Annotated in this window: 50 protein-coding genes and 3 pseudogenes (2 of these 53 only partly in view); 25 read left to right on the top strand and 28 right to left on the bottom strand. The window is 62.5% G+C overall.

The window, feature by feature from the left end; genetic code table 11:
• On the bottom strand, window positions 1–397 hold the 5' portion of the coding sequence (locus PHO31112_RS11100) for a Dabb family protein (RefSeq protein ID WP_150620551.1). Its footprint begins 110 nt before the window's first position; the window shows 397 of its 507 coding nt (coding positions 1–397); the start codon lies at window positions 395–397; the stop codon falls past the left edge of the window.
• 417 nt (window positions 398–814) lie between these two features.
• Between PHO31112_RS11100 and PHO31112_RS11095 the strand changes: the two genes are divergently transcribed.
• Complete coding sequence (locus PHO31112_RS11095; RefSeq protein WP_343042729.1) at window positions 815–1,117, top strand: winged helix-turn-helix transcriptional regulator; 303 nt, start codon at window positions 815–817, stop codon at window positions 1,115–1,117.
• Between the two features lie 436 nt (window positions 1,118–1,553).
• Here the strand turns inward: PHO31112_RS11095 and PHO31112_RS11085 are convergent, their stop codons facing one another.
• Window positions 1,554–2,387 (bottom strand): oxidoreductase, encoded by an 834-nt coding sequence (locus PHO31112_RS11085; protein WP_150620549.1) that lies wholly within the window; start codon window positions 2,385–2,387, stop codon window positions 1,554–1,556.
• A 94-nt stretch (window positions 2,388–2,481) separates the two neighbouring features.
• Here PHO31112_RS11085 and PHO31112_RS11080 point away from each other — a divergent pair, with 94 nt between their 5' ends.
• On the top strand, window positions 2,482–3,453 hold the full coding sequence (locus PHO31112_RS11080; RefSeq protein WP_150620548.1) for an AraC family transcriptional regulator: 972 nt from the start codon (window positions 2,482–2,484) through the stop codon (window positions 3,451–3,453).
• A 119-nt stretch (window positions 3,454–3,572) separates the two neighbouring features.
• Complete coding sequence (locus PHO31112_RS11075) at window positions 3,573–4,604, top strand: serine hydrolase domain-containing protein (protein WP_150620547.1); 1,032 nt, start codon at window positions 3,573–3,575, stop codon at window positions 4,602–4,604.
• Window positions 4,605–5,116: 512 nt separating this feature from the next.
• Here the strand turns inward: PHO31112_RS11075 and PHO31112_RS11065 are convergent.
• The 4 genes from PHO31112_RS11065 to PHO31112_RS11050 all read right to left on the bottom strand — a co-directional run bounded on the left by PHO31112_RS11065 (window position 5,117) and on the right by PHO31112_RS11050 (window position 8,817).
• Window positions 5,117–7,339: a copper-transporting P-type ATPase gene (locus PHO31112_RS11065; RefSeq protein WP_150620656.1), complete on the bottom strand. Its 2,223-nt coding sequence runs from the start codon at window positions 7,337–7,339 to the stop codon at window positions 5,117–5,119.
• Between the two features lie 321 nt (window positions 7,340–7,660).
• A complete protein-coding gene (locus PHO31112_RS28165) occupies window positions 7,661–7,852 on the bottom strand; it encodes a DUF2933 domain-containing protein (protein WP_425495177.1) in 192 nt (63 codons plus the stop codon).
• A gap of 76 nt (window positions 7,853–7,928) precedes the next feature.
• Window positions 7,929–8,306 (bottom strand): methyltransferase family protein, encoded by a 378-nt coding sequence (locus tag PHO31112_RS11055; protein WP_246178031.1) that lies wholly within the window; start codon window positions 8,304–8,306, stop codon window positions 7,929–7,931.
• Between the two features lie 16 nt (window positions 8,307–8,322).
• The gene (locus PHO31112_RS11050) at window positions 8,323–8,817 is read right to left on the bottom strand and encodes a hypothetical protein (protein ID WP_150620545.1); all 495 of its coding nucleotides are present in this window, start codon (window positions 8,815–8,817) and stop codon (window positions 8,323–8,325) included.
• Window positions 8,818–9,173: 356 nt separating this feature from the next.
• On the opposite strand from PHO31112_RS11050, the gene PHO31112_RS11045 reads away from it, so the two are divergent.
• Entirely contained in the window at window positions 9,174–9,476 is a 303-nt protein-coding gene (locus PHO31112_RS11045) for a DUF5676 family membrane protein (RefSeq protein ID WP_150620544.1), read from the top strand.
• 259 nt (window positions 9,477–9,735) lie between these two features.
• Here PHO31112_RS11045 and PHO31112_RS11035 read toward each other — a convergent pair whose 3' ends face one another.
• Window positions 9,736–10,590 (bottom strand): DNA-binding transcriptional regulator, encoded by an 855-nt coding sequence (locus PHO31112_RS11035; protein WP_150620543.1) that lies wholly within the window; start codon window positions 10,588–10,590, stop codon window positions 9,736–9,738.
• Between the two features lie 312 nt (window positions 10,591–10,902).
• Between PHO31112_RS11035 and PHO31112_RS11030 the strand changes: the two genes are divergently transcribed.
• The 6 genes from PHO31112_RS11030 to PHO31112_RS11005 all read left to right on the top strand — a co-directional run bounded on the left by PHO31112_RS11030 (window position 10,903) and on the right by PHO31112_RS11005 (window position 17,203).
• Window positions 10,903–12,750: a bifunctional 3-(3-hydroxy-phenyl)propionate/3-hydroxycinnamic acid hydroxylase gene (locus tag PHO31112_RS11030; protein WP_150620542.1), complete on the top strand. Its 1,848-nt coding sequence runs from the start codon at window positions 10,903–10,905 to the stop codon at window positions 12,748–12,750.
• 2 nt (window positions 12,751–12,752) lie between these two features.
• The gene (locus tag PHO31112_RS11025; RefSeq protein WP_150620541.1) at window positions 12,753–13,712 is read left to right on the top strand and encodes a 3-carboxyethylcatechol 2,3-dioxygenase; all 960 of its coding nucleotides are present in this window, start codon (window positions 12,753–12,755) and stop codon (window positions 13,710–13,712) included.
• A gap of 35 nt (window positions 13,713–13,747) precedes the next feature.
• Window positions 13,748–14,533 (top strand): 2-keto-4-pentenoate hydratase, encoded by a 786-nt coding sequence (gene mhpD / locus PHO31112_RS11020; protein WP_150620540.1) that lies wholly within the window; start codon window positions 13,748–13,750, stop codon window positions 14,531–14,533.
• 132 nt (window positions 14,534–14,665) lie between these two features.
• On the top strand, window positions 14,666–15,913 hold the full coding sequence (gene mhpT / locus PHO31112_RS11015; RefSeq protein WP_150620539.1) for a 3-(3-hydroxy-phenyl)propionate transporter MhpT: 1,248 nt from the start codon (window positions 14,666–14,668) through the stop codon (window positions 15,911–15,913).
• A 98-nt stretch (window positions 15,914–16,011) separates the two neighbouring features.
• Window positions 16,012–16,869, top strand: a complete 858-nt coding sequence (locus PHO31112_RS11010; RefSeq protein WP_150620538.1) for an alpha/beta fold hydrolase — start codon at window positions 16,012–16,014, stop codon at window positions 16,867–16,869.
• 106 nt (window positions 16,870–16,975) lie between these two features.
• Window positions 16,976–17,203, top strand: coding sequence for a hypothetical protein (locus PHO31112_RS11005; RefSeq protein WP_246178029.1), 228 nt, complete (start codon window positions 16,976–16,978; stop codon window positions 17,201–17,203).
• Here the strand turns inward: PHO31112_RS11005 and PHO31112_RS27550 are convergent.
• A pseudogene (locus tag PHO31112_RS27550) lies at window positions 17,184–17,381 on the bottom strand (hypothetical protein); the annotation flags it as partial. The gene PHO31112_RS11005 and the pseudogene PHO31112_RS27550 overlap by 20 nt on opposite strands.
• Window positions 17,382–17,396: 15 nt before the next feature.
• Between PHO31112_RS27550 and PHO31112_RS10995 the strand changes: the two are divergent.
• Window positions 17,397–17,513, top strand: a pseudogene (locus PHO31112_RS10995) (IS110 family transposase); the annotation flags it as partial.
• 202 nt (window positions 17,514–17,715) lie between these two features.
• Here PHO31112_RS10995 and PHO31112_RS10990 read toward each other — a convergent pair.
• Window positions 17,716–17,833 (bottom strand): annotated as a pseudogene (locus PHO31112_RS10990) (transposase); the annotation flags it as partial.
• 416 nt (window positions 17,834–18,249) lie between these two features.
• On the opposite strand from PHO31112_RS10990, the gene PHO31112_RS10985 reads away from it, so the two are divergent.
• From PHO31112_RS10985 to PHO31112_RS10970, 4 genes are all read left to right on the top strand, one after another.
• Window positions 18,250–18,489, top strand: coding sequence for a hypothetical protein (locus tag PHO31112_RS10985; protein ID WP_150620537.1), 240 nt, complete (start codon window positions 18,250–18,252; stop codon window positions 18,487–18,489).
• Between the two features lie 351 nt (window positions 18,490–18,840).
• Window positions 18,841–19,254, top strand: coding sequence for an HNH endonuclease (locus tag PHO31112_RS10980; protein WP_150620536.1), 414 nt, complete (start codon window positions 18,841–18,843; stop codon window positions 19,252–19,254).
• Window positions 19,255–20,083: 829 nt separating this feature from the next.
• Complete coding sequence (locus tag PHO31112_RS10975; RefSeq protein WP_150620535.1) at window positions 20,084–21,406, top strand: MFS transporter; 1,323 nt, start codon at window positions 20,084–20,086, stop codon at window positions 21,404–21,406.
• Window positions 21,407–21,542: 136 nt separating this feature from the next.
• Complete coding sequence (locus tag PHO31112_RS10970) at window positions 21,543–22,526, top strand: M14 family metallopeptidase (RefSeq protein ID WP_150620534.1); 984 nt, start codon at window positions 21,543–21,545, stop codon at window positions 22,524–22,526.
• 136 nt (window positions 22,527–22,662) lie between these two features.
• Here PHO31112_RS10970 and PHO31112_RS10965 read toward each other — a convergent pair whose 3' ends face one another.
• Window positions 22,663–23,103 (bottom strand): winged helix-turn-helix transcriptional regulator, encoded by a 441-nt coding sequence (locus PHO31112_RS10965; RefSeq protein WP_174995678.1) that lies wholly within the window; start codon window positions 23,101–23,103, stop codon window positions 22,663–22,665.
• A 157-nt stretch (window positions 23,104–23,260) separates the two neighbouring features.
• On the opposite strand from PHO31112_RS10965, the gene PHO31112_RS10960 reads away from it, so the two are divergent.
• Complete coding sequence (locus PHO31112_RS10960) at window positions 23,261–24,262, top strand: LLM class flavin-dependent oxidoreductase (protein WP_150620533.1); 1,002 nt, start codon at window positions 23,261–23,263, stop codon at window positions 24,260–24,262.
• Window positions 24,263–24,350: 88 nt separating this feature from the next.
• Here PHO31112_RS10960 and PHO31112_RS10955 read toward each other — a convergent pair whose 3' ends face one another.
• Window positions 24,351–25,619: an NAD(P)/FAD-dependent oxidoreductase gene (locus PHO31112_RS10955; protein ID WP_150620532.1), complete on the bottom strand. Its 1,269-nt coding sequence runs from the start codon at window positions 25,617–25,619 to the stop codon at window positions 24,351–24,353.
• An 85-nt stretch (window positions 25,620–25,704) separates the two neighbouring features.
• Window positions 25,705–26,538 carry an aldo/keto reductase gene (locus tag PHO31112_RS10950; protein WP_150620531.1) on the bottom strand — a complete coding sequence of 278 codons (834 nt, stop codon included), beginning with the start codon at window positions 26,536–26,538 and terminating at the stop codon, window positions 25,705–25,707.
• Between the two features lie 584 nt (window positions 26,539–27,122).
• Between PHO31112_RS10950 and PHO31112_RS10945 the strand changes: the two genes are divergently transcribed.
• Window positions 27,123–27,695, top strand: a complete 573-nt coding sequence (locus PHO31112_RS10945; protein WP_150620530.1) for a cytochrome b — start codon at window positions 27,123–27,125, stop codon at window positions 27,693–27,695.
• Window positions 27,696–27,783: 88 nt separating this feature from the next.
• Here PHO31112_RS10945 and PHO31112_RS10940 read toward each other — a convergent pair whose 3' ends face one another.
• The 7 genes from PHO31112_RS10940 to PHO31112_RS10910 form a co-directional block, all read right to left on the bottom strand.
• Entirely contained in the window at window positions 27,784–29,832 is a 2,049-nt protein-coding gene (locus PHO31112_RS10940; protein ID WP_150620655.1) for a TonB-dependent receptor family protein, read from the bottom strand.
• 532 nt (window positions 29,833–30,364) lie between these two features.
• Entirely contained in the window at window positions 30,365–30,862 is a 498-nt protein-coding gene (locus PHO31112_RS10935; RefSeq protein ID WP_150620529.1) for a DUF2946 family protein, read from the bottom strand.
• A gap of 182 nt (window positions 30,863–31,044) precedes the next feature.
• Complete coding sequence (locus PHO31112_RS10930) at window positions 31,045–31,764, bottom strand: OmpW/AlkL family protein (protein ID WP_150620528.1); 720 nt, start codon at window positions 31,762–31,764, stop codon at window positions 31,045–31,047.
• A gap of 139 nt (window positions 31,765–31,903) precedes the next feature.
• Entirely contained in the window at window positions 31,904–32,533 is a 630-nt protein-coding gene (locus PHO31112_RS10925; protein WP_150620527.1) for a LutC/YkgG family protein, read from the bottom strand.
• Window positions 32,530–33,939, bottom strand: a complete 1,410-nt coding sequence (locus tag PHO31112_RS10920) for a lactate utilization protein B (protein ID WP_150620526.1) — start codon at window positions 33,937–33,939, stop codon at window positions 32,530–32,532. The genes PHO31112_RS10925 and PHO31112_RS10920 overlap by 4 nt, the downstream gene beginning before the upstream one ends.
• Entirely contained in the window at window positions 33,936–34,718 is a 783-nt protein-coding gene (locus tag PHO31112_RS10915; protein ID WP_150620525.1) for a (Fe-S)-binding protein, read from the bottom strand. The genes PHO31112_RS10920 and PHO31112_RS10915 overlap by 4 nt, the downstream gene beginning before the upstream one ends.
• A gap of 79 nt (window positions 34,719–34,797) precedes the next feature.
• Window positions 34,798–36,504: a lactate permease LctP family transporter gene (locus PHO31112_RS10910; protein WP_150620524.1), complete on the bottom strand. Its 1,707-nt coding sequence runs from the start codon at window positions 36,502–36,504 to the stop codon at window positions 34,798–34,800.
• A 336-nt stretch (window positions 36,505–36,840) separates the two neighbouring features.
• Between PHO31112_RS10910 and PHO31112_RS10905 the strand changes: the two genes are divergently transcribed.
• The 4 genes from PHO31112_RS10905 to PHO31112_RS10890 all read left to right on the top strand — a co-directional run bounded on the left by PHO31112_RS10905 (window position 36,841) and on the right by PHO31112_RS10890 (window position 42,669).
• Complete coding sequence (locus PHO31112_RS10905) at window positions 36,841–37,557, top strand: FadR/GntR family transcriptional regulator (protein ID WP_150620523.1); 717 nt, start codon at window positions 36,841–36,843, stop codon at window positions 37,555–37,557.
• A 58-nt stretch (window positions 37,558–37,615) separates the two neighbouring features.
• The gene (locus tag PHO31112_RS10900) at window positions 37,616–40,177 is read left to right on the top strand and encodes a penicillin-binding protein 1A (protein WP_425495180.1); all 2,562 of its coding nucleotides are present in this window, start codon (window positions 37,616–37,618) and stop codon (window positions 40,175–40,177) included.
• Window positions 40,178–40,340: 163 nt separating this feature from the next.
• Entirely contained in the window at window positions 40,341–41,252 is a 912-nt protein-coding gene (locus PHO31112_RS10895) for a LysR family transcriptional regulator (RefSeq protein ID WP_150620522.1), read from the top strand.
• 211 nt (window positions 41,253–41,463) lie between these two features.
• Window positions 41,464–42,669 (top strand): NAD-dependent formate dehydrogenase, encoded by a 1,206-nt coding sequence (locus tag PHO31112_RS10890; protein WP_150620521.1) that lies wholly within the window; start codon window positions 41,464–41,466, stop codon window positions 42,667–42,669.
• A 183-nt stretch (window positions 42,670–42,852) separates the two neighbouring features.
• Here PHO31112_RS10890 and PHO31112_RS10885 read toward each other — a convergent pair whose 3' ends face one another.
• On the bottom strand, window positions 42,853–43,572 hold the full coding sequence (locus PHO31112_RS10885) for a glutathione S-transferase N-terminal domain-containing protein (protein ID WP_150620520.1): 720 nt from the start codon (window positions 43,570–43,572) through the stop codon (window positions 42,853–42,855).
• Between the two features lie 406 nt (window positions 43,573–43,978).
• Here PHO31112_RS10885 and PHO31112_RS10880 point away from each other — a divergent pair, with 406 nt between their 5' ends.
• On the top strand, window positions 43,979–44,806 hold the full coding sequence (locus PHO31112_RS10880) for an alpha/beta fold hydrolase (protein WP_150620519.1): 828 nt from the start codon (window positions 43,979–43,981) through the stop codon (window positions 44,804–44,806).
• 75 nt (window positions 44,807–44,881) lie between these two features.
• On the opposite strand, the gene PHO31112_RS10875 is transcribed toward PHO31112_RS10880, so the two are convergent.
• From PHO31112_RS10875 to hppD, 3 genes are all read right to left on the bottom strand, one after another.
• Window positions 44,882–46,081: an amino acid aminotransferase gene (locus tag PHO31112_RS10875; RefSeq protein ID WP_150620518.1), complete on the bottom strand. Its 1,200-nt coding sequence runs from the start codon at window positions 46,079–46,081 to the stop codon at window positions 44,882–44,884.
• A gap of 213 nt (window positions 46,082–46,294) precedes the next feature.
• Window positions 46,295–47,680: an amino acid permease gene (locus PHO31112_RS10870; RefSeq protein WP_150620517.1), complete on the bottom strand. Its 1,386-nt coding sequence runs from the start codon at window positions 47,678–47,680 to the stop codon at window positions 46,295–46,297.
• Window positions 47,681–47,868: 188 nt separating this feature from the next.
• Complete coding sequence (hppD, locus tag PHO31112_RS10865; protein ID WP_150620516.1) at window positions 47,869–48,942, bottom strand: 4-hydroxyphenylpyruvate dioxygenase; 1,074 nt, start codon at window positions 48,940–48,942, stop codon at window positions 47,869–47,871.
• Between the two features lie 322 nt (window positions 48,943–49,264).
• Here hppD and PHO31112_RS10860 point away from each other — a divergent pair, with 322 nt between their 5' ends.
• Entirely contained in the window at window positions 49,265–49,738 is a 474-nt protein-coding gene (locus PHO31112_RS10860; protein ID WP_039368333.1) for an Lrp/AsnC family transcriptional regulator, read from the top strand.
• 338 nt (window positions 49,739–50,076) lie between these two features.
• The gene (leuA, locus tag PHO31112_RS10855; protein WP_150620515.1) at window positions 50,077–51,789 is read left to right on the top strand and encodes a 2-isopropylmalate synthase; all 1,713 of its coding nucleotides are present in this window, start codon (window positions 50,077–50,079) and stop codon (window positions 51,787–51,789) included.
• Window positions 51,790–51,964: 175 nt separating this feature from the next.
• Here the strand turns inward: leuA and pcaF are convergent, their stop codons facing one another.
• The 3 genes from pcaF to PHO31112_RS10840 are packed head-to-tail and all read right to left on the bottom strand — an operon-like array spanning window position 51,965 to window position 54,581.
• A complete protein-coding gene (gene pcaF / locus PHO31112_RS10850) occupies window positions 51,965–53,167 on the bottom strand; it encodes a 3-oxoadipyl-CoA thiolase (RefSeq protein WP_150620514.1) in 1,203 nt (400 codons plus the stop codon).
• 60 nt (window positions 53,168–53,227) lie between these two features.
• Window positions 53,228–53,878 (bottom strand): 3-oxoacid CoA-transferase subunit B, encoded by a 651-nt coding sequence (locus PHO31112_RS10845; protein WP_150620513.1) that lies wholly within the window; start codon window positions 53,876–53,878, stop codon window positions 53,228–53,230.
• 25 nt (window positions 53,879–53,903) lie between these two features.
• Window positions 53,904–54,581: a 3-oxoacid CoA-transferase subunit A gene (locus tag PHO31112_RS10840; RefSeq protein ID WP_150620512.1), complete on the bottom strand. Its 678-nt coding sequence runs from the start codon at window positions 54,579–54,581 to the stop codon at window positions 53,904–53,906.
• A 303-nt stretch (window positions 54,582–54,884) separates the two neighbouring features.
• Here PHO31112_RS10840 and PHO31112_RS10835 point away from each other — a divergent pair, with 303 nt between their 5' ends.
• Window positions 54,885–55,685 (top strand): IclR family transcriptional regulator, encoded by an 801-nt coding sequence (locus PHO31112_RS10835; protein WP_150620511.1) that lies wholly within the window; start codon window positions 54,885–54,887, stop codon window positions 55,683–55,685.
• Between the two features lie 122 nt (window positions 55,686–55,807).
• Here the strand turns inward: PHO31112_RS10835 and PHO31112_RS10830 are convergent, their stop codons facing one another.
• Together PHO31112_RS10830 and PHO31112_RS10825 are read right to left on the bottom strand one after the other, a co-directional pair.
• Entirely contained in the window at window positions 55,808–56,017 is a 210-nt protein-coding gene (locus tag PHO31112_RS10830; protein ID WP_150557640.1) for a DUF2783 domain-containing protein, read from the bottom strand.
• 67 nt (window positions 56,018–56,084) lie between these two features.
• Window positions 56,085–56,652, bottom strand: the end of a protein-coding gene (locus PHO31112_RS10825; protein ID WP_150620510.1) for an FAD-dependent oxidoreductase. The gene runs 1,166 nt beyond the window's last position; only the last 568 of its 1,734 coding nucleotides appear in the window; the start codon falls outside the window, past its right edge; its stop codon occupies window positions 56,085–56,087.

Raw genomic sequence — 56,652 nt, 5'->3', positions numbered from 1 at the left:
GCACGATCGGCTCGCCGACATAGAAGTTGCGATCCCCTTCGGATTCGAACGTCATGAGAAACGCATGTTCGAAACCGAGCCCGTTGCCTTCTCCGCTCTCCTGCCGGCCATGCTCGACGCTGCGAATATACGGACGCCCATCGCGCAGGCAGTCGTCCTTCAAGTGAAGAAAGCGCTCAATCATATGCTCCCGCGCAGCGATTGACACGTCGTTCGCAAAACGCAGCAACACAATGTGCCGTATGGGCGTCGCACCGTAGTCTCTCGCGGTAAAGGCGCGTTCGCCGATTTGTGCGCAACGATGCGCAAGGCGCTCGCTGGCGGGCGGCGAACTGCATTCGACTGGTGAGGCGGTTTTGTCGGCGGTTTGGCTGGCAGTGAGCGGGGTGGCGTTCATCGTTGAACCTCGTTGGTGGGGAGAGGGCGCACGGTATCGAACGGGACGCCGTCGATGGTGGGCTGAAGTGCCGCCGTTGGGCGTCGATGAGTGATGCGCATGAATTTCGTTGTTTCAGAACGAAGTGGCATAAGGGCTGGCGAGACGCCGCCGGGAAGTTTTCGCCGTCGTTTCGAGGCTCACATGATGAGGCATTTTGCATTGTCTCGTCGGTGCGCGCTTGCAGGCTTCGCCTTCAGCGCAGGGCGCTCATCACACCGGCCGGCAACCCTTTGCTGGAAATCACACAGGTGATGATATGAAAGCGCACATGACTCGCAACGATTGACAGCTTAGGCAAGGCGCTTTACTTTGTAAAGCATGACGACGCCAAAAATCGGAAAATCCGTACGCGGATCGAAGACCGGACGACCCATCATGGTCGTGCTGGATTTGCTTGGGCGGCGCACGGCGTTGCGGATCCTGTGGGAGTTGCGCGGTGGGCCGATGACGTTTCGCGCGCTGCAAGAGGCATGCGAGACGAATGCGCGCTTGCTCAATACACGACTGACGGAGCTAAAGGCGTCGAGGCTGGTCGAGCATGGCGAAGGCGGCTATCGTCTGAGCGCCGAGGGCAAACGGCTGAGAACCGCGTTGCAGCCGCTACAGGGATGGGCTAAGCAGTGGGCCGCGCGAGACCAGGCCGGATTCGATGCGGCCGATCACGAGAAGCCCGACTGAGCCGCGTTGCAATACCACGACACGACGATTACACGACGTAGGCGGACTCAACCGGTTCAGGCCATTTCGATTCGCATTGCGTGTCGAGTGTTCAACCCTTCGAGAGGGAGTATCCCGTAACCATGACGAATAAACGTTGTTCCGGACTTGAAGTGAGACGACTATCGCCGGCGGAATGGGGGCAGGCACATCCTGTCGTCGCTCAACTTCGCGCGCTTGACGAGCCCGAGTTCCTGAGCAGAGCGCGTCGGCAATCGTATTCAGGCTACGAGCTGGTTGCCGCATTTCACGAAGGAAAGATTGTTGGCGTCATGGGCATGCGACCTGTTCACACCCGTCGATGAAAAAGGTCTTGGTGCCTTGACGGGATCGGACCGGCTTGCGCCAGAAGAGGGCGGCGCTAAACCGGTCGCAGTCAATGCCCGACGTCGACCGCTTAACCGTCCGTTGACACCGTAAGCGGCTCCCATGCGCGGAGTTCGTCGTCCATGACCGACAACTTTCCCCGCACGAGTCTGAGCGCGTCGCTGCCCAACAGAAGATGCGCAGGGGGATGATCGGCGGCAATCACGGCAAGCATCGCCCGTGCTGCCTTCACCGGATCTCCCTGTTGTTTGCCGTGCTTCTCCTCGCGGGCCGTACGCACGGGGTCGAATATCGCGTCGTAATCGGGGATCGAACGGGGCGTTCGCGTCATTGAACGTCCAGCCCAGTCCGTGCGGAACGATCCGGGGGCCACGGCCGTCACGGCGATGCCCAGGGGTTTGACCTCTTTGCCAACGCTTTCCGAAATCCCTTCGAGCGCGAATTTGCTCGCGCAGTAATACGCGATGCCCGGCATCGTGATGTGGCCCCCCATCGACGTGATGTTCAGGATGTGGCCGCGTCGGCGCTGGCGCATGAAGGGCAAAACCGCTTTCATCATGGCGACCGCGCCGAAGACGTTCACGTCGAACTGCCGGCGCATTTCCGACAGCGGCGATTCCTCCAGGATGCCTTCGTGCCCATACCCTGCATTGTTGATCAGAACATCGACGGGGCCCACGCTCGCTTCGATGTCCGATACGACATCGTCGATGACCTCGAAGTCTGTGACGTCGAGTTCGCGTCCAAAGGCAGCCGTCGCCGACAGTGACTCGAAATCATGTTTTGCGTGCGCGGTTCTCACCGTGCCGACCACCTTATGACCCGCGTCCAGTGCCTCTTGAGCGAGTGCGCGACCGAAGCCGCTGCTGACCCCGGTGATGAGCAGAATTTTGCTGGATGCCATGCTTGTCTCTCTCAAACGTTGTGCTGAGATTGCATGCTAGTCTTGTTGCTCTGCATGGTTAAGCCGGATTCTGCTATTTTTATTGCCTAAAACTATGAGTGGAAAGATCACTCCTGCGAGGCGTTCGAGCGAGCCTTCGCAAACGCAAACCCGTACGGTGGCCCTGCTGCGCGCATTGGCTCCGGCGCAAGGGTACAACCTGACGGCGCTGCCGAGCGTTCGTATCCTGCGCTCCGACCGCGCCCTGTCGCGTACCCCGGTTCTCTACGATCCCGGCATTGTGATCGTCTGCCAGGGCCGCAAGCGAGGCTATTTTGGCGATCAGCTTTATCTGTACGACGCACATCACTATCTCGCCGTCTCGGTTCCCGTGCCGTTCAGCATGGAAACCGACGCGACGCCGGAGCGGCCTCTGCTCGCGCTATATATGCACCTCGATTTCTCCGTGGCTGCCGAACTGGCCGCCCAGATCGACCGGGAGGGCGCGACGGATCGCGTGGACAAGCCGCGGAGCATGATGTCGACGCCGATGGACGAAGCGATGCAGACGTCGGTGCTGCGCTTTATCGAAGCCATGTCCCGGCCGCTTGACGCCGCCGTGTTGGGCCCGAGCTTGCTGCGAGAAGTGTATTTTCGGGTGCTGACCGGGGCGCAGGGCGGCGCGATGCGAGAGGCGTTGGCGATGAGAGGGCAGTTCGGCAAAATTGGCAAGTCGCTACGACTCATTCATGCCGGATACGCACAGCCACTCGACGTGACGCAACTCGCCGAGGAGGCGGGTATGAGCGTGCCGAGCTTCCACAGTCATTTCAAGACGATCACGCAGGTGTCGCCCATGCAGTATGTGAAGTCCACGCGTTTGCATCAGGCGCGGCTGTTGATGGTGCGTCAGGGGCTGACTGCCGAGGCCGCAAGCCATGCTGTGGGCTACGTGAGTCCGTCGCAATTCAACAGGGAGTTCAAGCGGCTCTTCGGCGCGACGCCCGCTGCCGAGACACGGCGTATGCGCGATAGCTTCGCCATGCCGGCGGCATTTGACGGTGCGATTTATGTCGCGTCGCATTGATGAACTTCTCTTCGACCAAGCCGATAACATGAGGCGAATTCCAGTTCCCATGGAAGATCGAGCCATGCTTCGCATGCAACGCCACCAAGTGACATGGCGCAGTCTGTAGAATCGCCTTCTTGTCAGCCCTGTTCAGCGTTGCCCGAATGGATATCGTCGACTACCTCGCGCAGGTCACTTCGAACGGACCGATCGCCGGCGTTTCGCTGGCGACGCTGCGTGGCGGCGAGCGGCACGTTGAGCACTACGCCGGTGTGCGAGGTGTCCATGACCCTTTGCCGGTCGACGCGCAGACCGTTTTTGAAGCCGCTTCGCTGACCAAGCCGGTCGTCGCGTTTGTCGCGCTTCAACTCGTCGAAGAAGGGCGGTTGCACCTGCACCAGCCGCTTGTCGAGATCTGCGGCGAATATGTGCCCGACGATCCACGCGCCCGCCGCATCACCGCCTTCCATGTGCTCACGCACACCAGCGGATTGCCGAACATCGTTCGCGCCGACGCGCCGTTGCGCACTTACTTCACGCCTGGCGAGCGTTTCAGCTACGGCAGCAGTGCCTTCGCATGGCTTCAGCGTGCACTGGAATCGGTTGGCGGTGCGCCGCTGGAAACGCTTGTGCAGGCCCGCGTGTTTGTGCCGCTGGGTATGCGCCGGTCCAGTCTTCAGTGGCAGGAGCGCTTCGCAGACAACCATGCGCAAGGACATGAATGGGAGGGCGAGCCGGTACCCAAGCGTCGGCTGACGGCAGCACAGGCATCCTGGTCGATGCTGACGACGGCGCCTGATTACCTAGCATTTGTGCGGGCGGTTCTGGCGGGCGAGGGGTTGTCCGGCACCACCCATGCGGCGTGGTTCTTGCCGCGAATGAACGGGCGACAAGGAGGAGCGGCGGAAGACCTGTACGCTGCGCATCCCATTGATCCGGCGATTGCCTGGGGATTGGGCTGGGGCATCGAGATCGCTCAGGATTGCTGCTTTCATTGGGGTAACAGCCCGGGATTTCGCGCGCTGGTGTTGGCCAATCGGAAGACCAAAGACGCCGTGGTCTGGTTCGCGAACAGCGCGCGAGGTCTGCGTGTCGCGCATGAAGTCGTGCCGCAGACGGTGCCCGGAGATCATCCATGTATCGCGTGGTTGAGTATCGGGCGACTGTGACGACGGCATCCCGTAAGGCCGCCTGCAGGCGACCTTGCGCAGTTTCGCACCATCGACGGCGTGAAGACCGGGCGCCGCCTGCGAGAGTGGATTTACGTGATACGGAGCAATGAACTTCGTAACGAGAAAGTGAGTGTTACGTCGGTAAGATAAAGTCCAGGGCCTGCAGGCCGTTATCTTCGGGCATCCGTCCATCAGGTTGTCGTCCGTAGGGTGGAATGCTCGCTCGGCAAATGCTTAGTCCGGCCTCGCCCCGCCTGCCTGACCGTGGCCGCGCCTACGTCGCTGCACTCCTCCTGCGCGGCGCGAACGTAGAGCCCCAGCGCTACAAACCACCCGATGGGTGGCAGCGCCAGGAACCAACGGAAATCCGACTGCAACGCAAAGTTCACGGCAGGTCCTTTGGCAACAGTGCCGGGCGGACGAAGATGAAGTACAGGCCTAGGCCAATGTGCCACAGACCGCACGAAACAACGAGCCACCCGGCCGGACCGCGACGGACAAGTCTTGCATCAATCCACCTTTACTGCCCGCAAACGCAGCGCGTTCGTGATGACACTCACCGACGAGAGCGCCATTGCCGCTGCGGCGACGACCGGCGACAGCAGCAGGCCGAAGAACGGGTAGAGCACGCCGGCCGCCAGCGGGATGCCGGCAACGTTGTAGGCAAAGGACAGAAACAGGTTCTGGCGGATGTTCCGCATCGTTGTCAGGGAGAGCGTCCTCGCGCGCACAATGCCCATCAGGTCGCCCTTGAGCAACGTGATACCAGCGCTCTCCATCGCGACGTCCGTTCCCGTGCCCATCGCGACGCCCACCGTGGCCTGAGCCAAGGCCGGTGCATCGTTCACCCCGTCGCCGGCCATCGCGACGATTCGGCCCTCGGACTGCAAGCGCTTGACGACGGCCGCCTTGTCTTCGGGGAACACCTCCGCCACCACCTCATCGATGCCGAGCTGACGTCCAACGGCCTCGGCCGTGGTCTTGCCGTCACCCGTCAGCATCACCACGCGGACGCCAGCACTCTGCAGGGCCTTCAGCGCCTGCGGTGTCGTCGCCTTGATGGGGTCGGCAATGGCCACGAATCCAGCCAATTGTCCGCTCACGCCGACGAAGATGACGGTCGCCGCCCGCTGGCGCTGGGCCTCGGCGGATGCCGCGAGGCTTGAAGTTTCGATGCCTTGCTCCGACAGGAATTTGGCGCTGCCCGAGACGACCTCTCGGCCGTCCACTGTGCCGATGACGCCCTTGCCGACGGGCGAATCGAAGTCAGTCACTGGCAATAGAGGAAGCTTGCGCGCCTGGGCGTCCATCACGATGGCCATTGCCAACGGGTGCTCGCTGGCACGCTCTACGCTTGCCAAGTTCTGGAGCACATCGTCCGCGACGAACCCGCCGGCCGGCTCCACGTGAACCACCTTGGGCCGGCCTTCGGTCAAGGTCCCCGTCTTGTCGACCACCAGCGTGTCGACCTTCTCCATCTTCTCCAGCGCTTCGGCGTCGCGAATGAGAACGCCGTGTTGCGCCCCTTTGCCGACGCCGACCATGATGGACATTGGCGTCGCCAGACCGAGCGCACAGGGGCACGCGATGATGAGGACCGCCACCGCAGTAATGAGCGCATAGCTGAACGCTGGTGATGGCCCCCAGACCAGCCAGACTGCGAATGTGAGAAGCGCTACCAGGATGACGACCGGCACGAACCAGCCGGCCACTTGGTCGGCCATGCGCTGAATGGGCGCCCGGCTGCGCTGCGCAGCAGCCACCATGTGTACGATTTGCGACAGCAGCGTGTCGGCGCCGACCTTTTCTGCACGCATGATGAAGCTGCCGGTCTGGTTCAGCGTGCCGGCCGTCACCTTGGCCCCGACCGTCTTGGCGACCGGAATCGGCTCGCCCGTCACCATCGATTCGTCGAGGTTGGTCTTGCCCTCCGTCAGTTCGCCGTCGACCGGCACCTTCTCGCCGGGCCGCACGCGCAGCAAGTTCCCGACGCGGATGGCTTCGACCTCGACGGTTGCGTCGCTGCCGTCGGCATTGACCTTCACGGCCGTCTTGGGGGCGAGTCCAAGCAGGGCTCTGATGGCATCGGAGGTCTTCTCGCGCGCCCTGAGTTCCAGCACCTGCCCCAGAAGTACCAGCGCCGTGATGACGGCTGCGGCTTCGAAGTACACTGCGACGGCGCCGTCTTCGCTCCGCAGCGCCGCAGGAAACAGTCCTGGCGCCAGCGTGCCGACGATGCTGTAGAGCCACGCCGCGCCGGTGCCTAGCGCGATGAGGGTGAACATGTTGAGGCTGCGGTTCCTCACGGAGGCGACTGCGCGAGTGAAGAAGGGCCAGCCTGCCCAAAGGACGACCGGTGTTCCGAGCAGCAATTGGACCCAGTTCGACGTTTGCTGTGCAATGAAGTGGTGGATATTGAAAAGGTGTCCGCCCATCTCGAGCGCGAAGACTGGCAGCGTCAGTGCCGTGCCGATCCAGAATCGGCGCGTCATGTCGCGCAGTTCTGGGCTCTCCCCCGTCACTGCCGTTGCCAGTACCGGCTCCAGCGCCATGCCGCAGATGGGGCAGTTGCCAGGTCCCATCTGCCGCACCTGCGGATGCATCGGGCACGTGTATTCGACCTGGCTTTGGTCGCCCGCGGCCGCCGTCTTCGTCGACGTCGGCGCATGCGCATGGTGCTCGTGATGCCCGTGTTCGTGTCCCGCACCTTGCATCACCGTGCCGTCCGGCATGACATGGGTGCCGTGCGCCGAGTGTTCGAGGTGTGTCGTGGCAATCTTTGCTTTTGGATTGGTGTCAGCCACGGAGGGTAGTTGGGCGTGCTCGTGCCCCGAATGGTCGTGGCGCTCCGAACTCGATGAGGGCATGAGGGACTCCTAGTCTTGTTCGCGGTTTCGCCGTCCCCAACGCATGGGAAGGTCAAGTGCACTCAATTTTAGCGGGTACTGATGACAGAGGCCGCAATCCAGACGCCTAGTCCGGCCAGGCAAGCCCAGCAGGCCCAGCACATCGCCCGCTCCCACCAAAACGGTGGCCTATCTCCACTCTCAAGCCTACTTGTCTTTCTCGCCGGCCTGCTGGTGACTGTCGTACCCGCCGCCATGACTGCCGTGACCGCGATGGTGATGACCGAACAGATGCATCAGGGGGCATGCCAGAAGAATGAGGTACGGAATCGCTTGGCCTACGTGCGTAAGGTGCTCGGTGAGCAGGTAGTAGATGCCGACCGCACCCGCTACGAGCATGAAGATCCCGAGCGGCGAGCGCCAGCGCGATAGAGGGGGGGGGGGTTCTGGTTCATGGTCTGCCCCGGTTTGCAAATCAGTGGTTGTTGACGGGGAGGGCGCCATTCCGGCCGAACTTGGGAATGAGCTGTGGTGTCACGGCAGCATAGTCAAGCCAGGCTTGCCCGAATGCCTGCTTGGATTCGCGTTCCTCCATGATGGACAGGCGCACGTACATTGCGACCATCACCGGAAACATCGCCAGCGTGAGCAGCGTCGGCCACTGCAGCAGGAAGCCGAACACGATGGCGACGAAGCCAATGTATTGCGAATGACGAACCCATCGGTAGGGGCCCGCCGTCGCAATGTGATGACGCCGCTGAGCGTGGTAGAGGAAGTGCCACGACTTCGATAGCAGCGCCAGTCCAGCGCGTGAGCGCCAGAACGATGGCGTCTCGTGATGATCGTGGTCCATGGCATCCGCCCTCGTCTCACTTCGCGGGGGAGGAGGACCGGGTCACTTCGCGATCCATCATCATCTGCATCATCATTTCCATCATGTCCATGCGTTTGTTCATGGCGTCCGGGCCCGTCCCCGTCCCCATTCCGCCACCCGGGCCCATGGTGCCCTTGCCGCCGTGCATCTGGCCCATCATGGACATGCCCTCCTGCATGGTTTTCATGTGCTCGTTCATCAGGGCTTGGCGCTCCTCCGGCGTTCTGGCAGCCATCATCTTGTCGTGCATCTCCTGCATCGACTTCATCATGGCGTCCATCTGAGCCGTGGACGGGGCACTGGCTGCCTTGGAACGCTTCGAAGCGGCCTTCGGGCCAGCCTTCGTCGGTGGCGTTGACGGCGCAGAGGCGGAAACGTCTGCAGGGTGGTGTGCTGCGTGGTCCTGGTCGGCCGCAGCCGTTGGCGCCGTCTGGGCGAGCGCGCTGGCGCTGAGAAGGGCGGCAGTGGCGATTGCAAGAAGGGTACGCATGGTCATTTCCGAAGTGAAATGAGTGATGGAATCGAGCCAGTCAACGCGTTAACTGCAGCAGCCGCAGCACCCACCGCGGCGAGCGGATGGCCCACCTGTCGACGTTGCCTCAGCCGCAACCTGCACCGGGGTGTACCCCGCTTTGGTGACGACGTTCAGTAGTTCATCGGCCGCAGCCCCGGTCGGCTCGATTCGGACAAGGTGTGCCCGTTATTGGTGCAAATCAACTGCAACGCGAACCTATGCAAGTCGAGTATGGTTCTGCAAGGCAGCCGAGGAGTTGATTTAGATCAAGGCGCGCACAGGCAAGGTGACCACTTTGTTGTCATGGCAGTTGAGGATCGAAGGAGACTGCGATGAGCACGCTCGGAATGGCCACCCGGAATCAGAATTCAGCACACCCGGCGTTACACGCGGGCATTTCGCTCGCTGTCACGGTGGCATCGTTCTACGCGCTGTGCACCCTCGTCTGGCTCGCTGCACCCGGACCCTTCCTAGGATTCATGAACAGCTTGTTCCGTGGCATGAACTTCTCGCCGCTCCTGCGGGCAGCATCATTTTCCTGGGGCGGCTTCATAGAGGCGCTGCTGGTCATGTCGGTCTGGGCGTTCTTCGCGGGTACTTTCTTTGGGTGGGTGCGCCAACGCCTTGGCGCCTGAGGAAGCCGATGGCGGCGTGGCCGAGGGCGAAGCGTATGTCGGATCATCGGTCCCTCTTTACCGACATGGAAGTCTTCGACGTCCTAAGCGCCGTACCGGTGCACACAAAGTCCGTCAGGCGCGCAAGACCGTCGACTTCGGCGACGATGTCCGGCTCGTCTTCGGCGCGCTTGCACGCCGATAACAGCAGCGAGCGCAGCATCGTCGATATGACGCAGCGCGAGTAGCGCGCGTGATGCCGGGCAGACCCGCAGGCTGGTCAAGGCGTTCCAATATCGGTCGACGGTGCAGGCGGTGGCATATCCGGTGACGGCGACGGCGAGGATGATGCTTTCGTCGATATCGCCGCCGCGATTTGCGTGGCCGCGTCTTGCAGGGGCGGTACGAAGCGTCGCACGGCCTCTGCGGGACTCACGGCCTGATCGAGATAGATCACGTTCAGACTGGCGAGCACACGACCTTCGGATGGGATAGCGACTGCCACGGCACCGATCTTGCGCTGGTCGTGCCAGTCGCCGTGATTCGAGCCAAAGCCGTTGTCGCGCGTTTGTCGTACGAGGTTGCGGATAAAGGCGTCGTCGCTGGCGAAGCGTTGTTGCAACTCGCCACCGGCGCCTGTGCGCAGCAAGTCGAGAATATCTTCGCGTTCAGTGTCGGGACACATGCCGAAGTATGCGCGTCCGGCGGCGGTGAACAGCATCGGCAGGCGACGGCCGACCATCGCACGGTGAAACGACAGCGGGCTGAAGCGATGTGTTGTCTCGCGAATGATCATGGCGTCGCCATCGGGTGTGGTCAGGTCTGATGGCCATACGACGCGTTGCATTAGCTGCCCCATGATCGGGGGAGCGACGGTGGCGACACGCTCGTCGTCGGTGAAGCCTTCGCTGAGCGAGCGCACGGCGAGCGCCAGCCGAAAGGTGTCGTCCGACGTGCTGCGTCTCACAAACCCATCCTCCAGCAAGGTCTCGAGCAAACGCCGCACGGTCGTGCGATGCAGGCCGGTGGCTTCGCTCAGTTGCGCAGGCGTTGCGCGACCCCGTTCCATGACGTTCATTGCTCTCAACACCAATAGCCCGCGCGACAGTCCTCGCACATTCGAATACTTGTTCATAAAAAAGTCCAATTAAATCAATGTTGTGCATTCTATGCACATTTTAGCGAAATTGTTGAGCGCATTTCGTGACCTGCCTAGACTCCACAGAAAATCAGAGCGCTAACGGAGACACCGTCCCAATCCGTCCGAACGACATTTGCCGAAGGCAAGTCGTTTGACAGCGGATCCCGGCCCGACCCGAGCCAACGAAGCGAAGACAAGCGGACACCACGATCCGCCACCGATTGACCTACAGCAGCACGCCATCAGAACGCGCGAGACAGGCGCGGGGGCGCGCTTGTGCCTAAGAAAAGTAAAGGAGCGAGACACATGACTGCATCCGTCAATGCGTCCAATGCCGTGGCCGACATCACGACCGACGTCGCCATCGTTGGGGCCGGCCCCGTCGGGCTGATGATCGCCAACATCCTCGGCCTGCAAGGCGTGCGCGTCACAATCATCGAGAAGCTCGATCAGCTCATTGACTATCCGCGTGCTATCGGTCTCGACGACGAAGCGCTGCGCGTGTTTCAGGCGGTGGGCCTCACCGATGCCTTGCTCCCGCACACCACGCCCGATCACTGGATGCGCTTTCTCACGCGCGATGGCCATTGCTTTGCGTCGATCGAGCCGCGCACCGACGAGTTCGGCTGGTCGCGTCGCAATGCGTTCATCCAGCCGCTGGCCGACCGCGTACTGTTCGACGGCCTAGAGCGCTTCGCGCACGTCCAGGTGCTGTTCGGTCATGGCGTGGAGGCCTGCACACAGGACGAGCGCGGCGTCACGCTGACCACGCGCATCAATGATGGCGAAACGCGCACGGTTCGCGCGGCTTACGTCGTGGGCGCGGACGGCGGTAACAGCCTGATTCGCCGCCTGCTGCAAGTGCCGTTCGAAGGGCGCACCAAGCCGAACCAGTGGATTGTGGTCGACGTGCGTAACGACCCGGTTGGCTCGCCACACGTGTACCTGCATTGCGATCACGAGCGCCCGTATGTATCGGCCGCGCTGCCGCACGGCATTCGTCGTTTCGAATTCATGGTGATGCCGGGTGAGACGGAAGAGGAATTGTCGAAGCCGGAAAATCTGGCGGCGCTGATCCGCAAGGTAGTCGCGTATCCCGACAAGGTCGACTACATCCGCAAACGGGTCTACACGCACAACGCGCGACTGGCCGGAACGTTCCGTGTCGAGCGGGTGCTGCTCGCGGGGGACGCCGCGCACATCATGCCGGTGTGGCAGGGGCAGGGCTACAACAGTGGCATTCGCGATGCCAACAATCTCGGATGGAAGTTGGCGATGGTCGTGAAGGGCCAGTGCCACGGAGCGTTGCTCGATACCTACACGGCCGAGCGTCGTGCGCATGCGCGCGCCATGATCCATCTGTCCGAAGTGGCGGGTGACATCTTCGCACCGACCACGCGCTTCGGCGTGCGCTTTCGCGACGCCTTCGTGCACAGCTTCAATTGGTTTCCGTCCGTCAAACGTTACTTCGTTGAGATGCGCTTCAAGCCGATGCCGCGCTATGAAGAGGGCGTGGTCCTGCTCCCGCCGCCCACGAGCACCGGCGGATGGCTCGCGAGGCTGCTTGAGCGTTCGGGCAATTCTGCGCCGGGCCGCCTGCTCGGCCTGATGAGCCAGAAGCGCGAGTCTTGGCTCGGCCGGTGGGTGTACGGCCGCGATCCATCTGCCAACTCCCCGGCGGGGCGTCTCTTCATTCAGCCGCGAGTGCGAACAATCGACGGGGAAACGAAGCGACTCGACGACGTGATCGGCAATCACTTCGCCGTGATCGGCTGGGGGACCGATCCCACATTCGGTCTGACGCCGGAAGCGCGCGCCGTCGCACAGAAGCTCGGCGTTCGTTTCGTGCTCGCCAAGCCGGACACCCAGCTCGGCTATATGGACGACGTGCCGGAAGGTGTCATCACGATCGGTGATGCGCAGGGTCGTCTCAAGGAATGGTTCGGTGCGCGCGCTCAGTCGGTGGTGTTGATGCGCCCGGACCGGTTCGTTGCGGGGGTATGCGCGCCGCAGGAAGTCTCCGACTCGCTTGTGCAACTCGCCCGCAAGGCGGCGCTCGCCGACGACCCGATCCGTCTCGTGACGAGCGGACTCTCGCCGGTACCCCAGCGCATCCAAAACGACATTGCATTAGCCAAAGTTGCCGGAGCCTGAGCATGCCGATTCATCTCGAATGCCTGTCCCACACGCCGCTGCATGGCTATTTCGACCCCGCCGATGACGTGGTGTCGGAAGTGGGGCGCGTACAGGCGACTGCGCGAGAGCGTGTGCGTCAGTTCGCCCCGGAGCTCGTCGTCGTGTTCGCGCCCGACCACTTCAACGGCTTTTTCTATGACGTCATGCCGCCGTTCTGTATTGGCGCGCAGGCCACTGCTATTGGTGACTTTAAGAGCCTCGCAGGCACACTGCCCGTGCCGTCGAACACCGCGCACGCGCTCACGGAGCACGTATTGTCGAGCGATATCGACGTTGCGCTGTCGTACCGCATGCAGGTCGACCACGGTTTCGCCTATGCACTGGAAGTCCTAACAGGCAGTCTCGATACCTATCCCGTCGTGCCGGTATTCATCAACTCGGTCGCGCCCCCGATGGCGACGCTTCGCCGCTCGCGGTTGCTTGGCGATGCAATCGGCCGCTTCTTCGCGCAAACGGACAAGCGCGTGCTTGTGGTCGGCTCGGGCGGCATTTCGCATGAACCTCCGGTGCCCGAGCTCATCGGCGCAACCGAAGAAGTCGCCGAGCGTCTGATTGCCGGACGCAATCCGTCGGCCGAATTTCGTGCGGCGCGTCAGGCGCGCACCGTTGCCGCGGCGAAGGCCTTCACGGCGGGAGACAGCCATATGCATCCGCTCAATCCGCAATGGGACCGTGATTTCCTGCAAACCCTGACAGACGGCGACTGGCGCGCCGTCGACGCGATGAGTAACGACACCATTACGCGAGACGGTGGCAAGTCCGCGCACGAGATCCGCACGTGGGTTGCCGCGTTCGCGATGCTCGCGGCCTACGGCGAGTACCGCGCGAGCGTCGATTACTACCGTCCGATTCCCGAATGGATCGCGGGTTTCGCTGCCATGCACGCGGTGCCGAAACCTCCGTTGGCCGTAGCGGCCTGATCACGAGAAACGGGACCAAACAAGAGGATTTCCCGATGTTGAATGTCCAAATGATTCAAACGCTTGCTGACCGTCTTCGTCAGGCGGAAGCCTCACGTCAAGCCATTGCGCCCGTGCGCGGCGAGATCGCACTCGACGACATGGCCACCGCCTATGCGGTGCAGCAGCGCAATGTCGACGCGCGAGTGGCCAATGGCGAGCGCATTGTCGGTCGCAAGATCGGCCTGACGTCGCTGGCCGTGCAAAAGCAACTTGGCGTGGACCGGCCCGACTTCGGCGCGCTGTTCGCGAGCATGGCATACGGCGATGCGCAGCCGATGCCGCTTGCCAGCCTTATCCAGCCGAAGGTCGAAGCTGAAATCGCGCTTGTACTTGAGCGTGACCTGACGTACGAGAAGCACACATTCGCAGACATTCTTCGCGCGAGCGCCTACGTCGTGGCGGCCGTGGAAGTCGTCGACAGTCGCATCGAGCAGTGGAATATCCGCTTCGTCGATACCGTGGCCGACAACGCGTCGAGCGCGCTGTTCGTACTCGGAAGCCGCCCCGTGAAGCTCTCGGACGTAGATCTCACGGCCTGCGCGATGACCATTTCGCGCGACGGCGAGGTGTTGTCGCGCGGCAACGGCGCGGCATGCCTCGGCAATCCGCTCAATGCCGCCGTCTGGCTCGCGGATCGCATGGCACAGCTCGGCACGCCACTGCGTGCGGGCGAAGTCGTGCTCACCGGTGCGCTTGGGCCGATGGTGCCCGTCACGGAAGCCGGCACGTTCGTCACCGAGATCGAGGGACTGGGCAGCGTGCATGCCGTCTTTGCGTGAGGCAGGTCGCGTCAGATATCCGATCCATCAGCGTTACAGGGCAACACCGGCATCCCCCGCAATCGGGGTGACTTCGCCATCGACACCATGACCGCCATCAAGAGCGGACTTCGTGAATCTGGAGACTTAGCAATGAACACATCATCCCAAGGCGTTGTGGCCTCGAAGGGAAGCCTCGCGACGATCGGTTTGTGTCTGGCCATCGCATTGCTCGAAGGCCTCGATCTGCAATCGGCTGGCGTGGCAGCACCGCGCATCGCAAAGGAGTTCGGTCTGAGCGTGGCGCAGATGGGGTGGGCGTTCAGCGCCGGCGCCATCGGACTGCTGCCGGGCGCGGCGCTAGGCGGACGGCTGGCCGATCGCTGGGGGCGCAAATACGTGCTGACGTTGTCTGTCGCGTTGTTCGGCATCTTTTCGCTCCTCACGGCACACGTGTGGAGTTTCGAATCGCTGCTGACGGCGCGCTTTCTCACCGGTCTAGGCCTTGGCGCTGCCATGCCCAACCTCATCGCGCTGTGTGCCGAAGCGGCGCCGCAGGGGCATCGCAACAGCGCCGTGGGCGCGATGTATTGCGGTATGCCGTTCGGTGCGGCACTCGCGGCCGTCATCGGCATCGTCAGCCCGAGCGAGGAGGGATGGCGTCATGTGTTCTACGTCGGCGGCTTCGGTCCGTTGCTGATGGTGCCGTTGCTTGGCCTGTGCCTGCGCGAGTCCGCGCAATTCGTCGAAACGCGACTCGCACGGACATCGAGCGTCACACCCGGTGTAACGCACGCGCTGTGGAAGGAAGACCGCACGCGCAGGACCATCGCGCTGTGGGTCAGCTATCTCGGCACGCTGATCGTGCTGTATTTCCTGATGAACTGGCTGCCGTCGATGGTCGTGGCCAACGGGTTGTCCCGCGAACAGGCGGGCGTGGCGATCATGATGTTCAACATCGGTGGCGGCCTCGGTGCAATCGGCATTTCGAACGTGATGGACCGCTTTTCGCCGCGCCTGACGGTGATCGGCATGTATCTCGGCATTGCGTTGTCGCTGGCTGGGCTGTCGAGTGCCATCGGTGCGTTGACGATGGCTTGCGGTGCGTTCTTCTGTGGCCTGTTTCTCGTGGGCGGACAGTCGGTGCTGTATTCGATGGCGGGACAGGCGTATCCCACAGAAGTTCGCGGAACGGGTGTCGGCGCAGCGGTGGCGATCGGCCGGCTTGGCTCGATTCTCGGACCGCTGATCGCGGGGCAATTGTTTGCGTTGGGGCAGAGTGCGTCGATGCTCGTGTCGTCGAGCATTCCACTGATCGTGATCGCCGCCATCTCCGCATTGACCGTCGTGGGCACGTTCGAGCCGCGCATCGTGGCGGGCGTAGTTCAGCCGGGACGTTAAATACGCGTTTCCGGAGTTTGCAATTTACAGGTTTTGAATTCTTGAATTTCTGAGTCTCGGATTCTCAGATTCTCAGATTCTGATAAGGAAGGGTCATCATGACGGCAATCACTGAAGCGTCGACGAGCCGCTTCGTCACCATTCGCGACGCGGACACCGTGTTTCGCATTCATTACAACGACACCGGCAGCGGTACGGAGACGGTCGTGATGCTGCACGGCTCGGGGCCCGGCGCCACGGGCTGGGCCAATTTCAACCGTAACGTCGAACCGTTGGTCGACGCCGGTTATCGCGTGCTGCTCGTCGACTGCCCTGGCTGGGGCAAGAGCGATCCCGTGGTCAACAACGGATCGCGTTCGGAGCTCAACGCCCGTGTGCTTAAGGCCGTGCTCGACGAGCTGGACATCCAGCGAGTGCACATCATCGGCAATTCGATGGGCGGTCACGGCACGGTGGCATTTGCGTTGTCGAACCCGGCGCGCGTCGGCAAGCTGATTTTGATGGGCGGCGGCACTGGCGGTCCGAGCCAGTTCGTGGCAATGCCGACCGAAGGCATCAAGCTGCTCAACGGCTTGTACAAGGAGCCGACCATTGAGAATCTGAAGCGCATGATGAATGTGTTCGTCTTCGATGCCAGCGCGATCACCGACGATCTGATGCAGGCGCGGCTAGACAACATGCTCGCGTCTCGCGAGCATCTCGAGAACTTCGTGAAGAGCCTCGCGGCGAACCCGAAGCAGTTCACGGACTACGGCGCACGTCTTGGCGAAATCGCTGCGCCGACGTTGATCGTCTGGGGACGCGAAGACCGCTTCGTTCCGATGGACGTCGGTCTGCGCCTGCTGGCGGGGCTGCCCAACGCCCAGTTGCACGTGTTCAATCGCTGCGGTCACTGGGTGCAGTGGGAGCACGCCGACGCGTTCAATCGCATGGTCCTCGATTTCCTGACGCATTGAAGTTGAGACGGTCAGCGCGGGTGCCGATGCCCGCTTTTCGTCTCATGTAACGCCGTGAAATTCCTGCGCCGCGACTCGTTACGGATCGCAGGAACAGAGCGGCGGCTTGATGGGCGGTCACGCCGGAAAGAGCTTCTTCGTAGGGTTTGCTGCTGGTTTGGTGCGGGGCGATGGCTTCTTCAAGTCACTCGAGGGTGGCGGCGCCGGGGTGCTGACCGGACGTGTGGCCGAATCTCTCGCGGGACGCATGGGGATCGATCCGGCGACCGCGTCGAGGGTGGCCGCCGCCGCAACCCCCGATATCGTGGCGTTCCTCAAGGAGAGGTTCGCCTGAGGTCACACCGCACGGGCGCCCCAGATCTTTTTCGATTCAACATGAGCGGGATCACGCCGATAGCGATCCCGCCCATTCCAACGGTGTTCGTCACCCAATCGAACGTCGGCAGGCTGTAGAGCGCAATAAAGAACAAAAAAACGCCGCTCACCACCGGCCAGATGACGTGCGTCACGGCAAGCATGCCTGGGCCTGGGCCTTGGCGCTTCAAGCGCGGCGTGGCGCAAATCGTGTGATCGTCGCAATGGCTAACAAGATGGCTCGTACCTTCTGGGCCATACTCGCCTCAGGCCAGCCGACGATGCGTTGATGATTGACAGTGGCACACCGGTCGATTCGGCGAACAGGGAACCTGATTTTTATAACAGCCCTTGAGGTCTTCCAGTTGTTGAGGCCTGTTCGTGCGGATTTCCAGTTAGGCGCAGGGCTTACCCATGACGCCGGATATATGTACGCAATCGACTCCCGTGCTCATCAAAACATCAACTTGCTATCTAGGACAGTCCGTATATATAGAACGTCGCGTCCGATATGCCGTGCTTGCGGCACAGGTCCGCGACCTTCATATCTTTTATCGGCTTCCTTCCGCATCCCGATAATCTGCTCTTCACTGAACCGCGATTTCTTCATGACAAGGCTTCTCCTGCGGCCTTGCCACTAGCTTTACAGTGGGACCCTTCAGAGGGGAAAGGTCAGTATGACTCCATTTTTATACTTTCCGGAAAGTTCCGATCAAATCTCAAAGGAGGCCCTGCTTTCAGGAGGATTTCCGATGGAATGTGGAGCGATGCCGACACGGCCGTGTGGAGGGCAAAATTTCAGGAGAAACTCACGCAATTATCATGTTCGCGTCATCGAAGCGATGATTGCGGGGCACATTATAGAGTCAACCCAGCAAGTAAATTATCGACGTTTAACTTGGAAGCATCCCAACAGGGAAAGCCAAAAAATTTCAAACCGATTCCCAGCGGAAATTACCCAAAGACAGGAGCAGTAGGCGCTGCTAAATATGGCGGCATTCATTGGCTTGAATAAAGGGGCATCGTATGCGAACTCTTTCTCTCAATGAAGTTGAACTTGTTTCTGGTGCAGGCGTTACTGACGCTATTGCTACAGGCACGGTGTCGGGCTGGGGTATCGGTGCAGGTGTAGGTGCCGTCGGCGGCGCCGTAATTGGCGGCTCAATTGGCGCCGTAGGTGGTGCCGTTATCGGATCGGTGGCAGGAACACTTATCGGTGGGGCAGTTGGCGGGGTGGGTGCGCTTTTTGAGTGGTGGAGCAAATAACTGAGCCTGTCCGCATTTTTGTGGACGGGCATAAGCTGGCGGCTAAGGAGTAATGCCGTTCAGTGAAGCGATTTTTTGAGGAATCGAACGGTATATTTCGAGGGTCTGGCTTTGACGGCTCGGGGGCAACATCTTCCGGGCCGTTTTTGTTTTTGTATGGTGCATTCGAGTAGGCGCTGACGCATGGCCGCGAGCCACGCAGGCAGTTTTGCCAGCGCGAGAGTCCTGCTGAGCGTCTGCATGCAAGGCAGGACACGAGTCGGGCTGAGGAGGAGCTAGCCGAGTTTATGAAGACTCTCGATTCGCCAACCGCCCGGGAGGTGGAGATCTGGTTGAAACGGCTATCGAAAGGTGCAGGCGTCTACCGCCAATGGCCGAGTGTCGAAGGAGAGAAAACTGCGTTGCTTCTTTTACAAAGCCGACTCGTCAACCTCACGGTCCAGAGAGCACATCGTGCCTGAGTCCTTGGGAAATACCGAGCATGTGCTCAAGCCTGGCGTCGTCTGCGACGGTTGCAACAACTACTTGGCGCGCGAGGTTGAGAAGCCGATCCTCGGCTCCCTATACTTCAAGGAACGCCGTTTCAGCACTCTCGTCCCGAACAAGCGTGGGCACGTCGTCCCGCTAGATGGTTTTCATCTGAAGTCAGGCACGCGCATTCAGGTTTACGCGGACACGGGAGCGGGCGTCTGCGTTGGCGCTCATCCAGACGCTGCTGGGTCGATCTCAAGTAAGGTTGATATTCCCAATAGCAACCTCTTCTGAGGAGCGCGTCGTTGCCCGCTTTGTCGGAAAGGGCGGCCTAGAGGTACTGGCATCTCGACTCATTCAAGCTGGCCAGTCGCCCGCCGGCAATTGTACTCACCAGATAAGGCCTTCTCAGATGACGACGAACACCATGAGCTTCTCCACGAATATGAACTGCTTCTGAGGCTAATTGACAAGGCCAACAACCTCTATGCCGTCTACATCTCTTTGGTGCTCTTCGGGGAAGCGTTTGTCCTCAACATGTGTGGCCTCACACTCGATGGCTTTGAGGCTTGGCGGGCAAGCGCTGAAGGCTGACTGGCAACGCGTTGTGCGATTGGGTTCTGTGCACCGAATCCATAGGCGCCAAGGACCGCAACTGTTAGATAGCTGCCAACCGTAAGCCATGTCACTGACGGCAGTAATCAAGCTTTTATCGGACATAGTAATCGACCAATCGAGCTTCCGCCTTGGGTCGGGAGCCGAAAATTGCCTATTCCTCAGTACCCAACCCAGACGCAGATATGCATCAGCGACGACTCGGAGGGGCGAGGATTGTGTCGAAATCTGTCCATAACGATACGTGATGAAAATTGATGCGCAGCAACGAGGGGCTGCCACGTTACGGCGTTAATTGTTCCGTGACGGAGTTCATTGTTTTGCATCAAACGCGCGCGCCGCCCTCCCTCAATCAGCACCTTTGCGTGCCGAATCGGCACGAAGCCCGATTTTCTCCCGCCTACACTCCGCTTCCTGAGACTGGCCGGTGGCCTCGGCGCGTTTTGAGCGCGTATCGCGTGGCCGCCACACATTGATCCCCAACGCCAGCGATCCAGAGGAGCAGGGCATGACCAGTAACATCAAACCCCACAACCCGTGGCGCGAGATCTGCGCAGCGAGTATCGGCAACGCACTCGAGTTCTACGATCTGCTGATCTATGGCTACTTCGCCATCGTGATCGGCCAGTTGTTCTTCCCGTCGCATGACGCGACCACGTCGCTGCTGCTCTCAGTGGGCACCTTCGGTATCTCGTTCGTGACGCGCCCGCTGGGCTCGATTATCCTCGGCAGCTACGCTGACCGCGCGGGTCGCAAGGCGTCGCTCACGGTGTCCATCGCCCTGATGATGCTCGGCACCGCCATGATCGCGTTCGCCCCGACCTACGCGCAGATCGGCATTGCCTCCCCGCTCATCATTATCGTCGCGCGTATGCTGCAAGGCTTCTCTACGGGCGGTGAATTCGGTGCCGCCACGGCCTTCATGGTCGAGCACGCCGATGCCAAGCGCCGCGGCTTCTTTGCCAGCTGGCAAATGTCCACGCAAGGCCTCGCCACGGTGCTCGCCGCCGGAGTTTCCGCCTTGCTGAGCATGCTGCTCACGGCCGACCAACTCAGCGCATGGGGATGGCGTATCGCGTTCGCCGTGGGTCTGCTCATCGGCCCGGTCGGTCTTTACATTCGCCGCAACATCGACGAAACGGCCGATTTCAAGAAACTTGGCGAAAAGCAGCGCGAAAAGTCGCCACTGCGCGAAGTCTTCGGCCGCGATCGCGCCAATATGCTGCTCGGCGCCGGCGTCGTTGCCGCAGCGACCGCATTCAACTACGTTCACAAGCTGTACATGCCGACGTATGCCGTCAAGCAACTGCATATTCCGGCGACGTCGTCGTTCATCGGCGCTGTTGTCACCGGCGTGATGCTGATGATCGCCGCACCTGTCGTCGGCCATCTCTCGGACAAGTTCGGCCGTATTCGCGTGATGCTCTGGGCGCTGATTCTCGTGGGCGTGACAACCTACCCGCTGTTCGTGCTGCTCAACCGCTATCCGACCTTCCAGACGCTGCTCATGGTGCAAGCGCTCGTGGGGCTTCTCATTGCCGTGAGCCTCGCGCCGCTGCCTGCACTGCTGGCGGATATTTTCCCGACGAGCACGCGTGGCACGGGGCTGGCACTGTCGTACAACTTCTCGGTAACGCTGTTTGGCGGTTTCGCGCCGCTTATCGTGACCTGGCTCATCGACGCTACGCAGAACAAGCTCGCACCGAGCTTCTACGTGATGGCGACCGCCGTGCTCAGTATTTCCGCCGTGATTTCGCTGGGCCGCCGTGTGCGCGCCGGCAAGATCGCCGGTATCGCACAGCATGGCTCGACCCGCGCGTCGAAGGCCTGATCGACGCCGCTGGCGAACCGCCAACAATGCATCTCATCCTCATCCGATGACCTGATTTTCGCCGTAACGACGACGTCTGCTGTCCCCTACAGCAGCGTCGTCTCCTTTTTTCGGCATCCCTTGCGGAGCATTTTTCATGACCACGCTCGAAGCGATTCGCGCCGCCCTGCCGGCGTACCCCATCGAAGTCTCGTTTCCCGACATCAACCGCTGGCGCGAAGGCAATACCGGCATTGACTTTCTGCACTCGTTCGATAGCGGAAAGCCGGGCAAACACGTGATGATTCTCGCGCTCACGCACGGCAACGAAGTGAGCGGCGCCATTGCCGTCGACGCGCTGCTCGCGGCCGGCATGCGCCCCACGGCAGGGCGCCTGTCGTTGGGCTTCGGCAATATCGATGCGTACGAGCAATTCAGCGCCGAGAACGCCGACGCCACCCGCTTCCTCGACGAAGATATGAACCGCGTCTGGACGCCGTCGACGCTCGACGGCGAGCGCCAGAGCCGAGAGTTGTTGCGCGCGCGCGCCATGCGCCCGTTCATCGATACGGTTGATCTGCTGCTCGACATCCACTCGATGCACGAAGCCTCCGCGCCGTTGATGATGACCGGGCCGCTCGAGAAGGCGATTGCACTGGCCGCTGAACTCGGCACGCCGGAGCACGTCATCATCGACAAGGGCCATGCGAACGGCACACGTATGCGCGACTACGGCGGCTTCGGCGATCCGGCCAGCCCGAAGAACGCCCTGCTCATCGAAACCGGTCAGCACTTCGCCAAGAGCGCGTGCGACGTGGCGCTCGACAGTGCCGCCCGGTTCCTGTTGCACGCAGGTGTCGTGGCCGAGGCCGATGTGGCGTCGTTCCTCGCGCAAGCGTTGCCCGCACGTCAGAAGTTCGTGGAGATCACGCAGCCGGTGGTGGCGCGCTCGATGAACTTCCGTTTCTCACAGCCGTTCACCGGCCTGGAAGTGATCGAGAAGGCTGGGACGGAGATTGCCCGCGATGGCGACGAAGTCATTGTCACGCCCTACGACAACTGTGTGATCGTGCAGCCGTCGATGCGCCATCTCGGTGTGAATGTCACGATGATGCGTCTGGGACGCTTGCTCGATCGCTGAAGACGCGACGATAGCGAGACCGAAGTTAGGCAGCGGGCCGGCAATTTGCCGGCCCGTTCTGCTTGTGGGGGGCCTCAGTCGCGGTGCTCAGAACGTGCTGGCCAGGCGAGCCGACAGAGCGAACGTTCGTGCCGGTTCAGGCGGCGCGCGATGTGCCTGTGGAGGCCGGGGATGGCGTCATGTCGATATCGTCGTCGGCGGCGTCGTCAGTCTGCGCTGGTTTGCCGCGACGAAGGCTCAGTTGGGCAAGCACGTCGGCGTGTTGATTGCCCCAGCGGTACAGCATCTCGATGGGCTCGATGAACAACTCGCCGAGTGGCGTGAGCGAATACTCCACCTTGGGCGGCACGACGGCGTAGACCTCGCGATGAATCAGCCCGTCGCGCTCGAGTTCGCGCAATGTCTGCGTGAGCATCTTCTTTGAGATCCCCGGCAAGCGGCGCTGTAACTCTCCCGTGCGCGTGGTGCCGCACTGCAACGCGTACAGCACCATGCTCGTCCACTTCACGCTGAAGAGTTCCAGCACGCGACGCGGCACGCAAGTTTCTTCGAAAACGAACGGTTCGGGTTTGCTCATGGTAACCAATTGGTGACTATTCAACTAAAGAGTGCCTACTGGGGATTTTTGCCCTTCGTCACTATACTTTGTGCCGGTAGTGCGCGTCATCCGAAGTGAGAGGGCCTTGTGGCCCCGACAGCCGGAAGGGAGCGCGCGCAGGACAATGGAGAATCCCATGAGCAGTTTGTCGAAGACGGCCCTCTCGATGCTGGATCTGGTGCCGATACGCGCCGGCGGCACGGTGGCCGAAGCCCTGAAACAATCCACGGAACTGGCCCAGCACGTCGAGCGCCTGGGCTTCGAGCGTTTCTGGTTGGCGGAACACCACAACATGGATGGCATCGCGAGTTCGGCGACTGCCCTGCTGATCGGTCACATTGCGGACAAGACCTCACGTATTCGCGTGGGATCGGGCGGGGTGATGCTGCCGAACCATCCGCCACTGGTGGTCGCCGAGAACTTCGGCACCCTTGCCGCGCTCTATCCAGGACGCATCGATCTGGGACTGGGACGCGCTCCCGGCGCCGATCAGGCGACGATGCGCGCCCTGCGTCGTGATCGGTTGTCCAATGGCGACGACTTCCCGGAGCAGGTCGCCGAATTGCGTGCATTGCTCGCGCCGGCCCAGCCGGGGCAGCGGCTCGTCGCTACGCCCGGTGCGGGCAGCGATATTCCTGTGTGGTTGCTGGGCTCGTCGCTGTTCTCGGCGCAACTCGCGGCACATCTGGGGCTGCCGTACGCGTTTGCGTCGCACTTCGCGCCGCGATTCCTGTTCGATGCGCTACGTCTGTATCGCGAGCTGTTCCGTCCGTCTGCGGTATTGGATAAGCCTTACGTGATGGTCGGCGTACCGGTCGTGGCAGCGCCGACCGACGAGGAAGCGGCGTTCCTCGCGACGTCGGCGCAACAGAAGATTCTGGCGCTCATGCGCGGGCAAAGCCTGAAGTTGCAGCCTCCCGTGAACGATATGGACGAGCGTTGGGACCCGGCCGAACAGCATTCGGTGGAAGCATTCCTCGGCGTGTCCGTCGTAGGGGGGGCCGAGCGAGTGAAAGCGGGGTTGTCCGATCTGGTCGAACGCACGCAGGCTGACGAGCTGATGCTCGTGACCGATGTCTACGATCCCGCGTTGCGACTGCGCTCGTGTGACATCGTCGCGTCGGTCGCCAAGTCCTGACGGTTTGAGGGGGCGTTGAGCGTACGAGGCTGCATGACGGCGCGCTCGGCCCCCCTTCGCCGCGCGCGCCCTGCAGCATTCGCATTCTTCAGCGAAAGCGTCCGATCGAGAACGGCGAAAGGTCGATGGCAGGCCGTTCGCCGGCCACCAGCCCGGCAATCGTACGACCTGTCGACGCTGCGGCCGTCAGGCCGACGTGACCGTGGCCGAACGCATAAAACGCATTCGGCACTTTCGACGCCGCGCCCAGCACTGGTAGCGAGTCGGGGGTGCTGGGGCGAAAGCCCCGCCAGCGCGCACCGTCGACCGATTGCGTCGACTTCGTGCCTTGCACGGCGCGCGGAAACATCTTGTGCAGTTGACCCAGTAGCAGATCGGCACGCCGCCAGTTCGGCGGCGCTTGCAGCCCCGCCAATTCCACGGTGCCCGCGCCACGAAGGCGGCCGTTCATCGGTGTGGCGAACAACTTGCCCTCAGCCCACATGACGGGGCGCGACGGCATTTCGTCCGGTGCCGGAATTTCCACGTGATAGCCGCGCTCGGTGTCGAAGACGATGCGGTCTCCCAACTGGCGCACGAAGGGTGCCGACCACGCCCCCGCCGAGATCACCACGGCACTGGCGGCTTCGCGTCCTTTGTCGGTATGCACGGCGACGGCCTGTGCGCCATTGGTCTCGATGGCCGTGGCGCCCGCATCGACGACGCGCCCCCCTCGCGCGACTACTTGTGCGGTCAGACGCGCCAGGAGTGCACCCGGATCGCTGGTATGACCTGTCTCGCTGATGTATCGCGCGCCGACGAAGTCATGAGAAAGCGTCGGCTCGAACTCCCGAAGCGCAGCCGCATCGAGCGTCTCGATATGCACACCGTTGTCGCGGCGAAGCGCCATGCCGCTTTCGTCACCCGCCATGCCGTTCGGGCTGGAGTAAGCGATGAGATAGCCGCGACGCATGACCAGATCGTTCGCTCCCGCATCGTCGAGCAGGGGCTGATAGGCGTCGAGCGCGGGGCCGAGCAGCGCGCGCAACGCATGGGCTTGTGCGGCAACCCGAGCGGGTTGGCTCGCTGCGACGAAGCGCATGAGCCATGGCAACATGCGCGGGAGATAGCGCCATCGCAACACCAGCGGGCCATCCGGTTGCATCAGCCAGCCGGGTACCTGCCACAGCACGCCGGGCATCGCGATCGGGACGACCGACGAGCCATTGATGCAGCCCGCATTGCCGAGCGATGCCGCCTGGCGTGCCGACTGCCGGTCGACGATCACCACCGAATGCCCGGCACGTTGTAGATATGCGGCGGTACATACGCCGACCAAACCGCCCCCGATAACGACGACGGGACGTGAATCGTTCATGAAGCCGTCCTGCAAAAGCGCGAAAGCGCCTAGTGTACTTCGTTGGGTGCGCGCGACCGAGCACCTTCAAAATTCACGAACGTTCTCAGATCATCTCCAGCGGACGTTTGCGCCAGGGCGCTTCGAAGTGATGATCGAGCCGCGTCAGTTCGTCGCTGGTCAGATCGATGTCGTGCGCTGCGCGGTTGGCACGCATGTGCGCTTGCGAGCTTGCCTTGGGAATCGCGATGACGCCCGGTCGGTGCAGCACCCAGGCAAGCGCAATCTGCAATGGCTCGACGTGACGTGCGCGGGCAATATCGCCCAATACGCTCGTGGTCCGAAGCCGTCCCTGTTCGATGGGTGAATACGCTATCATCGGCATGCCGCGCTCGGCGAGCCACGGCGCGAGGTCATATTCGGGGCCGCGGCGCGAAAGGTTGTACAACACCTGATCGGTCGCACATGCGTTGCCACCCGGGGTGTCGAACAATTCTTCCATGTCGTCCGTATCGAAGTTGCTTACGCCCCAATGCCGGATCTTGCCCGCCTGGCGTAAGGTTTCGAAGCCCACGATTGTTTCCTTGAGCGGTACTTCGCCACGCCAGTGCAGCAGGTACAGATCGAGACGATCGGTGCCCAGGCGTTCCAGGCTGCGCTCGCAAGCCGCAATCACGCCGCGTTGCGAGGCGTTGTGCGGGTAGACCTTGCTCACGAGAAACACCTCGTCGCGCAGCCCGTCCAGCGCTTCGCCCACGAGGCGTTCGGTAGCGCCCTCGCCGTACATTTCGGCCGTATCGACAAGCGTCATGCCCAGCGAGACACCCAGGCGCAACGCATCGATTTCCTCGCGCCGCCGCTCCGGCTTCTCGCCCATCATCCATGTGCCCTGACCCAGCACCGGTACGGTTTCGCCTCCGGGAAGTGTGATGTCTCGCATAGTCTGTCCTCCATGTATTTGATGACCATTATCGGCCCGCACGTCGAGCTATGACCAGCGTTGTGAGGGCTTCACACAACACTTCACGGTGTCGTCTTATCTTTTGCGTCGTATTCGTCCTAAGCATGGCTCGGACGTGCCCGCTATTGCATCTGTGCGTCGATTCTCTCGGATAGTTCACAGACCTTTGGCTGCACTGCCGCGATAAGCTGGCCGCACCGATGCACATGGCGAATGTTGCTCCGCAGCGAGACGGCTCGGTGATGGCTCAGGCCGTGTGTATCGGGCCTGCGGAGATCGGTAGCGCGAGGCTTCGTTGTGGCACGCACAAAAAAAAGCCCCGCGAGCGGGGCTGAAAGGCCGACCAAGCGACGGTCGGCCAAGGAGGTTCATCGGAAAGCGCGTCCGTGGGGCCGTGAGCGCTCGAGACGTATTGTCGGCATAGCAAGGCAGTCCGTGGGGAGGAGGAATCCGAATACCAAGAGGAAACTTGAAGTAACAACTGCGACGATTCGAGACCTTTTCGCGTAACAGAACCGACGCCATAATGACGTCACCTGCAAGACAGAAAAGGAATCCCCCAGATGGATAACGCAATTAAGTTCCGCCCGAGTGGCTCGCGGCTCTCCTCGGCCGAGCGCTATGCGCCGCCCGCAATCTTCTTTCATTGGGCAATCGCGTTGCTGGTCGTGATTGCCTATGCGGCTGTCATCGCGAAAGGGTATTTGCCGAAAGGCAGCGCACCGCGTGCATTGTCCATGACGATTCACGAGTGGGCCGGGGTGGCGGTGCTGGTATTGGCCGTGCCGCGTTTGCTCTGGCGAATGATCAAGGGGGCGCCGGCGCTGTTACCCGGCCAGGGGCGGCTGGTGCGGGCATCGTCCGCCGCGGTGCATCTGCTGCTCTATCTGTTCCTGTTTGCGCAGCCGGTGCTGGGATACCTCACGCTCAATGCCGGGGGACATGTGCTCACCCTTCCGGGGCTGGATGTTGCGCTGCCGCAATTCATCGGGAAAGACGCTGAAGTGGGCCGGTCGATCAAGGACATTCACGAGACGATCGGCAGCGCGTTCTATTGGGTGATTGGCTTGCACGCACTGGCGGCGCTGTGGCATCACTACTTCCGTCGGGACGATACGTTGCGGCGCATGCTCTGAACACGAGGTTTGTCACACGACCTGCTGCCGGGCGGTGCGCGACACTTTTCATGCGTCGCGCACGCCGGGTGAGCCCAGCCGTTGAGGCTCAGAACGCGAAGCGCACGCCCGCGAACACGCTTCTTCCGTCGCCCGGATAGAACACGGCGGTATTGCCCATGCGGGCATCGGTCACGGTGCTGAAGTCGGTAACGTAGCGCTTGTCGGTCAGGTTGCGGGCATCGACATAGAACGTCACGCCGCGCCGAATCAGGTACGACGCCTGTACGCCGAGCAGCGTGTAACCGGGCACGCGCATCGTGTTGGCGTAGTCGACCCAGGCGCCGGTCGGCACCCAGTCGAGCGATGCCGAGATCTGGAAGCGGTTCGACAACGCATAGCCGAGCGTCGTACGCAGCACATTCGTCGGCACACCAGCAATGCGGTTATTGCCGTACTGCGGGTCGTCGTGGAAGCGGAAATCGCTGTAGTTCCAGATTTGCGACAGCGTGATTCGATCTCCGCTCGCCACCACGTTCTTGAACAGGTCCACCGCAGCGCCGACTTCCAGACCTTGCAGCACCGTCTTGTTCGCGTTGAAGGTCGAGGCAGGAATGTCGGGCGATGTTGTGTACTGAAGCAACTGATCGCGCACCAGCGAACGATACGCTGTCACATCCCACGACACGCGCTCGAGTTTGCCGCGCGTACCGGCTTCAATCGTCCAGGCGTGTTGCGATGCCAGCGGAACGAAGCGGGAGGTGGCGCCGAAGGTCTGCGACAGATCGGTGAAGTCGGGCACGTCGGCGCTGCGCGTGACGTCGATGAAGGCCTGCACGTCCTTGCGTGGCTCCCACAACAACCCGATCTTCGGATTGACGCCCGAATAGGCGGCGCTTGTCGAGCGGTAGTTCGGATCGCCCCGCAGGCCGCCGTAATCGATGTATTGACGAACGTCGCGGTACGCTTTTGCGCCGATCATCAAGCCGACCGTGGGCAGGAAGAACAGACGGTTCTCGAAGTACGCCTCGTAGTTATAGGCGCTTTGGTGGGCGTCGAGCGTTTGCGCGCCGCGATTGCCGTTCACGTTGACGTACTGGTCGGCCTGCGTGTTGCCGCCAAAGAAGCGTGCACCGACGATCAGGTCGTTGCGCATGCCGGCGAGCGTCAGGTTGGCCGTGTAGCGCGGCGCCACGCCGTACGTCCAGCCGTCCTGATCGATGACCTGAAAGATCGGGTGATACAGGCTCTTGTGGATGACCCACGACGCGATGTCGAGCTGGCCGGTAGCGAAGCGAATCGTCGTCAGGTTGCCCAATCGCTCGGTGCGCGTGTTGCGTGCCTGATCGCCGGAGACAGCGGATGCAGAGGCTTTCGTCGGGTTGTTGAGCGCGTCGAACAGCGAAAGCGTGCCGGGTAGCTTCTGGTCGACGATATAGGCGCCGAAGAAGAACCGGGTCTCCACGTTCGGCGAGAACTTGTAGCCGATGTTGGCGTTGATCTGCGCGTAATTGCCCTTGTCGTGGTCGCGATAGCCGTCGGCGCGGTTAAGCGTGACGGTTGCGAGGGCATCCAATGGGCCGAAGATGCGCGACATCTGGGCACTTGCGCGCACCGTGCCGAAGCTGCCGCCCTCGAGACGGAACTGGTTGGGCGCGTCTGCCGTATAGGCAGTCGGGGTGACGAAGTTCAGGGCCCCGCCGAGCGTAGTCGAGCCGTACGTGAGGCCATTACCGCCCTTGTAGACTTCGGTTGAACGCAAGCCCATCGGGTCGATCTGGTAGTAGTCCCCGCTGCCATCGGCCGAGTTGGTCGGAATGCCGTCCTGAAGGATTTCGAGCCCGCGAACGTGATAGCCGCGTGCGATGCCCGAGCCGCGAATCGACACGCGCTGTTCCTGACCGTACCGGTTCTGCACGTATACACCGGGAGTGTCCTTGAGGATATCGCGCAGGTTGAAGGCGTAGGTGTTCTGGTACGAATCGGCGTCGACAAAGGCGACAGACCCTGCTGTCTGGAACAGGTTGGCCTTCTGGTCGCCAACGCTCGGCGACGTGAGCGACTCCGCCGGTGCGGTTACGGTTGTGAGCGGCAGCGTAGCCGTGGGAACGAGCGCTGTGGACGCAGTCGAAGGGACAGCCACCTGCGCGAGGGACATCGCAGGTGCGAGTGCCGAGGATGGCGCGCTGGTTGTCGACGAAGCAAGGAGAGTGTCCGGATGGTTGCCGGTGTGCGTTGCAGCGTGCGTCGCGTCGATCGCAACGCTCTGGCCAGTTGCCACGGGGTCGTTAGTGAGTGCGTGTGCTGTGCTGCCCAGCGAGGCGAGGGCAAGTGCGATGGCCGTTTGCAGCGGCTTCTGTGTCATAGGGCGTGACATGAGAGTATCTCTCGCGACCGCGTCGCGGTCGCCTGATGATCGTGTGGGTGCCGAACGTGTGCCGTGCCTTCCCGCGGCAGACAGGAATGGCAATGACCCGCGCGTCGTGGTGACAACTCGATGTCGCTTCGCACACGTGCGCGATGACGTGTGCGACCGCGCGGTGTTCCCCAAAGCGGGCGGCGCGGACGACACCGATCAAACGCGCTGCGCGAACGGTGTGTTCACGGCGAGTGCAGATCACGGCAAGACGAGCTAACGAGGCTCAATGCGTTCGGCAGGGCATTCCGGTATTGACCGGAAGTCGAAAAAATCAGGCGGCGGGGACGGGCGGTGCGCGCGCGAGGGCGGCGGAGAAACGGGCGCGCGGGTAATACGGCACCAGCACCCGGGGAGCGGTGGCGACGCCGGCCGGCGCGGCAGGCGGGGGGGAAAGAAGATCGGTGGTGACGAGGGGTTGATGGGCCCAGAGCGTGCAGTAGCCGCACTTCTCCCAATGGTCTGACGAGGCCAGCGAGTGATCGGCGCCGCCGTGGCTGCTGTGCTGGCTCGTGGCCTGCGGCTGTGCGGGCGGTGCTTGCGCGTCGTCGTGACCGGTGTGTGCGTCGTGGGCCGCTTCACGCTGAGCGTTGGCGCGCTCCGTGGTGTTCGTGCCCAGTGCGGCCTGCGTGCCCTGCACCGTGCAATAGACCGCGAATGGGTCTTGCTGCATCGCAGCGCGCCATTGCGCAATCGCCGGCATGAGCGCTGCCAGCAGGATCGCCAGTAAGGCGATCCCGATTGCGACGCGATGCTGACGGAGCTTGCGCATGCCCGGGCCGGATGAAGAAATGGGAAAAATTCAGGGAACCAGGCATTGTAGGTGCTGTCGCCGAGCCGCGTAAATGCTTTGCGTTCTCATGTAGGGAGTGCGCGACAATTTGCCGCATCGGGCGTTCGGGCAAAAAAAGGAGCGCCACAGCCCCCCAGGCGTATGGCGCTCCACACCGGATATCAGAACTTCATGCCCACACCGACGCCGACGATGAGCGGATCGATGTGCAGTGTGCCGAGGTCGGTGCCTGCGAGCGAAGTGTCGGTCTTCATCCAGACTTTCTTGATGTCGATGTTGAAGAACAGATTCTTCGTCATCTGAATGTCCACCCCGGCTTGCAGTGCCGGACCGACGCTGTGGTTCTTGATCGAGATCGGGGTGCCGCCCGCGTTCAGGCTGCTGTTCCAGAAGCGCGTGTAGTTGATACCCGCACCGACATACGGACGCACCTTGCCCGCATGGTTGAAGTGGTATTGCAGCAGCAGCGTCGGCGGCAGCACGTTCACACCGCCCAGATGGCCGATGTTCGACGTGAGTTGATGACGCGACATCCCGAGAATGAGTTCGACGCCGACGTTATCGAGAATCATGTAGGTGAAGTCGAGCTCCGGCACGATCGCATTATTCACGGTCACGCCCAGCGTCGGCAACACGCTGCCGCTCGCATGCGAGTCGGGCAAGATGCCGATGGCGCGCACGCGCGCGAGGATGTCGCCGGCATAGATGCCTTGCGAGCTGTCCTTGATGAAGCCGAAGGTCTTCTCCGACGAGGGAGCCGCAGTGTCTGCGGCCTGTGACGAGGCTTGCGGATTGGCTTGTGCCGAGGCGGATGCGCTGAAGAAGGCGGCACCGGAAACGAGCGCGGCTGCGATGGCCGCAGCGCCGAGGGAGTGCTTCATGATGATGTCCAAAGTCGTGAGTGAGCACGACCGATGGTAGAAGCAGGTTCCTTCGGCGAACTTGACGCGCGTCAAGCGCGGGAAAACGTGGGGGCGTTGTGCGACAAACTGTCGCGCGTTCGTGTGGCTTTCGCGACGATCAGTCGCGAGGGAGCAACACGACCGTAAGCGAGCGCACGCCCTGGGCGCCTCGAACCAGCACGCCTTCGATATCGGCTGTCGCCGATGGGCCCGTGACGAGCACCGCGTAGCGCGCCAGCGCGAAGTCGGGCAAACGGTAAATGTCCTGCAAGCCGTCGACGATATCGCGCGGATCGAGCAATACCACGAGATGCTGCACCAGATAGCCGAGCGCGTTGACGCCATACTCCTGTTCGGAGAGCCACACGGACCCCGTCTCCGCAACACCGAAGCGGGCGCGCACGATACCGACGTCGACGTCATGCAACGACGCCGCTGCGCGCAAGACATCGAGTGGTTGCGCCGACACGGCTTCCGGTGTCGCTGTCACAGGCGTGACGCCGGGGAAGCGTTCGGCGAGCCAGACAGCCAGCGCCTGCGCATTGTCGAGCGTCGCGAGCTTACCGCCCATGGCGACGAGATTGTTACCAAACCGTTCGCACCGATCGCCGCCCGGTGTCTCGAAGACAGGCAGCGTAGGCAACGGAAACCGCTCACGCGTGCCTTCGGCCGGATGATCGTCGTCGCGCAGCGCCAAGCGTTGTGCGGCGCGCACGCGCACGAGAAATTCTTCGCGGGAAGTGCTCATGATGGGTCCTTGCGTTCCGTGTCGGGCGACTTCCGATGGGCGTCATACCAGTCACGGAATGTCTGCTTGGGCGCGTCGGGCAGATCGCGGCCCCTGCCCCACGTGTTGAGCGGGTTGTAGAGCACCATATTGGGCAGCCGATGCAGCGCGGTGTTCATCGATTTGACCGACGTGCGATACAGCACCGGATTGGCGAGCAGTTTGCCGGCCACTTTGATCAGGCTGCGTTTGACGCGCGGCAGCTCGCCTTCCTCGGCCACGATCTGGCGCCACTTGTATAGCTGCTCGTGAATGTTGATGCGCACGGGGCAGACGTTGGTGCAACTGCCATTCATTGTCGACGCGAACGGCAGCGCGCTGTAGCGTCTGAGATCGTAGGCCGGATTGAGGATCGCGCCGATGGGCCCGGCGTAGGTGCTGCCATACGATAGGCCGCTGCTGCGCCGGTAGACCGGACAGGTATTCATGCAAGCGCCGCAGCGGATGCACTTGAGCGAGTACCAGAAGTCGTCCATCGCCAGACGCGCCGAACGGCCGTTGTCGACGATGACGAAGTGCATCTCCGTGCCCGGGCGCGGCGCGCGAAAGTGCGAGGTGTATTGCGTGATCGGCGATCCGAGCGCGCTACGCGACAACAAGCGCACGAATACGCCGAGATCGGCTACGCGCGGAATCAGCTTCTCAATGCCGATGGACACGATGTGCACTGGCGGCACGTTGGCGGACAAATCGGCATTGCCTTCGTTAGTGCACACCACGACCGTGCCGGTTTCCGCGACGGCAAAGTTGCACCCGGTCATGCCCGCACCGGCTTCGAGAAACGCCGGGCGCGTGGTCTGCCGCTGACTCTCGGCCAGATAGTGAATGTCGTCGTTAGTCGGATCGGTGCCGAGCGTGCGGCCGAACAATTGTGCGACATCGCCCCGCAGTTTGTGCACGGCAGGCACGACCACGTGCGACGGCGGTTGCTTGTCGAGTTGCTGGATGCGCTCGCCGAGATCGGTCTCCATCACACGGATGCCGCGCGGTTCGAGATACTCGCGTAACTCGCATTCGTCGGTGAGCATCGACTTGCTCTTGACGAGTGTTCTGACGTCGTGCGCCGCGAGAATGCCGTGAACGATGGCATTGTGCGCGGCAGCGTCGAGCGCCCAGTGCACTTTCACGCCGTTCGCTTCGGCTTGCGTGGCGAACTGGTCGAGATAGTCGCCGAGCCGCGACAGGGTGTGTTCCTTGATTTGCGACGCGAGCGTGCGCAGGGTCTCCCATTCGCCGATGGACGCTGCTTGCGCATCGCGTTTCATCCGCAAGTCCCAGAGGCGTTTATCGTGAAACGCCACGTGTTCCGTCTTCGCGAGAAACGCCTCGGCGTTCTTCGCGTGATCGACGCGCTGCCCCGTGCTCATGCCGTCACCTCGTTGGGCGTCGCAGCCGTCGGTGCGCCGACGTCCACGCCATTGAGTACCTGCGCAATGTGAAGGAACCGCATCGGGGTCTGCGTGCGTGCCGCACATCCTTTCTGGTGCATCAGGCATGACATGTCGGCGGAGACGATGAACTGTGCGCCGGCGTCGAGATGGTCGCGCACCTTGTCCTGTCCCATCTTCACGGACACCGCTTGTTCAGACACCGAGAAGGTGCCCCCGAAGCCGCAACATTCATCGGGACGGCGAGGGGCGGCGAAGCGGACGCCGTGCACACCCTCGAGCAGCGTGCGGGCTTTCGACCACGGCTCGCCGGGAATCTCGCTGGCCGACGCTGCGTGCAGATGACGAATGGCGCTGCAACTGTTGTGCAGGCCGACGGTATGCGCAAACGTCGCCCACGGAAAATCGCGAACCTTCAGCACGTCGTGAAGGAATTCGGTGAGTTCGTACGCATTGGCGCGAACGGCGGCCACGCGTTCCGACTCGCCTGCGGCCGTCAGATGTTTGCGTACATGATGAACGCAACTGGAAGAGGGCGAGACGATGTAGTCGTAACCGGCGAAATTCTCGACGAAGAGCGTTTCGGTGCCGGCGGCGTCTGCCTCGCAACCATTGTTAGCCAGCGGTTGCCCGCAGCAGGTCTGACGACGCGGGTAATCGACCGTCACGCCGAGTTTCTCCAGCAGTTCCAGGGTGGCGATGGCCACTTCGGGAAACAGTGCATCGATGAAACAAGGGACGAACAGGGCCACCTTCATGGGGTTCTCCGGCAGGGGACGACACACTTGCCGCCGCGCATCGGCAGCACGGCGGCGAGTGCTTATAACGAAGACAGACTCAATGCACCAGCATCCCCGTGAGCCAGTACGCCTGAACCAGGGTGATCAGACCGGCGAGCACGACGAACATCAGGCTGTGCCACACAGTGAAGCGGAACAGATCGGCTTCCTTGCCGATCAGACCGGTGGCCGCGCAAGCCACGGCAATCGACTGTGGGGAAATCATCTTGCCGGTCACGCCGCCGGTCGTGTTCGCGGCGACGAGCAACGTGTTCGACACGCCGATCTGCTGCGCCGTGGTGCTTTGCAAACTGGAGAAGAGCGCGTTGGAAGACGTGTCCGAACCGGTCAGGAACACGCCCAGCCAGCCGAGCAGCGGCGAGAAGAACGGGAATGCCGCGCCGGTGTGGGCGAGCAACAACGCCAGCGTCGTCGACATGCCCGAGTAGTTCATGACGAAGGCGAACGCCAGCACGAGGCCGATGGCCAGCACCGGCTTTCGCAGTTCCGCAACGGTCTTGAAGAAGCTCGTCGCACCGGCGGCCGGCTTCATGCGAAGCAATGCCATCGAGAGCAGCGCCGCGATGAAGATCGCCGTGCCGGTCGCCGAGAGGGCGTCCCACTTGAAGATGGCGTCCATCGGCGTGGGCGTGGCGACGATCGGGGCGGCTTTCGCCACGAGACGATCCAATTCCGGCACATGCAGCGACGGCACGGTCCACGCGAGCGGGCCGGTCTTCGCGAACAGCGCCTTGAAGCCCGGCAGGCTCCAGATCGTGACCATGCCGGTGAGGATCAGGAATGGCGCCCAGGCGCGCAGGATCTGGCCGGTCGTATAAGGCGACGGCTTGGTGCTGCGCGCCGATCCGCCGTTCAGGCCGCCGAACCCGCCCAGCGCGGCGACGCCGCCCGAGGCACTCAGGCCTGCATGGCCGCGCGCGGCTGACATCTTCGGCTGCCAGACCTTCAGGAAGCCGGCCAGACACACGAGCGAGAACAACGAGGAGATGATGTCGGGCAGTTCCGGCCCGATGTGGTTCGACGAGAAGTACTGCGCGACGGCGAAGCTGCCACCGGCGACGAGCGCGGCAGGCCACGTCTCTTTGACGCCACGTTTGCCGTCCATGATGAACACCAGCCAGAACGGCACGAAGGCGGAGAGCAGCGGCAACTGACGCCCGGCCATCGCACCGATATGAAATGGATCGATGCCGCTCACCTGACCCGCCACGATGATCGGAATGCCCATCGCGCCAAACGCGACAGGCGCGGTGTTGGCGATCAGGCAAAGCCCCGCAGCGCGGAGCGGCTCGAAGCCGAGTCCCACGAGCAGTGCGGCGGTGATGGCGACCGGCGCACCGAAGCCCGCAGCACCTTCAAGAAATGCACCGAACGAGAAGCCGATCAGCAGCATTTGCAGACGCTGATCGTCGGTCAGCGACACCACCGAGCTGCGAATGATGTCGAACTGTCCGGTCTCGACGACCACGCGATAGAGAAACACCGCCGTGATGATGATCCACGCGATGGGCCACAGACCATAAGCGAAGCCGTAGACCGCCGACATGGCCGCCATCCTGGCGGGCATGCCGAAGTAGGCGACGGCAATCACAAGGGAAAGCGCGACGGTCAATGCGCCAGCGGTATGCGCCTTCATGCGCAGTCCGGCCAGTGCCACGAAGAATACGACAATTGGTAACGCGGCCATGAGTGCCGCCATCCATAGCGTGCCACCCGGCACGTAGTTCTGTACCCACACTTCCACTTACGTCTCCTCGATTTGGTGATCGATTGCTTTAAGGCCTGTTTCTGGCCGTATTGCCGTGCGTGCGGCCGCGTTTGGTGCAGAGGGCACGACGGTTCGCGCGGACGTATCGTCCGGCTGCCGCGATGATCGACACCTGAGAAGCGTTCGGGCAAACTGGTCGTACCAGTTGCCGTGATCGGCGGTGGGTGGCGCAGAATCGCGGCAAACCGAGAACATGCGTCAACGGCGCGCGCGGGGCATGCGAGAGGCTCGCGCGGCGCAATTCGATCGCCGTGTGGCCACCATTGCACGCAATCAACCGAACGCATCCGACATGCGGCAGGAGACATCACCGTGGGCGGTCCCAATCTGACCGAGCGCATCACGCGCGAACTCGAAACCCGATTGATAGAAGGCGTGTGGTCGCCAGGCGAGCGCATTCCGTCCGAGCGTGCGTTGGCTGCGTCGCTGGGTGTGGCGCGCTCGACGGTTCGCGCGGCGCTTCAGCGCCTCGTGGCTCGTGGGCTGCTCAAGGCGCGCGCCGCCTCGGGCGTCTATGTTTCGGATCGTTTGCAGACGGGGTTGATTTCACCGTGGCGGCAATTGGTAGGCGACCATCCGGAACTGCGTCCGGACATGCTGGAATTCCGTCTGATGCTGGAGGGCACCACGGCATATCTGGCTGCCGTGCGGGCGACCGACGAGGATCTCGCGCGCATGGGGGAACTGGTCGACGGGCTGGTAGCCGCGCACGAGCAAGGCGACACCGTGCTCGAATCGCGGCTCGACGGTGACTTTCACACGGCGCTCGCCAACGCGTCGCACAACGCCATGCTCCGTCACCTGCAAGGCAGTGTGGTCAAGATGCTCTACGAGCACATCTCGTTGAATAATGCGGGGCTGTTCGAGTTGCGCGAACAGGCGTCGGAAATCATCCTTGCGCAGCATCTCGCGCTTTGGGAGGCGATTCGCACACGTCAGCCGGAGGAGGCGCGCCGCATCATGCGCGAGCACATCGGCTTCGTTTGGCACAAGCTCGAACCCGACTCGCCTGCGCCGATCGTGCCTTGAGCTTGCAGGGTTCGCCTGCCGGTTTTGGTAGGATGCGGACTTTGCCACGCTTTCCCCTATCGTGAAGCGCCCGATTTCGTCGCTGTTGCATGCCGCCGCCCAAGCTGGCCGGCATGGTCTCCGCCTTCTGCAGCCCTTGCAGCCGTATGCGGCCCGCGCGTGGTATCACCTGCGCCATCCAACGCGCCGCGGCGTGCTCGTCGCCATCGCGGCCGTGCCATGCCTGCTCGTCGCCTACACACTGATTCTGATTCCGTTCACGCCGGGCATTCGCGACATCCGGCGGGCGAAGATCGACCAACCGGCACAAGTGTTGTCGGTGGACGGCAAGCTGCTGGCCGAATTCCGGCCCTCGAACCGTGAATGGGTGGCGCTCAAGGACGTGTCGCCGAATGTCGCCAAGGCGCTGATCGCGACCGAAGACCACCGCTTCTACGAGCATCACGGCATCGACCTGAAGCGCACGGCATCGGCGGCGCTGCACACGTTCTCCGGCGACCGCCAAGGCGGCTCGACCCTCACGCAGCAGCTCGCGCGCAATCTGTATCCCGACGAGATCGGCCGCGCGCCCACGCTCACACGCAAGCTCAAGGAAGCGATCACCGCACTCAAGATCGAAGCGCTTTACACGAAGCCCGAGATTCTCGAGACGTATCTGAACACCGTGCCGTTCCTGTACAACGCGTACGGCATCGAGATGGCCGCGCGCACGTACTTCGACAAGTCGGCCGATCAGCTCGACGTCGTTGAAGCCGCCACGCTCGTCGGCATGCTCAAGGGCAACAGCTATTACAACCCTGTGATCAACCCCGAGCGCGCATTGCAGCGTCGCAACACCGTGCTCGCCCAGATGGTCAAGTTCGGAGATCTTGACGCGTCGAAGCTCGCCGCGCTGCAGAAGCGGCCGTTGCGCATCAACTTCGAGCGGCAAACCGAAGAGCCGGGGCCGGCGCCGCACTTCGCACAGCAATTGCGCAAGTGGCTGATCGGTTGGGCAGACCGGAACGGCTACAACATCTATTCCGATGGCCTCGTGGTGCACACCACTATCGACTCGCGTTTACAGACGATGGCGACGCAGGCGCTCACGCGTCAGGCGAATCAATTGCAAGGCATTGCCGACGCCAACTGGTCGGCACGCGGGGGCTGGCGCGACAGCACGGCGCTGGTGCAGTCGTTCGTGCGCGAATCGGCGGAGTATCGCAATGCGGTAGCGGGGGGCGAAGCGCCTGAGGCCGCGATGAAGCGTTTGCTCGCGGACAAGACGTTCATGCAGAATCTGCGCACGACGAAGACCCGCGTGCAGGCGGGTTTCCTGGCCATCGATCCGCGCACGGGGGAAATCCGCGCGTGGGTTGGCAGCCGCGACTTCACGATCGACCCGTTCGATCATGTCCAGCAGGCACGCCGTCAGCCGGGCTCGACCTTCAAGCCGTTCGTCTACGGCGCGGCCTTCGTCAAAGGCAGAACGCCGGACGACACCATCGTCGACCAGATCGTCGAGATCCCGCTCGCGGGCGGCGAGATCTGGCGACCCAGCGACGACAGCGCGCCGACCAACAAACCCATGACGTTGCGCGACGCGCTGGCGCAATCGCGCAACACCGTCACGGCACAACTCATGCAGGACGTCGGGCCGTCGCGCGTGGCCGGGTTGGCGCGGGCGATGGGCGTGCGCGAGAGCAAACTCGACCCGGTGCCGTCGCTGGCGCTGGGCACGAGCCCCGTTTCGCTCAAGGAAATGGTCGTCGCATACGGCACCATCGCGGACGGCGGCGAGTATCGCGAGCCGACAATGGTCACCGAGATCACGAACGGCGAAGGCGATGTGCTGGCGACGTTCTCGCCGGCGCGTCCCGAGCGGGCGCTCTCCGTGAACGACGATTACACGCTGCTAGACACCATGCGTGGCGTCATCAATCGCGGCACGGGCAATGCGATTCGTACGCGCTTCGGTATTCGCGCCGACGTGGCGGGCAAGACGGGCACGACACAGGACAACGCCGACGGCTGGTTCATCCTCATGCAACCGCAGTTGGTGGCTGGCGCGTGGGTCGGCTTCAACGACAGCCGTATCACGCTGCGCAGCGATTACTGGGGACAGGGCGCCCATAGCGCGCTGCCAATCGTCGGCGACGTATTCTCGCGGGCGTTGCGTGCGAAGGTGATCGACGCGAATGCGAAGTTCGAAGCACCGGACAACCATCATTGGTACAGCGACTGGTGGACACGCGCCTCCGATTGGGTCACGGGCCTTTTCACGAAGACATCGCCGGAAACCAAACCGAAGGCACCGGTGAAGCGCCCGGCGGCAACGGTACCGGCACCCCCCGTCTCGACGCCCGACGCGGCCAGCGACGGTGGACCATTGCCCGTGCCGGTCGCGTCGGCCGTGCTGGCGCAACCAGATTCCGCATTGCCCGCAAGCGCGCCGCGCGGCAACACGATTCCGGGAGTACCGGGCGAGTGGAACGGGCCGGGCGGTTTGTCGCCGAACGGCGGATCGCCGTCGTCCCCGGCGGGAGGTGGCGCATCGTCGGCGCCGCCTGTGATGCCTGTGACGCCCGTCTCCCCGCCCCCCGCGACAACCAATCCCGCTTCGCCCGTTCCCGCGCAATAAGCGGTGACCATCGGGCAAGCCGACCGCCCGGCGCCCGCCGGGTGGGTTTGCCATAACAGTTATGCAGCATTCTCATGACTGGCCTGTCGTGCCTTGCGCTATATTTCCGAGGATATAGCGTAGAGCGGGGACGTCTGCCGCGACACCGGGGAGGGCCAAAGCCATGTTCATTCGGCAGTTGAGTTATCTCGTGGCGCTTTCGCAGGCGCAGCACTTTCGCCGCGCGGCGGAACTGTGCAACGTGTCGCAGCCGACGCTGTCCGGCGCGATCCGCAGCATCGAAGAAGAGTTCGGCCTGCCGATCGTGCGTCGCGGACGCCGCTTCGAGGGCTTCACCCCGGAAGGCGAGCGCGTGCTGGCGTGGGCGCGACAGGTGCTGGCCGATTGCGAGGGCTTGCGACAGGAGGCGAGCGCGAGCCGTCGCGAAGTCACCGGTTGCCTGCGCGTCGGCGCGATCCCCACCGCGCTGCCGCTCGTACCACTGCTCACCGACGCCTGTCTGCGCGACTTCCCCGGCATGCGTCACGAGGTCTACACGCTTTCCGCGACGCAGGCGCTGCGTCAGCTTTCCGAACTCGATCTGGATGTCGGTTTGAGCTATCTCGACGATCCGCGTCTACGTGAATTCGAAACGATCTCCCTGTTCCGCGAACGATATGTGCTGATTGCACGCGACGAAACCGCACTGGCCGGACGCACGTCGTTATCGTGGCATGAGGCGGCGAAGCTGCCGCTGTGCCTGCTCACGGGCAACATGCAATGCCGTCAGGGGATCGACGCGGCGCTGGCGCGGGCGGGCACGTCGGCGTCGCCGCGCGTGGAGACGGATTCGCTCATGGCGTTGTATGCGCATGTGCGGTGCGCCGGGCTCTTCAGCATCGTGCCGCACAGCGTGCTGTGTCTCGCAGAGATGCGCGACGAACTGCATGCTGTGCCGTTACAACCTGCGCTGCATCGCGAGATCGGTCTGATTTTGCGTGAACGGCAACCACGCCCGCCATTGCTCGACGCAGCAGTGGCTTCGTTTCGCTCGGTCGATTTGCAGTCGCGGCTGGACGCGCTGTTGCCGGCCTAATTCGGATCGTTCGCTTCGCCGCCACTGCCCTGGGGATCGGCCGGCGTCCGAGCCATCGCCCCGCGAGTTGATAGGTCTTACCGATCAATCGATCGGCCGGAACGATTTTCCAAGCGTGTCTGTGGCATCGATGATTGGCCTCAATGCAGCGACGCCGTGATGCGTCGCCAACGCAGACATGTGTAGACCATCATTTCAGGAGCGAGATACCATGGCAAAGATTGTATGTGTACTGTACGACGACCCCGTCACCGGATACCCGAAGACCTACGCCCGCGACGATCTGCCCAAGATCGAATCGTATCCCGATGGTCAGTCGCTGCCGACGCCGCGCGCCATCGACTTCCCGCCGGGGGCACTGCTCGGCAGCGTGTCGGGCGAACTGGGCCTGCGCAAGTACCTCGAATCGAACGGCCACCAACTCGTGGTGACGTCGAGCAAGGATGGCGGCGACAGCGTGCTCGACCGCGAACTGGCCGACGCCGAAATCGTGATCTCGCAACCGTTCTGGCCCGCCTACATGACGGCCGAGCGTATCAAGCGAGCGAAGCGACTGAAGATGATCGTGACCGCCGGCATCGGCTCGGATCACACCGATCTGCAAGCCGCGATGGAACACGGCATCACGGTCGCGGAAGTGACGTACTGCAACAGCAACAGCGTTGCCGAACACGTAATGATGACCACGCTCGCGCTCGTGCGTAACTATCTGCCGTCGTACAACTGGGTACTCAAGGGCGGCTGGAACATCGCCGATTGCGTTGAGCGTTCGTACGATCTGGAAGGCATGCATGTCGGCACGGTCGCCGCAGGGCGGATCGGTCTGCGCGTGCTGCGCCTGATGAAGCCGTTCGGCACGCATCTGCACTATCTCGATCGCCACCGTCTGCCGGCGTCGGTCGAGAAGGAACTGAACCTCACGCACCACACGAGCCTCGAGAGCCTGGCGAAGGTTTGCGACGTGGTTACGCTGAACTGCCCGCTGCACCCGGAAACGGAGCACATGATCAACGCCGACAGCCTGAAGCACTTCAAGCGCGGGGCGTATCTGATCAACACGGCACGCGGCAAGTTGTGCGACCGCGACGCGGTGGCGGCCGCCCTCGAGAGCGGTCAACTCGCCGGCTACGGCGGCGATGTGTGGTTCCCGCAACCGGCGCCGGCCGATCATCCGTGGCGCAGTATGCCGCACCACGGTATGACGCCGCATATCTCCGGTACCAGCCTCTCGGCACAGACACGTTACGCCGCAGGCACGCGCGAGATTCTGGAGTGCTACTTCGAGAATCGCCCGATTCGCAACGAGTATCTCATCGTGCAGGGCGGCAAGCTCGCCGGGGTGGGCGCTCACTCATACAGCGCCGGTAACGCCACGGGCGGCTCGGAAGAAGCGGCTCGCTTCAGGAAGTCGGCCTGACGCCAGCGTCCAACGTGAAGGTTCACCGTAGTCAACGCAGTGTTGGAAGGCTCCCTGCGGGGGCGTCGGTCTAACCGTCCGACGTGTGGCGGGGTACGACCTCCCCGTGCCTCGTCGCGTTCTCAGCCGGCCATCTCATCGATGCGCCGGCTTTTTTTCGCGCTCGTTTGCGCTCATACGTGCTTATGCAGGGCGCTTCGGGATGTCGAGTCCGCGAACGACGGCAGGGCGTTCGACGAACGCCGCGAGCGCACGTTGCACGTTCTTGAACTGGGCGAAATCGACCAGTTCGCCTGCCTCGTAAAAGCCGACCAGGTTTCTGATCCACGGGAACGTCGCGATGTCGGCAATCGTGTAGTCGTCGCCCATGATCCACCGGCGATTCGCCAGACGCGCATCGAGCACGCCGAGCAGACGCTTCGATTCGTTCACATAGCGCTCGCGCGGACGCTTGTCTTCGAAATCTTTGCCCGCGAATTTGTGGAAGAAGCCCACCTGACCGAACATCGGCCCGACACCGCCCATCTGGAACATCACCCATTGCAGCGTTTCATAGCGCGCGGCCGGGCCGGCGGGCAGCAACTTGCCGGTTTTTTCGGCGAGATACCAGAGAATCGCGCCCGACTCGAACAGCGGCAGCGGCTTTCCGCCGGGGCCGTTCGGATCGAGGATCGCGGGAATCTTGTTGTTGGGGTTGAGCGACAGAAACTCGGGCGAGAGCTGGTCGTCGGTCTGGAAGTTCACCAGATGCACTTCATACGGCAGCCCGATTTCCTCGAGCATGATCGACACTTTCACGCCGTTGGGCGTGGGCAGCGAATACAGTTGCAGACGGTCGGGGTGCGCAGCAGGCCACTTGCGCGTGATGGGAAACTGAGACAAATCGGCGGACTGATCGGACATGGGGATCGGCGCATTCGTGATAAGCGGCCAGCACGGCCGCGGGACAGCCAATATAACGCCAAGCGCCTAGATGTGCTGACGACGGATGCACGGCGGCGCCAGGTGTGCACCAGCGATGGGCATCGTGTTTACCGGTTTGCCGTTCATGACACTCATGGGGCATGTTTCGTGAATCTCGCTCACGAAATCATCAAGCATTTTCACCTTGCATGCACGCGCATTGCCGTCTTAAATTGAAGACCTTCACGACGGTTGCATGGCACTCCGACATGTGAAGTCCTGTCACGATGGCCGGCAAACCCTGCCCCGCCGCCTTCCGTGCCGCGACGTGGCATCTCGCCTCTACAGACGCCCCGGCCGGCACGCCTCGTTGTCGTTCAATCGCGCACTGCGCAAGGATCGCATCATGAGCACTTTCAAGACGAAGGATGGCACCTCGATTTTCTACAAAGACTGGGGCAAGGGCCGCCCAGTGGTGTTCTCGCACGGGTGGCCGCTGAGCGCCGACGCGTGGGACGCCCAGATGCTGTTTCTGGTGCAGCACGGGTTTCGCGTCATCGCCCATGACCGCCGCGGGCACGGTCGCTCGGATCAGCCCGGCACCGGTAACGACATGGACACCTACGCCGACGATCTGGCGGCGTTGGTCGAATCGCTCGATCTGCACGACGCCACGTTCGTGGGGCACTCCACGGGTGGCGGTGAAGTGGCGCACTATCTCGGCCGTCATGGCACGCGCCGTGCCGCGCAGGCGGTGCTGATCGGCGCGGTGCCGCCCATCATGGTCAAGTCGGACAAGAATCCGAACGGTCTGCCCATCGGCGTGTTCGACGAAATTCGCGCGAATGTGGTGGGCAATCGCTCACAGTTCTATCGGGATCTGGCTGTGCCGTTTTTCGGGTACAACCGGCCGAATGCCAAGGCGTCGCAGGGGGTGATCGATGCATTCTGGCTGCAAGGGATGTGGGGCTCGCATCTGGGCCAGTATCTTTGCATCAAGGAATTCTCGGAAGTGGACTACACCGCGGATCTGAAGAAGATCGACGTGCCGACGCTTGTGCTGCATGGCGACGACGATCAGATCGTACCCATCGACGACTCGGGCAAACTCACCGCGCAGATCGTCAAGAACGCCACGCTGAAGGTCTATCCGGGTGGTGCGCACGGCATGTGCGTCGTCGAGGCCGACAAGGTGAACGCCGATCTGCTCGAGTTCCTGCGCAAGGCGTCCTGAGGCGTTTCGAGACATGAAAAAAGGGACGGCATGTGCCGTCCCTTTTTCTTGCCAGCTTCAGGTGTCGACCGATGCTCAGGCGTTGTTCAGCACCTTTGCAATGCTGTCGGCTACCACACCGACGTTCTTCTCGTTCAGGCCGGCCACGCACATGCGGCCCGAGCGAATCAGATAGACGCCATGCTGTTCGCGCAGTACATCGACTTGTGCCGCCGACAGTCCCGTGTATGTGAACATGCCGCGCTGCTCAAGATAGCGCGAGAGCATGTTGTCGGGCACATGGCCGCGAAGGCCTTCGTGAATCGCGCCGCGCATGCGCGTGATGCGCTGGCACATCTCGGCGAGTTCGGCTTCCCACGACTTGCGCAGTTCCGGCGTGCTCAGCACCTTGGCAACGATCTTCGCGCCGTGCGTCGGCGGGTTGCTGTAGTTCGAGCGCACCGCGCTCGTCAGTTGCCCCAGCACGCGATCGGCCGCTTCCGCCGATTCGCAAATGACCGACAGCCCGCCGCAACGCTCGCCGTACAGCGAGAAGTTCTTCGAGAACGAATTGGCGACGAAGGCCGGCACGCTCTGACGGGCCAGCTCGCGGATCACAAAGGCGTCGGCGTCGATGCCCGAGCCGAATCCCTGATACGCCATGTCCACGAAAGGCAGCAGTTCGCGCTTCTTGAGCACATCGATCAGTTGCACCCACTGTGCGTCGTTCAGATCGACGCCGGTCGGGTTGTGACAGCACGCGTGCAGCAGTACCACGCTGCGCGCCGGCAGTTTGTCGATGGCATCGACCATCGCTTCGAATTGCAGACCGCCGGTGGCTTCGTCGTAATACGGATACGTATTCACGGTGAAACCGGCGCGCTCGAAGATGAAGCGATGGTTGTCCCACGTCGGATCGCTCACCCACACCTGCGAGCCGGGGAAGTAGCGCTTGATGAAGTCGGCACCGACCTTGAGCGCGCCCGAGCCGCCCAGCGTCTGCACCGTGGCGATGCTGCCGGCCTTGCGGGCCGGTGAGTCTTCACCGAACACGAGAGATTGCACGACGTCGCGATAGTCGGCGAAGCCCGCCATCGGCAGGTACGGCTTCGGACCGACTTCGGCGAGCAGCAGCGCTTCGGCCTGACGCACGGCCTGCATGACCGGCAGACGGCCTTCGTCGTCGTAATAGATGCCGATGCTCAGGTTGACCTTGTTGGTACGGGGATCTTTCGCGAAATTCTCATTGAGCGACAGGATCGGGTCACCGGGGTAGGCATCGATATGTTCGAACATGGCAGTTCCTGGAAAACGAAAGAAAGTCGGTATCGCGCGCTGAGAGAGCGCCGGGCCAGCCGGGCGGTTCTGGCGGCCCCGGCGATGCAAACAACCGATGATACCGCTAGTGAGGTGTCGCCGGGTATGCCCCGGGCGGCTGGCGCCCGGGGGGATGCGGCGTTTTCTTGAGGCCGGTGGTTGCCGGGGCCGATCGGCCCGGCGATGTGCGGCTTAGCGTGTTGCGTGGACGGGAACCGGGGCGGCGCTGTTCTTCTGACGCAGGCGATAACCGATGCCGAGCACGACCAGCCACACCGGGATCAGGTAGACCGAAATGCGCAGATCCGGGATCAGGTACATCACGACCAGAATGCCGCCGAGGAACAGGAGGCACACGTAATTGGTGAGCGGATAGCCGAGGCTCTTGAACAGCGTGGTTTCGCCTGCACGCGCCTTGGCACGGCGGAAGGCCAGATGAATCACGCTGATCATCGCCCAGTTGATGATGAGTGCCGATACGACCAGCCCCATCAACAGTTGGAACGCCTTGCCCGGCATGAAGTAGTTGATCACCACACACACCGCGGTTGCGGCCGCCGAGACGCCGAGCGCTGCGAGCGGGATACCGCGGGCGTTCACCTTGAGCAGGGCGCGCGGCGCGTTGCCCTGAACGGCCAGACCGTACAGCATGCGGCTGTTGCAGTACACGCAACTGTTGTAGACCGACAGCGCAGCCGTGAGCACCACGGCATTGAGCACATGGGCAACGACGTTGCTGTTCAGTTCGTGGAAGATCAGCACGAACGGGCTGCCGCCGGTCACGACCTTTTCCCACGGGTACAGCGAGAGCAGTACGCCGAGGGCGCCGACGTAGAAAATCAGAATGCGGTAGATGACCTGATTGGTCGCGCGCGGGATGGTGCGCGAAGGATTGTCGGCTTCGGCAGCGGTGATGCCGACGAGCTCCAGTCCGCCGAACGAGAACATGATGACGGCCATCGCCATGACGAGGCCCGACACGCCGTTCGGGAAGAAGCCGCCGTGCCGCCACAGGTTGGTCACGCTGGCGTCGGGGCCCGCGTTACCGGAGAAGAGCAGGTAGGCGCCGAACCCGATCATGCCGACGATAGCGGCGACCTTGATGATGGCGAACCAGAACTCCGTCTCGCCGTACGACTTCACGCTGGAGAGATTGACGGCGTTGATGATGCCGAAGCACACGAGGGCCGAGACCCAGGTGGGAATGGCGGGCCACCAGTACTGCACGTAAATGCCCACGGCCGAGAGTTCGGCCATCGAGACCAGCACGTAGAGCACCCAGTAGTTCCAGCCGGAGACGAAGCCTGCGAACTGGCCGCAATATTTGTTGGCGAAGTAGCTGAACGAGCCGGCAACGGGCTCGTCGACGACCATTTCACCGAGCTGTCGCATGATAAAAAACGCGACGACGCCCGCGATGGCGTAGCCCAGCAGAACGGATGGGCCAGCGGTCTTGATGGTTTGTGCGATGCCGAGAAAGAGGCCGGTGCCGATCGCGCCACCCAGCGCGATCAATTGGATGTGACGATTCTTCAGGCCGCGGTGGAGCGAGCCTTCATTTGCTGCGTTGCCGGACATGTCTGTTCCTTACCCTACCTTCGTTACCAAGCGGCGCGCTTCTCTGTTTTCGTTCTGTTGGAACGAACCGGAACCGTTGAGCCGCCACGGCGCGGCACTCATGGTGCCGTCGCCGTGTCCTTTGGGATCATCGCGGCGAACGATGATCGTGAGCCCGGGGCATATACCGCCGGGTGTCTCCCCTGGACTCAGACCTTGAGCGTGCCCCGCTCGATCTGGTCGCGCTCGAGCGATTCGAACAGCGCCTTGAAGTTGCCCTCGCCGAAGCCGTCGTCGCCCTGACGCTGGATGAACTCGAAGAACACCGGGCCGAGCAGGGTCTTCGAGAAGATCTGCAACAGGAGTCGCGGCTTGCCGCCTTCGGTCGTGCCGTCGAGCAGGATGCCGCGCGACTTCAGTTCGCCAACCGGCTGACCATGACCCGGCAGACGGGTTTCGAGCGCATCGTAGTAGAAGTCGTTAGGCGCGGTCATCAGGTCGACACCCGCCATTTGCAGGCGATCGATGACGTCGATCAGGTTGTCGGTGAGGAACGCAATGTGCTGAATGCCCTCGCCGTTGAAGGCCATCAGGAATTCCTCGATCTGGCCGCTACCCTTGGCCGATTCCTCGTTCAGGGGAATGCGGATTTTACCATCGGGTGCCGTCATGGCTTTGGACGTCAGACCCGTGTATTCGCCCGAGATGTCGAAGTAGCGGATCTCACGGAAGTTGAACAGCTTCTCGTAGAAGCCGGCCCAGTACGCCATGCGGCCGCGATATACGTTGTGCGTCAGGTGATCGATCAGACGCAGGCCGTGGCCTACCGGATGACGATCGACGCCTTCGATGTATTCGAAGTCGATGTCATAGATCGACTTGCCTTCTTCGAAACGGTCGATGAGATACAGCGGTGCGCCGCCGATGCCCTTGATCGCCGGCAGACGCAGCTCCATCGGGCCGGTCAAGATCTCGACCGGTTGGGCGCCGAGTTCCAGCGCGCGGGCGTAAGCCTTGTGCGAGTCTTTCACCCGGAATGCCATGCCGCAAGCGCTCGGGCCATGTTCGGCGGCGAAGTAGGCAGCCTCGCTGTTCGGCTCGCGATTCACGATGAAGTTGATGTTGCCCTGGCGGTACAGCACCACGTCTTTCGAGCGGTGATGCGCCACGAGCGTGAAGCCCATCTGTTCGAAAATCGGTTCGAGGACGTTCGGTGTGGGCGATGCGAATTCCACGAATTCGAAGCCCATCAATTGCATCGGGTTGTCAAAGAGGTCGGCCATGATCGTCTCGGCTGGGTGAGGTGATTTGTGAGGTGACTGATTTGTTGGACGTGTGCATTGCCCGGTGGTTGTCATCCGTTATCCATCGGTGGCGCTGGGAGATGCAACAAAATTGTGATTTGTTGACCGTTCGGTCGGGATAGGGTGCTCCGTCCGTTCCATTTGCCGGAACCCTTGAAATGACAAGGATCTTGCGGGCATTTCGACGTTTTACGGCGCCCAGTGTAAGTGGGTCGCCGAAAAATAGGATTTCGTAACTAAGGTAGGCAAACCCTAGGTTATGAATTAATATTTCGTCATGATGGTGTGATGGGAAATAAAAGTGCATAACATCGAGATCGACCGAATCGACGTCCGGCTGCTGGGGATTTTGCAGTCGAACGGGCGAATTTCGAATCTGGAACTGGCCGAAGCCATCAAGCTGTCGCCGGCGCAGACACTGCGTCGTCACCGGCGGCTCGAAGAGATGGGGGTGATCAAGGGGTACGACACCCGACTCGACGCGCAACGGCTCGGATTCAGCGTGGTCGCGTTCGTCCACGTGACGATGGAGCGCGGGCACATCCGCGACCTGTCGAACTTCAAGGGACTGGTTGCGGAACTGGCGCAGATTCAGGAGTGCTTCTCGGTGACGGGGGATATCGACTATGTGCTCAAGGTCGTCGCCCGCGACCTGAAGGCGTTGTCCGATTTTCTGCTCGATACGCTGATGCGCATTCCGGGCGTGAGCGCCGTCAAGTCGAGCGTTTGTCTCGACGAGATCAAGTGCACCTCGGCCGTTCCGCTCTCGGCCTGAGTTGCCGGTGGAAGGGAAACCCCGTCGCGCGATAACTCGCGTCACCCATCATGGGAACCTTGCGAGGTGGCACGTCATGGTTGACAGCGTTGGAAAATCTGTGATCTCATGCGTCACATGATCACCGCGCAATTCTCCCTCTCGCTACGACTACTAGCCCGCTCCACCGGGCTTGGTCCGTTGCTGCGCGCGTGCATCGTCTGAATTCCTCACTGAAGCACCGCTGATTTTCCCCAGTTACGCCGACCTAAGCCCCGGTTCCTCCAACCGGCGGTCGTAGCTTCTTTGCGTTCATGCGTCGTCCGGTTGACACTTTTGCCGACAATCGAGACAACGCCATGCTGAAGAACCCCGCCACGAAATACCGCCCGTTCACGCCGGTCAACATTCCGGACCGACAGTGGCCGAGCCGCACCATCACGCGCGCACCGATCTGGATGAGTACCGATCTGCGTGACGGCAACCAGGCCCTGTTCGAGCCGATGGATGCCCAGCGCAAGATGCGCATGTTCAAGACGCTCGTCGCCATCGGCTTCAAGGAAATCGAAGTGGCGTTTCCGTCGGCGTCCGACACCGATTTCAACTTCGTGCGCGAACTGATCGAAGGCGGTCACATCCCCGACGACGTCACCATCGAAGTGCTCACGCAAGCCCGCGACGACCTCATCGAGCGTACGTTTGCCGCGCTCAAGGGGGCACCGCGTGCCATCGTTCACCTCTACAACGCTACGGCGCCTGAATTCCGCCGCATTGTCTTCAACCTCGATCAGCCGGGCGTGAAGGCGCTCGCGGTTGCTGCCGCCAAGACGATCAAGCGTTGTGCCGATGCCGCGCCCGATACGCAATGGACGCTGCAATACAGCCCCGAGACGTTCACTGGTACTGAACTCGAGTTCGCGAAGGAAGTTTGCGATGCCGTATTCGACGTATGGCAGCCGACGCCCGAGCGCAAGTGCATCGTGAACTTGCCGGCGACGGTGGAAATCGGCACGCCGAACTACTACGCCGACCAGATCGAATGGATGCACCGCAACCTCGCGCGCCGCGATTCGCTGATCCTTTCGGTTCACCCGCACAACGATCGCGGCACGGCGGTGGCCGCCGCCGAGCTGGCCGTGATGGCCGGTGCCGATCGCATCGAAGGTTGCCTCTTCGGTAACGGCGAGCGCACCGGTAACGTCGATCTCGTCACGCTCGGTCTGAACCTGTACACGCAAGGGGTGGACCCGGGCCTCGACTTCTCGAACATCAACGAAATTGCCCGCACGTCCGAAGAGTGCACGCAGTTGCCCGTGCATCCGCGTCATCCGTATGTCGGCGATCTGGTCTTCACCGCGTTCTCGGGCTCGCATCAGGACGCCATCAAGAAGGGCCTCGCCGTACAAAAGCCTGACGCGATCTGGGAAGTGCCTTACCTGCCCATCGACCCGAGCGATCTCGGTCGCACGTACGACTCGATCATTCGCGTGAACAGCCAGTCGGGCAAGGGCGGCATCGCTTACCTGCTCGAACAGGCTTACGGTGTGCAAATGCCGCGTCGCCTGCAAGTCGATTTCAGCTCGGCTGTGCAGCGCCACACCGACGAGACGGGGGCCGAAGTCACCGCCTCGCAGATCTGGCAACTGTTCCAGAAGGAATACGTGGCGTCCGACGCGCCGGTCGCCTACATCGGTCACACGCTCTCGGAGCGCGACGGCCGTCAGCACATCGCCGTGACCCTCGACATTCACGGTCAGCGCACCACCGTGTCGGGCGCCGGTAACGGCCCGCTCGATGCCCTGATGCACGCCATGCGTACGCCGGTGCGTGTGCAGCACTACGAGGAACGCGCCCTCACGCAGGGGGCCGACGCACGGGCGATCGCCATCGCGGAAATGGCGGGCGAGACCATCGTGGGCAGCGCGTTCGGTGTGGGCATCGATGCGAATCTGACGACGGCATCGATTCGGGCGGTCATCAGCGGGATCAACCGTGCTTACGCCCGCAGCGATGCGGATGCGCAGGCCACCTTCTTCGACGCTGTGATGCGTGACGTCGCCAAGGCTGTCTGAACGGCCGGCGGCACTAGCGGAACAACACGAAGGACGGAAGGATAGAAGGAGAGACGGGGGCAGACGGGTCCCGCCCGGCACTGATCGTGCCCACGGGACCCCGGTGCGGCGTCGCGGAACTTACCCAGTCCCGCCCGACCGCCGCCGGCCTGAAAATACCGGCGGGGCAGTGGGATTACACCGCTTCGATGGCGATAGCGATGCCTTGGCCGACCCCAATGCACATCGTACACAGCGCAAAGCGACCACCCGAACGCCTCAGTTGATACATCGCCGTCGTCACCAGACGTGCGCCGCTCATGCCGAGCGGATGGCCCAGCGCAATGGCGCCGCCGTTCGGATTGACGCGCAGGTCGTTGTCGGCCACGCCGAGCTGACGCAGCACGGCAAGGCCCTGGCTCGCAAACGCTTCATTGAGTTCGATGACGTCGAACTGATCGAGCGACATACCGAGCCGCGCGAGCAGTTTTTTTGTTGCGGGAGCCGGACCGATGCCCATGATGCGCGGTGCCACCCCTGCCGTCGCCATGCCCAGTATCCGGGCTCGCGGCGTCAGGCCAAAGCGCGCCGCATTCGCCTCGTCTGCCAATAGCAGTGCGCAGGCGCCGTCGTTGACGCCAGAAGCGTTACCGGCGGTCACGGTGCCATCCGGGCGTACCACGCCCTTAAGTCTGGCGAGCGCTTCCATGCTCGTCGCACGCGGGTGTTCGTCGCGATCGACAATGATCGCTTCGCCTTTCTTCTGGGCGATGGACACCGGCGTGATTTCCTCGGCAAGCGTGCCGTTCGCCTGAGCGCGCGCTGCCTTCTCCTGCGAATGCACCGCAAAGCGATCCTGATCTTCGCGGCTGATGCCGAACTCGGTCGCGACGTTCTCGCCCGTCTCGGGCATCGAATCCACGCCGTACTGCGCCTTCATCAAGGGATTGACGAAACGCCAGCCGATGGTCGTATCGAAAATCTCCGCTTGACGCGAAAACGCACTGGCCGCCTTGCCCATCACGAACGGCGCACGGCTCATGCTCTCCACACCCCCCGCAATCATCAGACCGGCTTCGCCCGCCTTGATGGCGCGCGCTGCCGTGCCGATGGCGTCCATGCCCGAGCCGCACAGGCGGTTGAGGGTGGCACCCGGCACGTCTTGCGGCAGGCCAGCCAGCAGCGACGACATGCGCGCCACGTTGCGATTGTCTTCCCCGGCCTGGTTGGCGCAGCCGAAGATCACGTCGTCGACCTGTGTCCAGTCGACGCCGCCGTTGCGCACCATGAGCGCCTTGAGGGGGATGGCGCCGAGGTCGTCGGCACGCACGGAAGACAGCGCGCCGCCGTAGCGGCCGATCGGGGTGCGAATCGCGTCGCAGATGAAGACTTCACTCATTTGTCTACCTCACAATGAAAATCGCCGGGTCACATTCGATGATGTCCCGGCGATGGTGTCTTAGACCACGGCCGGCGACGGCAGCAGCGCCACACCGGTCAGGCGTTGTAGTTCGTCGAACGAGAGGCCGTCGACCATGTCGATCACGCGCAGGCCTTCGGGCGTGACATCGAGCACGGCCAGATCGGTGTAGATACGTGTGACGCAGCCCACCCCGGTGAGCGGATACGTGCACTGCTCGACGATCTTGCTCTCGCCCTGCTTGGTCTGGTGTTCCATCATCACGAACACTTGCTTGGCGCCGCTTGCGAGATCCATCGCGCCGCCTACGGCCGGGATGGCGTCGGGCGCGTCGGTGTGCCAGTTGGCGAGGTCGCCCGTGGTCGAGACCTGGAAGGCGCCCAGCACGCAGAAGTCCAGGTGGCCACCGCGCATCATCGCGAACGAATCGGCGTGATGGAAGAAGGCGCCGCCCGGCTTGAGCGTGACGGGTTGCTTGCCGGCGTTGATGAGGTCTTCGTCCTCTTCGCCCTTCGCGGGGGCCGGGCCCATGCCGATCACGCCGTTTTCGCTCTGGAGAATGATCTCCTTTTCAGCGGGCAAGTGATTGGCCACGGCCGTCGGCAGACCGATGCCGAGGTTCACATAAGCGCCGTCGGGAATATCCTGGGCGACGCGGGCGGCCATCTGGTCGCGGGTCAGTCGGTTCATGTCGTGCTCCGAAATCAGATGGGGATCAGGCGTGTGCGGCGCTCGGCACCGCGACGACGCGTTGAACGAAAATGCCGGGCGTGACCACGGCTTCCGGATCGAGGTCGCCCAGCTCGACGATTTCGTTCACCTGAACGATGGCGCACTTCGCCGCCGTGGCCATGATCGGGCCGAAGTTGCGGGCGGTCTTGCGGTACACGAGGTTGCCCCAGCGGTCGCCCTTGAGCGCCTTGATGAGGGCGAAGTCGGCATGGATCGGCAGTTCGAACACGTACGGCTTGCCGTCGATCACGCGCGTTTCCTTGCCTTCGGCGAGCAGCGTGCCGTAGCCGGTGGGCGTGAAGAAGCCGCCGATGCCCGCGCCAGCGGCACGAATGCGCTCGGCGAGATTACCCTGCGGCACCAGTTCCAGTTCGATCTTGCCCGCGCGATAGAGCGCGTCGAACACCTGCGAGTCGGTCTGACGCGGGAACGAGCAAATGATCTTGCGTACGCGCCCGGCTTTAAGCAGGGCGGCGAGCCCCGTCTCGCCGTTGCCGGCATTGTTGTTGACGATGGTCAGATCGCGCGCGCCCTGATCGATCAGGGCGTCGATGAGCGCCGAGGGCATCCCGGCGTTGCCGAAGCCGCCAATCATGATCGTCGCGCCGTCGTGAACGCCGGCGACCGCGCTGGCGAGCGAGTCGTAAATCTTGTTGATCACACGTGCCTCCTGGGCAGTTCCATCGGGCTGACGGGCTCGCGCCCCTTGCCCCGGTTGGGTGTCTCCCGGCGATGACCTCTTGTCCAATGGCCTCGTCTGGTTCACAATGTTCTTATAGCGAACAAATATTCGCTATAAGAACAGCCTAAGCCTTCCCGTGTCGGGCGTCAAGCGAGTGCCCGCCTGAGACGGGGCCATGCCGTCGTGACACCGGGCATGAAGTGGTGCGTATCGCGCGGTGGAACACGTGACGCAAATCCATTACGCTTGCCGTTCACGCGAAGACACCCGATCCCCACCTACATGACACCTGTGCCGAACGACGCAACCGAACCGACTGACAAGAAGCCGGGCGACTCCTATGTGCAGTCGTTCGCGCGCGGGCTGGCGGTCGTCAAGGTGTTCAACGCCGCGCGCCCCGCGCAGACACTCTCGGAAGTGGCGCAAGCCTCCGGGTTGACGCGTGCCGGGGCCCGCCGCATTCTGCTCACGCTCGAGGCGCTGGGCTACGTACGAAGTGAGGGGCGGCTGTTCCGGCTCACTCCGCGAATTCTCGACCTCGGTTTTTCCTATCTGACATCGATGCCGCTGTGGAATCTTGCCGAGCCGTTCATGGAGGCGCTCGTGCAGCAGGTGCAGGAGAGCAGTTCCGCCTCGGTGCTCGACGGTGACGACATCGTCTACGTGCTGCGCGTGCCGGTGCGCAAGGTCATGTCGATCAACCTGTCGATCGGCAGCCGCCTGCCGGCGTGGTGCACGTCGATGGGGCGCGTCATGCTCTCGGCGTTGCCTGACGACGAACTCGACGCCGCGTTGCGCCGCGCCGACATTCGCCAGCACACTCGCCGCACGGTGACGGACATCGACACGCTGCGCGAACGGATTCTCGACGTGCGCGCCAAGGGATGGGCGCTGGTCGATCAGGAACTGGAAGAGGGGATGATTTCGATTGCCGCACCGATCCGTAATCGCGCGGGGCAGGTGATTGCGGCGATGAACGTCAGCGGTCAGGCCAACCGGACGTCGGCCGCGGAGATGGAAGCGAAGTTCCTCGCGCCCCTTCTGCAGGCGGCGCAGAAGATTTCACAGATGGTGGTGGTGTAACGCCGGCAGGCGCCGGCACGCGATACAAGACAAGAACACGTCACACTAAAAATGCGGGGCGCCTGGTGATCGGGCGCCCCGCTTTCGTTAGGGTGCGTGACGCAGGAAAGGCTGCCCGGCGATCAGCGCGCCGCGTTGCCCAGTGCGCCCGCGCGTGCGAGACGAAGCGCCGAGAGCAGCGTGTCGTGATCGCCGATCTGGTTGGCGAGCAACAGAATCAGTTGCGCGTTGGCGGCCTGACTCTGTGTCTCGTCGAGGTCGCGATGCATGTCGATCAAGGCTTCGTAGAAATCGTCTGGACGTGTCAGACGCGGTTGTGTATCGAGTGCCATGAAGTGTCTCCTTCCTACGAAATCGGTGGGGTCTGAACGTCGATCGATGGGATCGGTCGCGGTGACGTCAGGCCGCACATTGCATCGGCGCGACTTCCGGTGCCGTTCGGCCGAGGGCGCGCTCGCGCGCGGCGGCAATCGCCGTGGCGTCGACGGTGCGCCAGCGTGCGCACACATGTTGATCCGGACGAATCAGATACACCGTGCCCGGTGCGGCGTCGTACCGTTGGGCGGCGAGACCTTGTACGTCGTGCCAGACACTGTGTGCGTGGTGCGCATCCTGTGCGACCTCGGCATCGGGCGTCACGAACACCGGCACGACCGGCACGCTGTCGTTCGCAAGGGCATCGAGGGCCGCGAGAGACGCGGCGTCGAGCGAGCCCGGCGCCCCGAACACGAGTGCGACGAAACGTCCGCCCAGACGCGGCAGCAACCAACCGTCCTGCCCTTGACGAGTGAGCGGTGCATCGACGCAAGCTGCACCCGGCACCATGCGTCCGGCGAACGTATCTTGCTCTGCCGTGTTGAGTGTCGACTCGTGGAGTACCGCAGGCACCGACAGCCGTCCGCTGTTGACCAACTGTCGCGCAAACGCATGGTCGCGGGCCAGGGTCAGCACAGCATCGCGGAAGACG

The organism is Pandoraea horticolens, from assembly GCF_902459555.1.
GTDB lineage: Bacteria > Pseudomonadota > Gammaproteobacteria > Burkholderiales > Burkholderiaceae > Pandoraea > Pandoraea horticolens.
This window is presented reverse-complemented; position numbering and strand designations above follow the sequence as displayed.

Excerpts from the sequence above, each read along its gene's own strand:
- hppD (WP_150620516.1), bottom strand. The coding sequence starts at position 48,942 with ATGGCCGACCTCTTTGACAACCCGATGCAATTGATGGGCTTCGAATTC.
- PHO31112_RS10930 (WP_150620528.1), bottom strand. The coding sequence starts at position 31,764 with ATGAAGCACTCCCTCGGCGCTGCGGCCATCGCAGCCGCGCTCGTTTCC.
- PHO31112_RS10870 (WP_150620517.1), bottom strand. The coding sequence starts at position 47,680 with ATGTCCGGCAACGCAGCAAATGAAGGCTCGCTCCACCGCGGCCTGAAG.
- PHO31112_RS10925 (WP_150620527.1), bottom strand. The coding sequence starts at position 32,533 with ATGAGCACTTCCCGCGAAGAATTTCTCGTGCGCGTGCGCGCCGCACAA.
- PHO31112_RS11035 (WP_150620543.1), bottom strand. The coding sequence starts at position 10,590 with ATGAACAAGTATTCGAATGTGCGAGGACTGTCGCGCGGGCTATTGGTG.
- PHO31112_RS10875 (WP_150620518.1), bottom strand. The coding sequence starts at position 46,081 with ATGTTCGAACATATCGATGCCTACCCCGGTGACCCGATCCTGTCGCTC.
- PHO31112_RS10835 (WP_150620511.1), top strand. The coding sequence starts at position 54,885 with ATGACACCTGTGCCGAACGACGCAACCGAACCGACTGACAAGAAGCCG.
- PHO31112_RS11065 (WP_150620656.1), bottom strand. The coding sequence starts at position 7,339 with ATGCCGGACGGCACGGTGATGCAAGGTGCGGGACACGAACACGGGCAT.
- PHO31112_RS10970 (WP_150620534.1), top strand. The coding sequence starts at position 21,543 with ATGACCACGCTCGAAGCGATTCGCGCCGCCCTGCCGGCGTACCCCATC.
- leuA (WP_150620515.1), top strand. The coding sequence starts at position 50,077 with ATGCTGAAGAACCCCGCCACGAAATACCGCCCGTTCACGCCGGTCAAC.
- PHO31112_RS10935 (WP_150620529.1), bottom strand. The coding sequence starts at position 30,862 with ATGCGCAAGCTCCGTCAGCATCGCGTCGCAATCGGGATCGCCTTACTG.
- PHO31112_RS10830 (WP_150557640.1), bottom strand. The coding sequence starts at position 56,017 with ATGGCACTCGATACACAACCGCGTCTGACACGTCCAGACGATTTCTAC.
- mhpT (WP_150620539.1), top strand. The coding sequence starts at position 14,666 with ATGAACACATCATCCCAAGGCGTTGTGGCCTCGAAGGGAAGCCTCGCG.
- PHO31112_RS11050 (WP_150620545.1), bottom strand. The coding sequence starts at position 8,817 with ATGCGTACCCTTCTTGCAATCGCCACTGCCGCCCTTCTCAGCGCCAGC.
- PHO31112_RS10940 (WP_150620655.1), bottom strand. The coding sequence starts at position 29,832 with ATGTCCCTCGCGCAGGTGGCTGTCCCTTCGACTGCGTCCACAGCGCTC.
- PHO31112_RS10950 (WP_150620531.1), bottom strand. The coding sequence starts at position 26,538 with ATGCGAGACATCACACTTCCCGGAGGCGAAACCGTACCGGTGCTGGGT.
- PHO31112_RS10845 (WP_150620513.1), bottom strand. The coding sequence starts at position 53,878 with ATGAACCGACTGACCCGCGACCAGATGGCCGCCCGCGTCGCCCAGGAT.
- PHO31112_RS11045 (WP_150620544.1), top strand. The coding sequence starts at position 9,174 with ATGAGCACGCTCGGAATGGCCACCCGGAATCAGAATTCAGCACACCCG.
- PHO31112_RS11055 (WP_246178031.1), bottom strand. The coding sequence starts at position 8,306 with ATGGACCACGATCATCACGAGACGCCATCGTTCTGGCGCTCACGCGCT.
- PHO31112_RS10890 (WP_150620521.1), top strand. The coding sequence starts at position 41,464 with ATGGCAAAGATTGTATGTGTACTGTACGACGACCCCGTCACCGGATAC.
- PHO31112_RS10915 (WP_150620525.1), bottom strand. The coding sequence starts at position 34,718 with ATGAAGGTGGCCCTGTTCGTCCCTTGTTTCATCGATGCACTGTTTCCC.
- PHO31112_RS10965 (WP_174995678.1), bottom strand. The coding sequence starts at position 23,103 with ATGAGCAAACCCGAACCGTTCGTTTTCGAAGAAACTTGCGTGCCGCGT.
- PHO31112_RS11010 (WP_150620538.1), top strand. The coding sequence starts at position 16,012 with ATGACGGCAATCACTGAAGCGTCGACGAGCCGCTTCGTCACCATTCGC.
- mhpD (WP_150620540.1), top strand. The coding sequence starts at position 13,748 with ATGTTGAATGTCCAAATGATTCAAACGCTTGCTGACCGTCTTCGTCAG.
- PHO31112_RS10985 (WP_150620537.1), top strand. The coding sequence starts at position 18,250 with ATGCGAACTCTTTCTCTCAATGAAGTTGAACTTGTTTCTGGTGCAGGC.
- PHO31112_RS10960 (WP_150620533.1), top strand. The coding sequence starts at position 23,261 with ATGAGCAGTTTGTCGAAGACGGCCCTCTCGATGCTGGATCTGGTGCCG.
- PHO31112_RS10945 (WP_150620530.1), top strand. The coding sequence starts at position 27,123 with ATGGATAACGCAATTAAGTTCCGCCCGAGTGGCTCGCGGCTCTCCTCG.
- PHO31112_RS10955 (WP_150620532.1), bottom strand. The coding sequence starts at position 25,619 with ATGAACGATTCACGTCCCGTCGTCGTTATCGGGGGCGGTTTGGTCGGC.
- PHO31112_RS28165 (WP_425495177.1), bottom strand. The coding sequence starts at position 7,852 with ATGCTCGTAGCGGGTGCGGTCGGCATCTACTACCTGCTCACCGAGCAC.
- PHO31112_RS10885 (WP_150620520.1), bottom strand. The coding sequence starts at position 43,572 with ATGTCCGATCAGTCCGCCGATTTGTCTCAGTTTCCCATCACGCGCAAG.
- PHO31112_RS10975 (WP_150620535.1), top strand. The coding sequence starts at position 20,084 with ATGACCAGTAACATCAAACCCCACAACCCGTGGCGCGAGATCTGCGCA.
- PHO31112_RS11095 (WP_343042729.1), top strand. The coding sequence starts at position 815 with ATGGTCGTGCTGGATTTGCTTGGGCGGCGCACGGCGTTGCGGATCCTG.
- PHO31112_RS11080 (WP_150620548.1), top strand. The coding sequence starts at position 2,482 with ATGAGTGGAAAGATCACTCCTGCGAGGCGTTCGAGCGAGCCTTCGCAA.
- pcaF (WP_150620514.1), bottom strand. The coding sequence starts at position 53,167 with ATGAGTGAAGTCTTCATCTGCGACGCGATTCGCACCCCGATCGGCCGC.
- PHO31112_RS10920 (WP_150620526.1), bottom strand. The coding sequence starts at position 33,939 with ATGAGCACGGGGCAGCGCGTCGATCACGCGAAGAACGCCGAGGCGTTT.
- PHO31112_RS11025 (WP_150620541.1), top strand. The coding sequence starts at position 12,753 with ATGCCGATTCATCTCGAATGCCTGTCCCACACGCCGCTGCATGGCTAT.
- PHO31112_RS11085 (WP_150620549.1), bottom strand. The coding sequence starts at position 2,387 with ATGGCATCCAGCAAAATTCTGCTCATCACCGGGGTCAGCAGCGGCTTC.
- PHO31112_RS10880 (WP_150620519.1), top strand. The coding sequence starts at position 43,979 with ATGAGCACTTTCAAGACGAAGGATGGCACCTCGATTTTCTACAAAGAC.
- PHO31112_RS11030 (WP_150620542.1), top strand. The coding sequence starts at position 10,903 with ATGACTGCATCCGTCAATGCGTCCAATGCCGTGGCCGACATCACGACC.
- PHO31112_RS10895 (WP_150620522.1), top strand. The coding sequence starts at position 40,341 with ATGTTCATTCGGCAGTTGAGTTATCTCGTGGCGCTTTCGCAGGCGCAG.